Here is a 55,177-nt window from a genome sequence, read left to right as displayed (position 1 = left end):
CTCCTTCCTCTCCCTGCTCACCGCGCTCGCGTTCTTCTCGATCTCGGTGTGGAGCTCCGGCGACGTTCTCGTCGGCGGCGCGCACCGCGCTGTCGGACTCCCGGAGAACGACCTGACGCTGGGGCTGGCCTACGGACTCTTCGCGGTGCTCGTGCTGATCGTGTGCATCTACGGGTTCCGGTTCATGCTGCTGGTCAACAAGATCGCCGTGATCGCCGCGACCCTCCTCTTCCTGCTCGGGATCATCGCCTTCGCCGGTGACTTCGACCCCGGCTACGCCGGTGCGTTCGGCTCCGGCTCGGAGGCGTTCGCCCAGCCCGGCTTCTGGGCGGCCTTCGTCGGCTCGGCGCTGATCGTGATGTCCAACCCGGTCAGCTTCGGCGCCTTCCTGGGCGACTGGGCCCGCTACATCCCGCGGGAGACCCCCGGGCGGTCCTCGATGGCGGCCGCCTTCCTGGCGCAGGTCGCCACCCTCGTACCGTTCTGCTTCGGGCTGGTCACGATGACGATCATCGCGACCCGCGAGCCCGGGATCTTCGAGACCGGCGCGTACGCCTCGGGGCTGCTCGCGATCGCGCCGGGCTGGTACTTCGCCCCCGTGGCCCTGATCGCCCTGATCGGTGGCATGTCGACCGGCACGACCGCGCTCTACGGCACCGGTCTGGACTTCTCCAGCGTCTTCCCGCGCTTCAACCGGGTGCAGTCGACGGTGCTGATCGGCGTCTTCGCGATCGGGGTCATCTTCATCGGCCGGTTCGTCTTCGACGTCGTCTCCAGCATCTCCGCCTTCGCCGTCCTCATCATCAGCTGCACCGTCCCCTGGATGATGGTGATGATGATCGGCTGGTACGTCCGGCGCGGCTGGTACGACTCCGACTCGCTGCAGGTCTTCAACCGCCGCCAGCGCGGTGGCCGCTACTGGTTCGCCCACGGCTGGAACTGGCGCGGCCTGGCCGCCTGGCTGATCGCGGCCGCCGTCGCGCTCACCTTCGTGAACCTGCCCGGCCAGTTCGTCGGCCCGCTCGCCCCGCTGATCCCTGGCGGCGTCGACATCTCGATCCCGCTCGGGATGGGGCTCGGCGCACTGCTCTACCTCGGCCTGCTCTTCGCCTTCCCCGAGCCGCGCGACGCCTACGGACCCGAGGGATCCCGGCTGGTGCCGACGGCACCGGCCGCGAACACCCCGGTGACCTCGGTCGACGACGGGCCCGCTCCCGCGGCCACCGTCGCAGGCTGACGCCGAGCCACCTCCGCACCACCTCGCACCATCCGCACCACCCAAGGAGTACCACCCCATGCCCATCGGGCCCATCGACGCCTCCCAGAACCCCCGCTACGCCGGCATCGCGACGTTCGCGCGCCTGCCCCGCCTCGACCAGGTGGAGCACGCCGACATCGCGGTCGTCGGGGTGCCGTTCGACACCGGCGTCTCCTACCGGCCCGGCGCCCGCTTCGGCCCGGCGCACGTGCGGGAGTCCTCGCGGCTGCTGCGTCCCTACAACCCGGCGCTGGACGTCTCCCCGTTCGCCTCGGCCCAGGTGGTCGACGCGGGCGACATCGCGGCCAACCCGTTCCACATCGAGGAGGCGCTGGAGACCGTGCAGGCCTCGGCGCTCGAGCTGACCGCCGGCGGCACCCGGCTGGTGACGATCGGCGGCGACCACACCATCGCCCTGCCGCTGCTGCGTGCGGCCGCCGAGCGGCACGGGCCGGTCGCGCTGGTGCACTTCGACGCCCACCTGGACACCTGGGACACCTACTTCGGTGCCGAGTACACCCACGGCACCCCGTTCCGGCGGGCGGTCGAGGAGGGCATCCTCGACACCGAGGCCCTGTGTCACGTCGGCACCCGCGGCCCCCTCTACGGCAAGAAGGACCTCGAGGACGACCGGCGCTTCGGCTTCGGGATCGTCACCTCCTCCGACGTCTTCCGCCAGGGCGTCGACGAGGTGGTCGAGAAGCTCCGGAAGCGGGTCGGCGACCGTCCCGTCTACGTCTCGGTCGACATCGACGTCCTCGACCCCGCCCACGCACCCGGCACCGGCACCCCCGAGGCCGGCGGCCTGACCTCGCGAGAGCTGCTCGAGATCCTGCGCGGCTTCGCCGGCCTGAACCTGATCGGCGCCGACGTGGTCGAGGTCGCCCCGGCGTACGACCACGCCGAGCTGACCGGGGTCGCCGCCTCGCACGTCGCCTACGACCTGGTCTCGCTGCTCGCGATGCGGCACGCGGAGCAGGCATGACCGGACGCAACGGCGGCGACGTCACCGTCGAGAGCCTCACCGCTCTCGGCGCGACCCACGTGTTCGGCATCCCTGGGCAGCACGCGCTCGGGCTCTTCGACGCCATCCGTCGCAGCGGGCTGAGCTTCGTCTCCTCCCGGGTCGAGAACAACTCGGTCTTCGCCGCCGACGGGTACGCCCGCACGACCGGCCAGGTCGGGGTGGTCTTCTGCTCCACCGGGCCCGGAGCGCTCACCGCACTGGGCGCGCTCCAGGAGGCGTACGCCGCCTGCGTGCCGATCCTGATGATCACCAGCCAGATCCCGCGCGACGGGCTCGGCGGTGCGCGCAAGGGCTACCTGCACCAGCTCGACGACCAGCAGGCCAGCGCCCGCAACGTCACCAGGTCCACCGCCGTCGTCCGCGACGCGGCCGCGATCCCCGGGGTCCTCGCCGACGCCTGGGCCACCGCCCAGGAGGCACCGGCCGGGCCGGTCTGGGTCGAGATCCCGCAGGACGTCCTCCTCGAGGAGGTCGCGGTGCCGCCGGTGACCTCGCTGACCGCGTCGGCGCGCGCACCCCGGCGGCCGAGGCCGGAGGTCACCGCCGAGGCGGCCCGCCTCCTCGCGGCGGCCGAGCGCCCGGTGATCCTCGCCGGGGGAGGCGTACGCCGCTCCGCCGGCGCCCCGGAAGTCCTGGTCGCCCTCGCCGAGCTCCTCGACGCACCGGTGGTCTCCACCTCCGGCGGCAACGGCTCGATCCCGCTCGCGCACCCGCTCAGCGCCGGCGCCTGGATCGAGGATCGGCACACCACCGACCTGCTCGAGGACGCCGACGTCCTGCTCGCGATCGGCACCTCGTTCGGCGAGGTGACCAGCAACTACGGCACCTTCGCCCCGCGCGGCCGGGTGATCCAGATCGATGCCGAGGCCCGTGTGCTCGGCTCGAACCACGATGTCCTCGGTGTGCACGCCGACGCCGCCGCGGCGCTGGGAGACCTCGCCGCCGCCCTCGGCGACGCCGGCCCGCGGTCGAGGAGCAGACGGTCTGGCGCCGAGGTCGCCCGCGACCTGCGAGCCCGGGTCGAGAAACGGCTCGACGCCCAGGACCTCGCCGCGGAGCAACGGCTCCTCGCCGACCTGCGCGCGGCGGTGCCCGACGACGCCGACACCTTCTGGGACATGACGATCGCGGCGTACTGGGCCTGGTCGGCCTGGGACCCCCGCAGCGGCGGCTTCCACACGGCACAGGCCTCCGGCGGCCTCGGGCTCGGCTTCCCCGCGGCGATCGGTGCCGCGGTCGGGACCGGGCGGCGTACGTTCGCGGTCACCGGCGACGGCGGCGCGATGTACTCCATCGCCGAGCTCGCCACCGCCCGCCAGCACGACGTCGACGTCACCTGGCTGGTGATCGACGACGGTGGCTACGGGATCCTGCGCGAGTACATGACCGGCGCGTTCGGTGCCGCCACCGCCACCGAGCTCGCCCGGCCCGACTTCGTCCGCCTCGCCGAGGCGTTCGGCATCCCGGTGCGTGCCGCGACCCTCGAGACCATCGGCGAGATCGTCGCCGGCACCTTCACCACCAGTGGCCCCGCCGTCGTGGTCCTTCCGACCACCCTCCGCATGTTCGCCACCACCTGACCCATCCACCTGACTGGGAGCCCCCACATGGATCTCGCCATCATCGTCATCTATCTCGCCGCCATGGTCGCCTTCGGCTGGTGGGGCAAGTCCCGCACCAGCGACAGCGCCGACTTCCTCGTCGCCGGCCGCCGCCTCGGGCCGGTGCTCTACACCGGCACCATGTCCGCACTCGTCCTCGGCGGCGCCTCGACCGTCGGCGGGGTCGCGCTCGGCTACGAGTACGGCCTCTCCGGGGCGTGGCTCGTGGCCGCGATCGCCTTCGGGGTGCTCGCGCTGAGCCTCTTCTTCGCCGTCCGGATCCAGCGGCTGCGGATCTACACCGTGGCCCAGATGCTGGAGCTGCGCTACGGCGTCGGCGCGACCGCGGCCTCGGGCCTGGTCATGGTGGCCTACACGCTGATGCTCGCGGTCACCTCCACGATGGCGTACGCGACGGTGTTCAACGTCCTCTTCGGCACCGACCGCGCCATCTCGGTGCTGATCGGCGGAGCCATCGTGGTGATCTACTCCGCGATCGGCGGGATGTGGTCGATCACCCTGACCGACATGGTGCAGTTCGCGCTGAAGACGATCGGCGTCTTCTTCCTGCTGCTGCCGTTCACCTGGAGCCACGCCGGCGGCCTGGACGGGATCCGGGAGCGGGCCGGCGACTCGGTCTTCGACCTCGGCGCCATCGGCACCGGCACGATCATCACCTACATCGTCGTCTACACCTTCGGCATGCTGATCGGGCAGGATATCTGGCAGCGCGTCTTCACCGCCCGTTCCCCGCAGGTGGCCCGCTGGGGCGGCACCGCCTCTGGTGTCTACTGCCTGCTCTACGGCGTGGCCGGCGCGCTGATCGGCGCCGCGGCCTCCACCTTCATGACCGTCGAGAACCGCAACGACGTCTACGCCACCATCGCCCAGTCGATCCTCCCCGTCGGCATCAGCGGCCTGGTCCTCGCCGCGGCCGTCGCCGCGATGATGTCGACCGCGTCGGGTGCCCTGATCGCTACCGCGACCGTGGCCCGCACCGACGTGCAGCCCCTGCTCGCCCGCCTGGTCGGGCGCACCCCGGCCGCCGTCCAGGACGAGGCCGAGAACCCCGAGCACGACGTACGCTCGAACCGGGTCTACGTCGTCGTGATCGGCATCGCCGTCGTCGTCATCTCCTCGCTGCTCAGCGACGTCGTCTCCGCCCTGACGATCGCCTACGACATCCTCGTCGGCGGCCTTCTCGTGCCGATCCTGGGTGGCTTCGTGTGGCGCCGGGGGACGGGCGCGGGCGCGGTGGTGGCGATGGCCACCGGCACCGTCGCGACCCTCGCGACCATGGCCGTCGTCGGCGACGTGCTCGCCAACGAACCGGTCTACGCGGGCCTCGTCGTCAGCGCCGTGGCGTACGTCGTGGTCAGCCTGCTCACCCGCCCGACCGAGCCCGCGGTGATGCGGGAGTGGACCGGCCGGCTCGCGGGCGAGGAGAGTGCCGAGGCTCCTGCCGCCGTCGGGACAATCTGAAAATCGTCATTGTCAAATATGCGGACTCGTCCTAGGGTCGGCTGTAGCCATCCCCTGGGAAAGAGTGGTCTGCCATGGTTCTGCGCTCCGCTGTCATCCGTGCCGCTGTGCTGTTGTCGACGATCCCGACGCTGCTGGCCGCAGCGCCGGCGCAGGCGGCGGGCGGCGTCAACGACGCCGCCTGCCGGCCATCGGCCGACCATCCGAACCCGGTCGTGTTCCTGCACGGCCTGGGAGCCAACAAGGACGAGGACCTCAACGTCCTCCAGGCCGACGTGGCAGGGCAGGGCTACTGCACCTACAGCCTGACCTACGGCGCCGGAGCCTACGGGCCGTTCGTCGGCGGGGTGGGGGACATCGCGAGGTCGGCGGCGCAGATCAAGGCGTTCGTCGGGGACGTGCTGGCGCAGACCGGCGCTGCGAAGGTCGACCTGGTCGGCCACTCCGAGGGCGGCTTCCAGACGCTCTACGTCACCAAGACGCAGGGCATCTCCGACCGGATCGACAAGGTGGTCGCGATCGCGCCGCCGACGCACGGCACGACCTTCGCCGGTCTCTACCAGCTCGGCATGACGCTGGGCGCGGACGAGCTCGCCGGACAGGTGCTGACCACGTTCGGGTGCATCGCCTGCACCCAGCTGGTCACCGACGGGAGCGCCGTGCGCACCCTCACGAGCGGGCCGATCGCGCAGCCCGGCGTGACGTACACGATCATCCAGTCGAGGTACGACGAGCTCGTCACGCCCACCGAGACCTCGTTCGTGCGGGAGCCGGGCGTGACCAACACCTACGTGCAGGACGTGTGTCCCCACGACCCGGTCGGCCACATCGGCGAGGCCTACGACACCAACGTGTGGAACCTGGTGAAGAACGCGCTCGACCCGGCGGGTGCCGCCCCCTTCGCGTGCTCGGTCGGGTCGCCCGGCTGATGGCGCAGGAGGGGCGCTCCTACGGCGGGCTGACCCGGGAGGAGCGTGACGCCCAGCGGCGTCAGAGGCTGCTGGAGGCCGCCAAGGAGATCATCGGCACGAAGGGCTACGCGACCGCCACGATCCCGGGTGTCTGCGCCGCCTCGAAGGTCTCGACGCGACACTTCTACGAGATCTATCCCGGCAAGGAGGATCTCTTCGTCGACCTCTACGACCGGATCACCGCCGACTCCTACGAGCGGGTCGGGGAGTCGTTGCGGGCGACCGAGGGTGAGTCGATCTCCCGGCGGGTGCAGGCTGCCGTGCTGGCCTATCTCGACCCGATGCTCCAGGACACCCGCGTCGCCCGGATCGCCTTCGTCGAGATCATGGGGGCGAGTCCTCGGATCGAGAAGCTCCGGCTCGACTACCGCGAGACCCTCGTCGAGGTCGTACGCAGCGAGTGCACCGCCTCGGTGCGCCGCGGCGAGATCGTCGACCGCGACTGGCGCTTCGCCGCCCTCGCCCTCGTCGGCGCGGTGACCGCCATCGTCTACGACTGGGCGCTGCACCAGCCAGGTTCCAGCCGCGAGGAGCTCGAGGCGCAGCTGGCCGACCTCGCGCTCCTGCTGCTCACCTAGCGGGCAGCGGCAGGAAGTGCGACCGGGCGCACCTCGCGTGGGCCGCCGAGCCGGTGCCCGTCCTCGCAGGTCAGCGCCAGGTGCACCTCGCCGCCGCAGTCGCGGTGCTGGAGGGTGAGGGCGGACCCCCGGGCGTCGGCGACGTAGCGGTCTCCCCACTCCATCATGGCCACCAGCGTCGGGTAGAGATCGAGGCCCTTCTGGGTCAGCCGGTACTCGTGCCGCTGTCGTTGGCCCTCGGCGTGGTAGGGCACGCGGGTGAGAACCCCCTGGTCGACCAGGGTGTTCAGCCGGTCGGTGAGCACCGCGCGCGAGACGTCGAGGTTGTGCTGGAGGTCGGCGAAACGGCGTACGCCGAGGAAGGCCTCGCGGAGCACGAGCAGGCTCCACTTCTCGCCGACCACCGCCAGGGTGCCGGCGACCGAGCATCGGGTGCGGTCGATCTCATCGGTGATCACAGGACAAGCGTACGACGCTGAATTCGTTTGACGAACTCAGGGTGCCGGGCGGAGAGTTCGAAATATGAACTCAGAACTCCTGGTCGAGGCACCCGTGGTCGTCACGCGCCCGGTGCGGTCCGACGACCTGCTTGCCTTCGAGCGGATGTGGTCACGTCTGTCCGAGGAGACGATCTACCGCCGCTTCCACGCCCCGGTGCGGCGGCTCTCGCTCAAGCTCCGGCGCTATCTGGTCGACGTCGACCACCGCGACCACGACGCCCTGGTCGCGGTCGCGGACGGCGAGGTGATCGCGGTGGCCCGCTACCACCGCTGTGCCGAGGAGCCTTCCGCCGCAGAGGTCGCGGTGCTGGTGGAGGACGCCTGGCAGGGCCACGGGCTGGGCGTGCGGATGCTGCGCGAGCTGGCGTGCCTGGCGAGACGCCGTGGCATCGACGTCCTCACCGGTGAGGTGCAGTCCGACAACCTCCGGATGCTCGACCTGGTGCGGTCCCTCCTCGGCTCCGCGGCCCTGCGACCTCAGGGGGCTGTCGTCCACGTGCGCGGGAGCTACCGCGACCCGGTGACGGGACCGGCGTTCGGCCCGTGTTTCTGACGCCTGTCTAACTCGGCGCGACCTGGGTACCGGCCAGGTGTACAGCGATGGAGGAGGATCACATGTTCAAGAAACCAGCGTTGATGACTGCCTTCGGTATCGGCTACGTGCTCGGCGCTCGCGCCGGACGCGAGCGGTACGACGCCATCGCCGCCAAGGCTCAGAAGCTGTGGCGCGACCCGCGGGTGCAGGAGAAGGCACACCGCGCGGGTGACATGGCCAAGGAGACGGCGGAGACCGCCCGGCAGACCATCCACGACAAGATGCCTGGCGACACCACGCCGTCCTCGGCATCGACCACGACGTCGACCTCGACGTCGACCACGACGCCGTCCTCGGCATCGACCTCGAAGCCGCACACGGTGCCGAGCACCCCGAACCCCGGCCCTGCCGCGGACCCGGTGACCGACGTGCCGCGGGGGTGGGAGTCGTGACGGTTCACCATCAGAGCGACGCATCTCACCATCAGACCGACGCATCGATGGGCGAGCTGGTCTCGCGACTCTCCGAGGAGATGTCCAGCCTCGTCCGGGGCGAGATCGAGCTGGCCCGCCTGGAGCTGACCGAGAAGGCCAAGCACACCGGCAAGGGGGCCGGGGCGTTCGGCGCTGCCGGCCTGGTGGCGCTGTACGGCCTCGGGGTCCTGATCGCCACGGCGATCCTCGCCCTGGCGCTCGTCATGGACGCCTGGCTGGCCGCGCTGCTGGTCGGAGTCGTGCTCCTGATCGTGGCCGGCGGGATGGCCCTGTTCGGGAAGAAGCAGGTCTCCGAGGGAGTCCCGATGAAGCCCGAGCGCGCCACCGAGAACCTCAAGCGTGACATGGAGGCCGTCAAGCACCATCGCCACCCGAGGAGCGCGAGATGAGGAGGATGTCATGACGCACGACAACATCCGACCCGTCGAGAAGGCCGATCCGACGAGCATGGCAGCGGTGGAGGCCCACCTCGACACCACCCGTCACGAGATGGCCGACACCCTCGACGAGCTCGCCGCGCGGCTGGACGTCAAGACGCGTGGCAAGGAGAAGGCCCACGAGATGAAGGAGCGTACGCAGGTGGCGGCCCGGTCCCGGGACGTCCAGATCAAGGGCGGCATCGCCGCCGCGGTCGTGCTCTGCGTGCTCCTGATGATGGGCCGGCGGAAGCGCCGCCTCAACGCCGCCTAGGCCGGGTCAACCGGTCCAGGAAGGCCACGAGCAGCGCCTCCCGCATCCCGGCGGAGGCCAGGTCGAGCATCGCGTTGACCTCGGCCATCCGCTGCGGGAGCGCGAGCTGGCCCTGCTCACCTCGACCCTGCTCGCCGTCGGTGCCGATGAGCCCGGCGGCGAGCAGCAGTCCGTGGAAGTCGTCGTCGGAGAGGACGAGCGGGTCGAGCACGGCGATGAACGCCGCGACGCCGGGATCGACGGTGACCGGCCCCGAGGCGACCGCCGCCGCGACCGCCTCGGCCAGAGCCTCGAGCAGCTCCGCGACGTGCGGAAGCGTCGCGGCGCTCACCGACAGGTGGATCGTGGCGGGGGAGCCGGCGTAGGACATCTGCGGCTGGACGTACCAGCCACGGGCGGCCATCTCGTCGCAGACCGTGAACGGGTCGCAGCTCTCGTCGGTGGTGAGCGCGATCAGCGTGGAGTCGGGGGTGCTGACCACCGCGAGCTCCTTCATGTCGCCGATTCCGGCGCGGATCCGGTCCACCGCCTCGAAGACGTCGCGGGCGAGCCGCTCATAGCCCTCGTCACCCAGCGACCGCATCACCGCCCAGGCGCCGGCCAGCGGCCCGCCCGACTTCGTCGACTGCATCGTGGAGTTGAGCATGGTGTAGCCCGGCCAGGCCGCCGAGGCGAAGAACTGGGGTCGTCGCAGCTCCGGGGTGCGATGGAGGAGCACGGAGGTGCCCTTGGGGGCGTAGGCGTACTTGTGCAGGTCGACGGAGATCGAGGTGACGCCCTCGACCGCGAACGTCCAGGCCGGTACGTCGCGCCCCAGCCGCGCGGCATAGGGCAGCACCCAGCCGCCGATGCACGCGTCGACGTGGCAGCGGATCCCGCGCTCGGCCGCGGCCGCCGCGATCGCGGTGACCGGGTCGACGACCCCGTGCGCGTAGGACGGCGCGGAGGCGACCACCAGCACGGTGCGGTCGTCGATCGCCGCGGCCATCGCCGCCGGATCCGCCCGGAAGTCGGGTCCGACCGGCACCAGCACCGGCTCGACCCCGAAGTAGTGCGCCGCCTTGTGGAACGCGGCGTGCGCGGTCGTGGGTAGCACCATCCGCGGCCGCTCGATCCCGGGCTGCGCGTCGCGGGCGGTCTGCACCGCGAGCAGCACCGACTCGGTGCCGCCGGAGGTGACCGTGCCGACCACGGTCTCGGGTGCGTCGAGCAGGTCGGCGGCCGTGCCGACCACCTCGTTCTCCATCCGGAGCAGGCTCGGGAAGGCCGTCGGGTCCAGGCCGTTGGAGCCGGCGTAGGCCGCCACCGCCTCACGGCCGATCCGGTCGACGTCGGGTAGGCCGGAGTCGTAGACGTAGGCCAGCGTGCGGCCACCGTGCACCGGCAGGTCGGCGGACTGCATCTCGCGGAGTCGGGTCAGGGCGTCGGTCATACGGTCACGGTTCCTTCGACGTCGTCGGCGGTGAGCGAGTAGCGCCGCAGCCACAGCAGGCTGAGGAGGACCAGGAGCGCGGGCAGCACCGAGAAGCCGAGCGTGATCGCGGTCAGCGCCGAGCCGGGCTGGACGACCTCGCTCCCCGTGGAGGAGCGGTAGCCGCCGAGCGCGAGCACCACGGCGAAGACGCCCGGCCCGAGCGCCAGCCCGAGGGTCTCGCCGGCGGTCCAGACACCGGTGTAGACGCCGATCCGGCTCGAGCCGCTGCGCCGGGCGTCGACGGCGGCCGCGTCGGGGAGCATCGCCATCGGGAAGACCTGGCACCCGGCGTACCCGACCCCGACCAGCACCACCGCGGCATAGACCAGGCCCGCCGGCGCGATCTGCGCGGTCGCGGCGAGGAGCGCGCCGACGGCGAGGACGAGGGAGGCGGCGACGTACCCGGCCTTCTTGCCGATCCTCGCGCCGAGCGCCGCCCAGGCCGGGGTGAGCAGCAGCGCGGGACCGACGAAGCAGACGAACAGCACCGTCGCCGCGCCCGCGCGGCCGAGGACGTCGCCGGCCAGGTAGTCGACCCCGGCGAGCATCGCGCCGAAGGCGACGGCCTGGATCACGAACGTGATGAGCAGACGGCGGAAGTCCGGCGCCGCCGCCACGATCCGGAGCTGGTCGCGCAGGTTGCCGGCGCCCGGCTGGACGGTGTGGACCGGCGCCCGGCGGGTGCCGGCGTACGCACTGAGCACCCCGGCCATGATGAGCACCGCCATCACCACGCCCATGAGGCGGTAGCCGTCGCGGCCGCCGACGGCGTCGCGGATCAGCGGCGCGGTGGCGCCGGCGAGCAGGATGGTCAGCGCCAGGATCGCGACCCGCCACGTCATCAGCCGGGTGCGCTCGTCGTAGGACTCGGTCAGCTCGGCCGGCATGGCGACGTAGGGCACCTGGAAGAACGCGTACGCCGTCGCGCAGGCCAGGAACAGGATCAGCACCCACAGCGCCTCGAGCCCGGTCGCCATCGACGGGGCCGCGAACAGCAGCGCGAACGTCACCGCCAGCCCGATCCCGGCTCTTCGCAGCCACGGCCGTCGCGGACCCCGCGGATCCACCGTCCGGTCGCTGATCCGGCCGGCGATCGGGTTGAGCACGACGTCCCACGCCTTCGGCGCGAACACGATGAACCCGGCCGCCAGCGCGGCGATCCCGAGGCTGTCGGTCAGGTAGGGGAGCAGCATCAGGCCCGGGATCGTGCCGAACGTCCCGGTGGCCACGGACCCGGAGCCGTAGCCGACGCGCACCCCGAGCGGGAGGGTCGGGCTGGCTGGCATGCCGACATCGTGCCGTTCCTGCGCCGTCCGCGCCCGGGAACGGCACAATTTCAGGCGGTCGCGGGCTCCGCGGGCGCGACCGTGGCCTCCACACCGCTGGCGAGCAGCTCGTCCCGGACGAACCCGGAGGCCTTGAGCTCCTCCACGTATGCCGCGACGGCGGCAACGGCTCCCGCGTCGAGCCCGCGGGGGAGGCCCACGGACTGGCGGATCTCCATGAAGGCGGGCTCCAGGATGCGACGGCCGGTCGCGGCGACGTACTCCTCCATCGGCTGGCGAACGCCCGCGGCGGCGTCCAGCCCCTGCTCCTCGAAGACGTCGGTGGCCTCGGCGGCGCGGACCACCTCCGCGTGCCGGAGGCTGCGGGTGAGGAAGAGGTCGTAGGCCGACCCCTCGCGCACGCCGACCCGTACGCCGTCGCGGTCGACGTCACCGGCACCGGTCAGCGGCGAGTCGGCGTCGGTGACGTAGACGCCCTCGATGAGCACGTAGGGAGCGGTGAAGACGACGCCCTCCTCCCGTGCCGGCTCGTTGGCGAGGAAGCAGAGGTCGACGCGGCCCTCGGTGATCGCGGCATAGGAGTCGCGGGCGGCATCGACACAGTGCAGCTCGAGCGGGACCCCGAGCCACTCGGCGACGGACCTCGCGATGGCGACCGTGACGCCGCGCGGTTCCGCGGCCGTGCCCTGCGCGAGGACCGGGTTGCCGAGGTTGATGACCACACGGAGCGTGCCGGTCGGGGCGATCAGGGAGGCGAGCGGGCTCGTCGAGGACATCTGGGCTCCTGAGGTGGGCGAGTGCGGCGTCGGGACCAGTATCCGGTCAGGGGGTGTGGACCCACCGAGTAGGTTGACGCCATGCCGCTCGGAACCGGGGCCGTCGCGCCCGACTTCACGCTCCCCGCCCAGGACGGTACGTCCGTCTCCCTCGCCCCGCTGCTCGAGAAGGGGCCGGTGGTGCTCTTCTTCTACCCGGCCGCCGAGACGCCGGTGTGTACGAAGGAGGCCTGCCACTTCCGCGACCTCGCCGGGGAGTTCGAGGCCATCGGCGCCCAGCGGCTCGGGATCAGCAAGGACAGCGTGGAGAAGCAGGCCGGCTTCGCCGCCAACCACGACCTCGACTACCCGGTCCTCTCCGACCCTGCGGGCTCTGTCGCCGACCTCTACGGTGTGAAGCCCAGCCTCCTCGGCAAGCTCGGCCCGCTGCAGCGTACGACCTTCGCCATCGGTGCCGACGGCCGCATCAAGGCCGTCGTCGAGGGCATGCTCAAGGCCGAGATCCACGCCGACGAGGCCCTCGCCGCGCTCCGGGATCAGTCGGAATGACGACCCGTCCCACCATCGCGGTCACCGGCGCCACCGGCTTCGTCGGCGGCCATGTCGCCCGCGCGCTCGGCGGCTCCGGTGCTGCTCTCCGCCTCCTGGTCCGTGACACCGCCCGGGCTCCCGAGATCCGGGGAGCCGATGCGTTCGCGGTCACCTTTGGCGACAGAGAGGCTGCGATGGTGGCTCTCGACGGTGTGCAGACCGTACTGATGGTCTCGGCCTCCGAGTCGGCGGACCGCCTGGAGCAGCACCTCACCTTCGTCGACGCCGCCGCGGCGGCCGGGGTCGAGCACATCGTCTACACGTCCTTCTTCGGTGCCGCGCCGGATGCCGTCTTCACGCTCGCGCGCGACCACTTCGCGACCGAGGAGCGGATCAAGGCGAGCGGGATGGGCTACACCCTGCTGCGCGACAACTTCTACCTCGACTTCCTCCCCTCCCTGGTCGGTGAGGACGGCGTCATCCGGGGTCCGGCCGGCAACGGCCGCTTCGCGCCGGTCGCCCGCGCCGACGTGGCACGCTCTGCGGTGGCGGCGCTCACCGCGCCCGAGCGTCATCGGGGGCTGACCTACGACCTCACCGGGCCCGAGGCGCTCACCATGAGCGAGGTCGCCGAGATCCTCACCGAGCACCGTGGGCGTGAGGTGCGCTACCACGACGAGACGGTCGAGGAGGCCTACGCGTCGCGTCGCCGATGGGAGGCGCCCGACTGGCAGTACGACGCGTGGGTCTCCACCTACACCGCGATCGCCGCCGGGCAGCTCGACGGAGTCAGCGGCGCCGTGGCGACGCTCACCGGTCGTGAGCCTCTGGGGCTTCGGGCCTATCTCGCGGCGAGCGAGTAGGCGCCGGCGCCGGGAGTCCGGCGGTTCAGCCCGGGTGGCGGACCAGCCTGGCCGACGCCATCGCGATGCCGTCGAGGCGGTAGACAAGTCCGAAGCCCTCGCTGTCGAGGTGCGCCAGCGTCCTGTCCATGTCGGCCCGCTGGCTGCGGATCGCCTCCTCGGGGACGACTCGCCCCGTCCGTGAGGCGTTCCGCGCCAGACATTCCTCCAGCGGGACGTCGAGGGCGATGGCGACGGTCTCGACGCCGACCTTCTCGGCCAGGTCGAGGTTGCGACGGCGGGCGTGCTCGTGGACGTTGGTGGCGTCGATGACCGCGATCCGCCCGGCGCCCAGGCGTGCCTGGGCGATGTAGCGGACCAGGTCGAAGGCCTGCGGCGTGACCGACTGGTCCTCCTCGGAGTCGGCGATGAGCGCGCGGCAGCGGTCGCTGGAGACGACCTCGTACGGACCGAAGATCCGCTTCGCGAAGGTCGACTTTCCCGACCCCGAGGGTCCGACGAGGAGGACCAGGCTGGGTGCGCCGATCGTGAGGGTGCCACCGGCAGGTACGTCGATCACGCGCCCACCGTACTGGGGATCATCGGGCGAAACCGGTTACGCGTTGATCGCGGCTCCTCTACGGTTGCGTGGGTTCGAGCCACGAGGAGGACGCGTTGGATTACACGCCGGTTCAGATCGGTACGTCGACCATCCTGATCGAGTCGTCGGACGACGGCCCGGTCCCGGGGGCCGGTGGTGTCACCGACGAGTTCGGCACCACCGAGACGAGCAGTCGGCTCGAGGACGCCTACGGATCGCTCAAGCGGATGCTCCAGGATGTCTCGGCGGACCTCGGCAGCGCGCTCGCGGCCTCACCGGACGGGCCGAGCACGGTGTCGCTGGAGCTGGCGTTCTCATTCACGAGCGGTGCGGATGTCTGGGTCATCAAGGCGCAAGGTCAAGGGTCGGTGAAAGCAACGCTGACCTGGGACTTCGATCGATCGTGATGGAGGTCGGGGAGCTGCTCGCGCAGGCGACCTGTGCCGTTTTGGCAGGCCCGGGCGGACGTACGATCGGCACAGCCTGGCTGGGCACCGAGGACGGCCATCTTCTGACCGCGGGCCACGTGGTCGCGCCGCTCGCCGCGCAGGGCGAGGTGTGGGTGCGGTTCCCCGACACCGAGACCGACGAGCGGGCGACGTTCGTCATCCCGCCGGTCCACGACAAGCCGGCCGCGCAGGACTTCGCGGTGCTGAGGCTCGACCGCCCGAACGGCCGACGGCCGCTGCCGTTCACCCTGGTGACGCAGGCCGACGGGCGGGTGCGCGCCCGGGGCTACGGCGACAACCTGCGCAGCGCCCAGAGCGGCGGCACCGGCGTACTGACCCCGGCCGGGAACTACCTGCGCACCAGCAGCTCGTGGGCCTACTACTTCCAGTACGAGACGTCGACCCTGGCCGTCACCGGGTTCAGCGGCGCCGCGGTCTACAGCGACCTGGCCGGCGCGGTGATCGGCATCCAGGTCGAGGCCGAGGGCGGTCGCCAGGCGTTCGCGATGCCGCTGGCCCGGATCGTCGACTACTGGGAGGAGCTCGTCGGAGCCGCCCAGCGACCGACGCGCGGACGTTGCGTCCTGATCCAGCCCAGCACGACCACCGAGGCCCAGCGTGACATCGTCCGCGAGCGGATCCTGCGGCCGGTCCTCGAGCAGCTGAACCTCGCCCTGTACGTCTCGGAGCCCTCGGGGATGCGAGGCGAGGACCTCAAGCAGCTGGAGCTCGCCGACGTCGTGATCGCCGACATCACCGACGCCGATCCCGCGGTCGTCTACGAGCTCACCGTTGCCCAGGGTCTCGGTACTCCGGACGTCGTCATCAGGGATGCGCGTACGGACTCACCGGCCGGCCACATCTTCGACGTCCTCGACCTGGACCTCGACGACGTCGAGGGCTCCCGACGTACGGTCGAGCAGCGGCTGCTCTCGGTGCGCTCGATCTTCGAGGCGCTGGGGGAGAACCCGACGACGAATCCGGTGACCACGTTCTTCAAGGCGCCGCTGACCCAGATCTCGGTGGCCAACGCGCTGGCGGCCGGCTACGCGAGGAACTTCGTCCTTCCCGTCGCCGACGCGCTGCTGGAGATCAGCGCCGGGCGTGGTCCGGGCGGGGTCACGGTGGACGGCGTCGAGCTGTCGGCCGAGCGGCTCCGCGACGTCACCCTTACCGTCGTCGTGCCGAAGCGGCTGGAGTGGTGCAGCGACGACTTCATCGACCTCGAGCTCGCCCAGCCGGGCCTGGTCGTCCCCGCGACCGTCTCCCACCCGGACTTCTCCCGGCCGCGGTCGATGAAGTGCCTCCCGCTCGTCGACGGCGAGCCGGTGCGTCTCCTCGACGTCTTCCCGACCACCCTGTCCACCGTCGCCGAGTCGATCGACGAGCGTTTCGACGTCGATCCCCACCGGCGTACGAGCGACCACTGGGTCGCGCTGGAGCAGAAGGAGATCGACCGCTTCCAGAGCAAGCTCATCAAGCGCATCCGCTCCGCCGGCCACCGCCGTGTGGGCCGTCGCCATCTCCGCGACATCGTCCGCGTCTCCACCGCCACGGCGGTCTTCCCGGACCTGAGCTGATCCACCTAGGGGTTGCCGCTACAACGGTCAACCTCAGGCGAGGCTTGCCAGCACCTGTTCGGCGGCCTGCTCGCCGGACGCGGCGGCGTCGGCCAGCGATGGCATGTCGAGGGCGTAGTCGCCGGCGAGATGGACCGGCCCGAGGCTCTCCTTGAGCGTCTCGAGCGATGCCCGGCCGCCGGGACCCCAGAACGGCACGACCCGCGGGTGCCGGCGGAGGATGCCGGGGTCGACCTTCCCTTCGAGCTCGGGGTAGACCGCGAGAAGGTCAGCGGTGAACCGCGCGACGATCTCCTCGTCGGTGAGCTCGAAGAGCTTGTCGGCCTCGGCACCGCCCGCGAAGCAGGCCAGCGCGCCGCCGGGCTTGCGGACGTCCCCGCGGCGTACGGCTGCGGCGTGGTTGAAGATCGCCTGGAACGAGCGGCCGGGGGTCGACACCGCGAGGAAGTCGTCCCAGCGCTGGGGCGCGCCCTCCTCGTGGGTGAAGAAGCCCACGACCACGTAGCGGCCGTAGTGGATCGACTCGAAGGCTTTCCGGTACGCCGCGGGCAGCCCGGGCATGATCTTGACGGCGACGTCCGCGGGCACCGCCACGACCGCCCGGCGCGCCCGCAGACGGGCGGGCCCGTCCGCGTCCTGATAGTCGACGACCACACCGTCATCGGTCCACTCCACGGTGTTCACCGGCGAGCTGAGCCGGATCCTGTCGCCCAGGTCCTCGGCGAGGATGTCGGTCAGCGTCTGGTTGCCGCCCTCCGGCAGCGTCAGGTTCGGCACCTTCTCCGGGTCGGTGAGCAGGATGCCCATGGAGAAGACGAACTGCCGGGCGGCGGTCTCCTCGGGCTCACAGCCCATCCACTGACCCGACCAGGACCGCACCATCTCGCGGGTGAGGTCGGAGGAGACACCCCGGAGGACGAAGTCCGCGCGCCGACGGTCCAGCTTGACGCGGACGCGGTTGGCCCAGCGGTTGTCCTCGCTCATCTCGAGGAATGGCACGTTCGCCAGGATGCGAGCACCGACGAGCGCCAGTCCGTAGCGGTCGCGCCAGGTCATCTTCGACCGGAACATCAGGGCAAACGGGTTGGAGGTGTCGACCTGCTTGCCCCCCAGATCGAGGGCGACCGACTTGCCCTCCAGGGTCCCGAGCGGGACGCGGTGCCGGTGGAGGGCGTCGATCAGCGGACCGGTGCCCTCGGTGAACTGGGTGCCGACGTTGATCCAGTAGTCGCCCTTGCGGACGGTGTCGACGCGGCCGCCCGGCCGGTCGGACGCCTCGAGGACGACGACGTCGTGGTCGGCGAGGGTGGTGGCGGCCATGAGGCCGGCCATGCCTGCGCCGATCACGACGACCTCATGGGTCTCCTCGCGGGTCCTGTCCTTGCGTGGTGTGGCCATGGTGCTCAGCTCGCTTTCGTAGCGGTGTGTTCGGTGCGGTCGAGTGCTGCCGAGACGGAGGCGACGAGTCGCTCGGTCGCCTTCCGGCAGCTCGGGCTGACCGCGGTGTAGGAGAGGTAGCCGTGCACCAGGCCGGCCTCGCGCGTGACCTCGACCGGCACGCCGGCCTCGAGCAGCGCGGTCGCATAGGCCGTTCCGTCGTCGTGGAGCGGGTCGAACCCGGCCAGGTTGACGATCGCCGGCGGAAGCCCGGCCAGGCTGTCGGCCCGGTATGGCGAGACGCGCGGGTCCGCCGTATCGGTCCCCTCCGGCAGGTAGTTCTGGACGAACCAGGCGACCTGCTTGGCAGACAGGGCGGGCGAACCCGCGAACTCGTCCTGCGACGGGCGGTGCTCCACGAGATCGGTCACCGGCTGGATCAGCACCTGGGCCATGGGCCGCACCGCCTCGCCGCGTACGTGCTGGGACAGGACGGCGGCGATGTTGCCCCCGGCGCTCTCGCCGGCGACGACGATGCGGTGCGGGTCGACACCCCAGTCGGCGGCGTGCGCGACGACGTACCGCCAGGCCACGATCGCGTCGTCCTGGGCGGCGGGGAAGGGAGCGTCAGGCGCCAGGCGGTACTCGACCGAGACGACGTCGGCCCCGGTGCCGTGCGCGAACATGCGCGCCGGCGCGGTGTAGCTGGCGCGGCTCCCGATCACGAAGCCGCCACCGTGGAAGAAGAGGACCAGGCCTCGTGAGGGCGTGCCGTTGCTGTAACGGGTGAGCTGGACCGCGTCCGAGACGACGATCTCCTCCTCCAGGGCGCAGGGCTCGATCCGCGAGGCGAAGAGGAGCAGGTCGCGCTCCGTCGTCGCTCGCGCTTCCGCGGGCGGCAGGTCGCTGTAGTCGGGCCCGGACTCGCCGAGCTTCATCAGCAGGGCGACGTCGGGCGCCATGGTGTCGCCGGCCGAGTTCGTCGCCGGTCGCGCCAGCAGGCGCTGCAGGCCTGCGGGCAGGCGGCTCAGGAAGATCAGGAGCGCTCGCTGGAAGCGCTGGCCGAGGGTGAAGTGCTGTTCGCTCATGACACCGCTTCCACGCTCGTGACCCGCTCGGGGCTGCTGGTTCGATTCGAGAACTTGATGTCGTCATGGATGAGCCGGCCCTTGAAGAGCCGGTTGTCCCTCACGAAGGTCGTGTGCATCTGCCACGGGAGGCCGGTGCCCTGGCGGGGGAGCACGTCCTTGGCTCGCCGCATGTAGCCCGCCGAGAGGTCGAACAGGTCCGCGGTGGGCATGCCTTCCGGCGCGACGGGCAGCGCGATGTCGCGGCCCTGGCGGTCCATCTCGCGGATCACCTCGGCGACCAGACGGGTCACGTTGCGGATCCGCAGGGTCCAGGTCGCCTTGGTGAAGCCGATCATCAGCGCCCAGTTGGGTACGCCGGAGATCAGCGCGCCCCGGTAGAGGACGGAGTCGGAGACCTTGACGGGAGTGCCGTCCACGGTGGGCTCGATGCCGCCCAGCATCTGCATGGCGAGGCCGGTCGCGGTGACGATGATGTCGGCCTTCAGGTGCCGGCCCGACATCAGCTGGATGCCGTCCTTGGTGAAGCGCTCGATCTGGTCGGTCACCACGTCGGCGCTGCCCTCGCGGATCGCCTGGAAGAAGTCGCCGTCCGGGGTGGCGCACAGGCGCTGGTCCCAGGGGTTGTACGGCGGCGAGAAGTGGGTGTCGACGTCGAAGCCCTTGGGCAGCTCCTTCACCGTCATGCTGCGTACGAGCCAGCGCCCGAACCTGGGGAACCTGCTCATGACCGTCACCAGGAAGTGGTCGCGCCAGATGTTCTTGCGTCGCGTCAGGGCATAGCCGCGCTCGATGCCGAAGACCTTCATCAGCACCTGGGCGACCTTGTCCACCCGGGGGATCGAGGCGATGTAGCTCGGGGTTCGCTGCAGCATCGTGACGTGGGCCGCCGCGCCGTCGCCCTTGAGCATCGCGGGGAGCATGGTCACGGCGGTCGCACCGCTGCCGATGATCACGACGCGCTTGCCGCTGTAGTCGTAGCCCTCGGGCCAGTGCTGCGGGTGCAGGATGTCGCCCTGGAAGTCCTCGCGACCTTCGAACCGCGGCTCGTAGCCCTCGTCGTATCGGTAGTAGCCGGTGCTGCTGAAGACGAAGCTGGTGCGGATGATCTGGTGGGTCTCGTTGCCCTGCTCGTCGGTGACGGTGACGTGCAACGTCCACTGCGCGTCCTGGCTGGACCAGTCGGCGGCGGTGACCCGGTGCCGCAGGCGCAGGATCTTGTCGAGGCCGAACTCGGTCAGAGTCTCGTGCAGGTAGTCCATGATCAGGTGCCCCTCGGCGATCGCGTCCTCGTGCAGCCACGGCTTGAACGCGAAGCCATAGTGGTGCACGGCGTCGTCGGACCGGATGCCCGGGTACTTGAACAGGTCCCAGGTGCCGCCGATCGAGTCGCGGGACTCCAACAGGAGGATCTTCTTGTCGGGGAAGTCGTCCTTCAGGTACTTCGCCGCGCCGATGCCGGAGAGCCCGGCGCCGATGACGACGATGTCGGCCGTCTCGGCCGTGGTGTCGAGCTGGTTCATGGTCTGCGTCCTTCTCGGTGGTGGGGCCTTGTCTCTCGTCGGCGCACCAAGTTAGTCATTTGATTGGGTCGGATGACTAAGTGTGTGCCAGGTCTCATGCCTCGTCAAGAGGTGTCTGGCAGATGGCTGGGCGATTTCGCGGATCTGGACGAGGTGGTTGACAAGGCGTGATCTGGGTCGCACCATCATTGGTCAAACGATCGAGTCAAATGACTAAGTTCGAGTGACCACCCCACCCCGGAGGGCCGAGGAATGACCGAGAGCACGACGATCGAGGCGCCGCCGGCGCGTCTCAGGACGGCCGGCATCGCCGTCGAGGACGACCCGATCCCGATCGTCCGTCTCCTGGCGCGGACCCTGCGCGACGCGTCAGCCCGCACGCCGGAGGTGATGGACGGACTCGTGGGCACCGTCGTCGTTCGATCCCACGACACGCCACAGGCGGCAACGCTGGTCTTCGCGTCCGGCGGCGTGGAGGTCGCCGCCGGCGTCTCGGCCGAGGCCGACGCGACGGTCGTGGTCGACCTCGGCGCCCGCTTCGCGCCCAGCCGGGAGCCGGCCGGAGACGCCGAGCTGGCAGCCGGCGTGCTGCGAGCACTGCGTCCGCCTCTGCCCGGCTGGCGGGAAGCGGCAGTCCGGTTCTGGGAGGTCACCCGCGACATCCCGGGCATCCCCGACGTCCTCGTCGTGGAGGCCGACGGGCCCGACGGTGCCGAGCACGGCCGCTTCGGCGACGGCCCGACGAGCTATCTGGTCGCCGGCCCCGCCGACCTCCTCGCCGGGGTCTTCAGCGGCGCCGACGACTTCCTCGCCTCCCTGGCCGCCGGTGTGCAGGTCCAGGGCACCTTGTCCCAGCTGTCCGTCATGACGGCAGCCTCCTGGAAGGTCCGCTTCGATGTCTGAGCTCGCCCAGGCCCCCAAGGCCGTACGCCTCGAGGCCACGAACCACGAAGGCAGCCTCCTCGGCAAGAACGTCTCCCGGCAGAAGTTCGAGGCCGGCAAGGAGAGCGGCTTCGCGTTCGCCGACATCCTGTTCGCCATCGACCTCAACAACGAGATCGTCCTCGGCGACGCCTTCCCGGAGTGGCGGGGCAACCTCTACGACATCCAGATGGTCCCGGACATGTCGACCCTGGTCGAGTGGAAACCGGGTCTGGACGCGGTGATCGGCGACTACTGGCTCAAGGACGGCACGCCGGTGCCGATCTGTCCGCGCAACCTGGTGCGGAGGCTGGTGGCCCGCCTCGCCGACCTCGGGTACGCAGCCACCGTCGCCGTCGAGATCGAGGCGACCCTCTTCGAGGAGTCGGTGCAGGAGGCGCGTACGCGTGGCTACCGCGACCTGACGCCGCTCGGTGGCAGCACCGGGGCGACGTACCACCTCGCCCGGTCGGGCGACTGGGTCGCCTACATGGAGGCCGTCGTCGAGCGGCTCGACCAGGTCGGCATCGCGTGGGAGGCGTGGACCGACGAGGCGGCGCCCGGCCAGACCGAGCTCAACCTCGCGCCGACCGACCCGGTCCGGCTCGGCGACGGCTGGGCCCGCACCCGGCAGGTGATGCGCGAGGTCGCCCACGAGCTGGGCCACACCGTCTCGTTCATGGCCAAGCCCACCGCGGGCTTCGGCCAGGGCGCCCACATCAACGTCTCGCTGCAGAGCGACGGCGTGAACCGGTTCTTCGCCGAGGACGGGCCGTCCGAGCTGATGCGGCACGCGGTCGGCGGGTTGCTCGCCACCATGCCGGGAGCGACGTCCGTCGTGATGCCGCAGATCACCTCCTACCGCCGGCTCGTCGACCTCACCGGACCGCCGACCACCGTCAGCTGGGGCGTCAACAACAAGACCGCCGCGGTCCGGGCGATCACCGGGCACCCGAAGTACTCGCGCCTGGAGTACCGGCTGCCGGGAGCCGACGTGAACCCCTACTTCGCGATCGCCGCCGTGCTGGCGGGCGTCCTGGCCGGCATCGAGCGCCGGATCGACCCGCCCCCGGAGGTCACGGACATGGCCTGGTGCCTGCCCGAGAGCTGTGGCGTACGCCGGATCCCCGACACCATGTCGAAGGCCGGCGCCGCGCTCGACGCCGACCCGCTGCTGCGTGAGTACCTGGGCGACGAGTTCGTCGACTTCTGGGTCGCGTCACGGCGGTGGGAGTGGATGGAGTTCCACACCAAGGGCGGCGATCCGTTCGTCGAGCTCTCCGCGTGGGAGTCCCAGCGATACTTCGAGTTCCCGTGAGCGCCGGCGAGAAGACCGGGGTGATGCGGCCGTTGATCGGCATCACCGGACGCCGGTTCCAGCTGTCCGTGCTGAACGGCGCCGACCCGCGCTACGGCGACCGCTGCATCGACACCTCCATGTCGGACTTCGCCACCCGGATCGCCGAGGCCGGTGGGCTGCCCGTGCACCTGTCCTACGACACCGACACCGAGGCGGTCTCCGCCTGGCTCTCGGGCGTCGTGATCACCGGCGGCCAGGACGTGCACCCCGCCTTCTGGGGTGGCGACACCTCCGTGGTGCGTGACGTCGACCCGCGGACGAACCCGATGGTGCACGACACCGAGCGGGATGCGTACGAGATCGCGCTCGTCCGCGCGGCGATCGAGCGGGGCATCCCGGTGCTCGGCGTGTGCCGGGGCATGCAGGTGCTCAACGTCGCCCTCGGCGGCACGCTCGTGCCCCATCTCGCGGACGGTCCGGTGAGCCATCTCTCGGCCGAGATCGCGCCCACCGACGGCACCGTCGACCACGTCGTCTCCTTCGCGCAGGGAACGATCGCCGCCGGCCTGTTCGGCACCGAGACGATCACCAACTCGTGGCACCACCAGGCCGTCGACCGGTGCGGCGCCGGGGTGGTCGTGACCGGCCGGACCGACGACGGCGTCGTCGAGTCGATCGAGGTGCCGGGTCGCCCGGTCCTCGGCGTCCAGTGGCACCCGGAGTGGATGAAGAGCAACGACCCGGCGCTGACCTGGGTCGTCGAGCAGGCGGTGTGGCGGCTCGCGCAGCACGAACCCGTCACGCAGGAGCAGAGGAGCCCTCAGTGAACACACATGTCACGGCCGGACCCGTCGTCGCGGCCGCACGGATGAAGGACGACCCCGCCGTCCCCACGCTGAACCAGCTGTTGGCGCAGCGCGCCCAGGACTCGGGCGACCGGGAGTTCCTGCGTTTCGGCGAGTGGTCGTGGAGCTTCGCCGAGATCGACGCCTGGACCTCCCGGCTGGCCCACCGGCTCATCGACGTCGATGGCATCCGCCCGGGGGACCGGGTCGCGATCATGCTCCCGAACGTCGTGCACTGGCCGGTGGCCTGGCTGGCCGCGCTGAAGGCCGGCGCGGTCGCGGTGCCGGTCAACTGCGGCTACCGGCGCGCCGACCTCGCCTTCGTCCTGAAGGACTCCGGAGCCCGCGTCGTCGTCACCGACGCCGAGCGCTCCGTCCTGGTCGCCGGGGTGCTGACGGATGAGCCCGACCTGACCGGTGTCCGTGTCATCGAGGTCCCCGACGACGGATCCGAGGGTTTCCCGGTCACCGCCCCGCAGCTGCCGGTCGCGGCCGAGACGCTCGCGAACCTGCAGTACACCTCCGGCACGACCGGCTTCCCGAAGGCATGCATGCTCAGCCACGACTACTGGGTCCGGCTGGGGTGGATCTGCGCCGCCACCACGGGCCTCGGGGCCGAGGACGTACTGCTGACCTCGCAGCCGTTCTCCTACATGGACCCTCAGTGGAACACCGCGCTCGCCCTGACGCTCGGCGCCCCGCTGGTCGTGCTGCCGCGCTTCTCCGCGTCGACCTTCATGAGCGACGTACGCCGCCACCGGGCGACCTTCTTCTACGTCCTCGGCTCGATGCCGACCCTGCTGTTCAAGCAGCCGCCGACCGCCGAGGACCGGGAGAACGACCTCCGCATGGTGCTCTGCTCGGGCATCCCGGTCGCGCTCCATGCCCGGCTGGAGGAACGGTGGGGTGCGCCGTGGCGTGAGGTCTACGGGATGACCGAGTCGGGGATCGACCTGTTCAGCCCGTTCGACGACCCGGCCGCCGTCGGCAGCGGAAGCCTGGGGCGTCCGGTTCCGTCCAAGCACGTCCGGGTCGTCGATCCCGCCGATCCCGGCGAGGAGGTGCCGGACGGAGAGTCCGGTGAGCTCGTCATCTCGGGAACGCCGATGATGAGCGGCTACTGGAACCGCCCCGAGGCCACGGCCAACGTGCTGCGCGACGGTTGGCTGCACACCGGCGACCTCGTCGTCCGCCGTCCCGACGGCGGCATCCAGCTGGTCGGCCGGATCAAGGACATGGTGCGACGCGGCGGCGAGAACATCGCCTGTGCCGAGGTCGAGACCGTCCTCGAGCGGGACGACCGGATCGTGGCCGCGGCCGTCGTCGCCGTACCCGACGAGGTCATGGGCGAGGAGGTCAAGGCCTTCGTCCAGCTCAGGGGAGGGGTGCCGGAGGACCGGGCCACCGCCCAGGAGCTCCTCGAGCGCGCGGGCGCCCAGCTCGCCCGGTTCAAGGTGCCCCGCTACGTCGAGTTCGTCGCCGACCTCCCGCGTACCCCCTCCGAGCGGGTCTCCAAGCCCGCGCTCAAGGCCCGGGCCGCCGCCGAGCCCGGGACCACGTACGACTTCGCCCGGCCGAGGAGCTGACCATGACCATCCCTGCAACCAGCCAGGACCACATCGACGTCGCCGTCGTGAGCGACGTCGCCGTGCTCACGCTCGACCGTCCCGACAAGCTCAACGCTCTCACCGTGGCCATGCGGCTGCGCCTGGCAGCGCTCGTACGTGAGCTCGGCACCGGCGAGACCGTCCGCGGCATCGTGCTCACCGGACGCGGCCGCGCCTTCTCCGCCGGCGAGGACCTGAAGCACGCGCCGACCACGGAGGCCGAGGTCCGCGAGGCCTTCGAGAGCTTCCACGACGTCACCCGCGCGATCCTGCAGACGCGGGTTCCCGTGGTCGCGGCCGTCAACGGGCTCGCCGTCGGCGGTGCCTCCGAGATCACGCTGTGCTGCGACGCCCGGATCGGCACACCGGCCACCGAGTACTTCCAGCCGGAGAACGCCCGCGGGCTCACCATCTCCAACGCGACCAGCCTGCTGCTGCGGCGTCTGGTCGGCAACCACGCGATGCGCATGGTCCTGGGATCGCCGCGGGTCCCGGCGGCGGAAGCGCTGCGGATCGGGCTGCTCGACGAGGTGGTCGAGCCCGACCGGCTCCTCGAGCACGCCGTCGACACTGTGCACGCGTGGACCCCGGAGGGGAACACCACCGCGCTCCACCTCGCGCTGCTGCGGCCCATGACCGCCGAGGTCGAGGCCGCCTTCGAGCGCGAGGACCACGCCGCCCACGAGGCGTGGTCGAGCGGACTGCTCACCGCCGGCGTCGTCGGCTTCTGGAACACGAGGGAGACCACCGCATGATCGCCACCCGAGCCGCCGTCCTGAACGAGATCGGCGCACCGCTGGAGCTCACCGACATCCGCGTCGACGACCCCGAGCCGCACGAGGTGCGGGTCGCGGTCAGCCACGCCGGGCTGTGCCACAGCGACCTCCACTACATGACCGGCACCGTGCCGTCGGACGTCCCGGTCGTCGTCGGGCACGAGGTGGCCGGCGTGGTCGAGTCGGTCGGGTCGGCGGTGACCTCGCTGCGTCCCGGCGACCGGGTCACGGGTGCCCTGACCCCGTCCTGCGGCGGATGCGTCAACTGCGACGCCGGCCGCTCCACCCAGTGCCTGCGCCTCGATGAGGTACGCCGCCGGCAACGCCCCGCGTTCGAGACCCTCGACGGCCGGCCGATCGATCGGCTCGCTGCCATCGGCGCGTTCTCGCAGCACATCCTGCTGCGGGAGCGAGCACTCGTACGGCTGCCCGACGACATCCCCCTGCACGTCGGCTGCCTGCTGTCGTGCTGCATCGTCACCGGGGTCGGCGCCGTCTTCCGCGGCGCCCAGGTACGTCCCGGCAGCACCGTCGCGGTCATCGGCTGCGGCGGCGTCGGATCGGCGATCATCCAGGGCGCCCGGCTCGCCGGCGCGTCGGTCATCGTCGCGATCGACCTCGACGAGGACCGGCTGAAGGCCGCGCGCACCTACGGCGCCACCCACGTGATCAACGGCGGAGAGTGCGACACCGTCGAGGAGCTGCACCGCCTTCTGGGGGACGGTGTGGACTATGCCTTCGAGGCGGTCGGATCGGCGCGTACCGCACAGACCGCCCTGGCTCTGGTGCGTCCGACCGGTACCGCCTGCCTCGTCGGCATCGCACCGGCGGGCACCGAGATCAGTGTCCCTGCGCACGACTTCTTCTTCACCGAGAAGCGCCTGATCGGCTCCTACATGGGATCGGGGCAGGCCCGCGAGGACATCGCCCAGTTCGCCCGGCTCTACCAGCAGGGACGGCTCCTGCTCGACGAGATGGTCACCCGGGTCGTCCCCTTCGCCGAGATCAACGAGGGATTCGAGGCGATGACGTCCGGAGACGTCACCCGCGTCGTCGTCGACCTCCAGTCCTGACTCCCGAACCCGTAGAGGAACACTGATGTCCAGCAACGAGACCACCATCGCCCAGCCGGTCAACTACATCGCCGACGAGTGGAGCGATTGCGCCACGGTCGACGACGTGTGGAACCTCGACCCCAACACGCTCGAGCCCGTCCACCGGGCCGTCACCACCTCGCCCGGCGACGTCGAACGCGCCCTGCGGCATGCGGAGCGGACCTACGACGTCGGCCGCTGGGACGAGGAGGCCCGGCACGAACGGGCGGAGATGCTCGAGCGCGTCGCCGCGCTCCTCGAGAGCAGGACCGAGGACATCGCGCGCACGGACGCGCTCACCAGCGGCACGCCCATCAGCGCCACCCGCACGGTGGCGTCCTTCCTGCCCTTCCGCATCCGGGCGACAGCCGCCGACCTGCGGGAGATCCCGCGGGTCACCGCTCTGGAGGCCGGTGGCCGCGACGTACGTCTCTACAAGGTGCCGTGGGGGCCGGCCGCGATCCTCACCCCCTGGAACGGGCCGAGCTTCATCCCGGCCGCCAAGGTCGTCAGCGCCGTCGCGGCCGGCTGCCCGGTGATCCTCAAGCCCTCCGAGCATGCGCCGGGCAGCGCCCAGATCGTCGTCGAGTGCTTCGTGGAGGCCGGTCTTCCCGCTGGAGCCCTGCAGCTGGTCCACGGCGCCGGTGAGGTCGGTGCGCGGCTGACCGCCGACCCGAGGATCAAGATCGTCTCGTTCACCGGCGGACCCGGAGCCGGTCGCGCCATCGCCAGGGCTGGCGCCGAGGATTTCAAGGTGCTGCAGCTCGAGCTCGGCGGCAACAACCCGGTGATCGTGCTCGACGACGCCGACCTCGACGTCACCGCCGACGGCATCCTCGACGGGATGACGAAGCTCAACGGTCAGTGGTGCGAGGGCCCCGGCAAGATCCTCGCCCACCGCAGCCTGGTCGACCCCCTGCTCGACGCGCTGACGGAGCGGATCTCCAAGCTCACCGTCGGTCACTCCCTGGACGAGGACACCCAGGTCGGACCCATCTCCAACGGGCCGCACTTCCAGACGCTCCAGAGCCGCATCGAGGGGCTGCGCGAGCTCGGGGCGACGGTCCACCAGCCGGCGGCGCTGCCCGAGCTCGGCGGCTACTTCCTCTCGCCGACCGTCGCGTCGGGCGCCGATCCGGGCCGGGCGACGGCCGAGCTGTTCGGCCCGCTCGTCTCGCTGCACGCCGTGGACTCCGAGGAGGAGGCGCTGCGGATCTCCAACGCCCACCCCTCGGGCCTCGACGCCTACGTCTTCGGCACCGACACCGACCGCGCCATCGAGGTCGGCTCGCGGATCGTGGCCGGCGAGGTGCGGGTCAACGGCGCGAAGGTCGCCGACCTCGGCGACGACTCGGCCCAGAGCTTCTGGGGTCCGGCCGGCATCGGCGGCCACGGGCCCGCCGAGTCCGTACGCGTCTTCTGCGGCGACCGGGTCGTCGGTGTGGACTCCCCGGACCTGCCGCTGTGACAGCCGGCGCGGCGGTGCCGGTCAGGCCTTGGCCGGTACCGCCGCGAGCCGGGTCGTGAGCCAGGTGTCGAGCACCGAGCAGTTGATCTCCATCTGCGCCCGGGCGACGGTCGCGTCGCCGTACGTCAGCCAGTTGACCCCGAATCCGTCGGCGAGCGTGGCCAGGACGTAGGCGACCTCGTCGATCAGCTCCGGCGTGACGGAGTCACCGGCCGACGCCTCGCGGAGCGCCTTGCGGACGGTGTCGAGCGCCTGGTCGTAGACGGCGATCCCGCGGTCACCGTGCTGGCGCCGGGCCCAGCTCACGAGCTCGAAGGTCGCGGCGGTGAAGCTGGGGGACTCAAGGTAGCACTCCATCACACCGCGCAGGATCTGTCGGGCCGCCTCGGGCAGCGTCGTATGCGGGTCGCTGCCCTCGATCACCTCGCGGTACTTGCCGGCCACGAAGGTGTAGACGTCCGCGAAGAGGTCCTCCTTCGAGTCGTAGCAGTAGTGCAGCATCGCCACGTTGGCCTTGGCCTGCTCGGCGATGCGGCGCGTCGTCGCGCCGTCGATCCCGTGGGCGGCGATCACCTCGACGGCGGCCTCGATGAAGTCGCGACGTCGCTGTGCGACAGGGATCCGTGCCATCAGGTCCTCCGAACGGGCCGGGCACCCACGTAGTTGGGCGCTTGATTAAGTCACCACGACTATATCAGCGCCCGGTGCCGTTGTTTCGCCCGTGAAAACTTAGCCAAACATCTTAGTCATCGATCTTGATCATATGACTAACACTGGCTTAGCGTATGAGCCAGATCACACCGTCCCGGATCGGAGACCACGCATGGCACAGATCAACCAGGAAGCGGGAGCAGCCCGCCGGACGAGAGCGGAGCAGCGACCCGGAAGGGGTCAGCTCATCGGCATCGGCGCGCTGATGGTCGTGCTGACCAACGCCGTCATCTTCATCCTCCCGCCGCTGCTGCCGGTCATCCAGGCGCAGTACGGGCTCGCCACGGTCGCCGAGACGACGTGGCTCTACACCGCGCTGACCCTCGGCGGTGGAGCCGGGTTCATCCTCCTGCCGCGGCTCGCCGACCTCTACGGCGACCGGAACGCGGCGGTCGCCGCGTCCGCCTTCCTCACCATCGGCGCGGCGGTCCCGGCGATCGGAGACTCCTACCCGACGCTCCTGGCCGGCTGCACGCTCATGGGCTTCGGCGGAGCGGCGCAGCTGCTGCCGCTGGGCTTCCTGCGGCGCAACCTCGGCGAGGCCGGCATCACCGTCGGCGTCGCCGTGCTGGTGATCGCCACGGGCGGCGGCATCGTCATCGGCATGATCGGCGGCGGCCTGATCGTCGAGAACCTGTCGCTGCGCAGCTTCTTCGTCATCCTCACCGCCGCCTGCGCGGCGACGACCATCGCGACGTACGTCATGGTGCCGCACGCCCCGCCGGCCGAGCGCTCCGGCCGGATCGGCGTGGTCGGCACCGTGTGGATGGTCGGCTGGGTCGCGGCGATCCTGCTCACCCTGACCCAGGGGCTGGTCTGGGGCAACGCGGCGCTCATCCCGCTGGTGGTCGGCGTCGTCGGTGGCATCGTCTGGGCGCGTTCCCAGCGCCGGTCGTCGACGGCCGTCTTCGACGTGGCGTTGATGCGTACGCCGCTGGTCACCGCCTCCTGCCTGTGCATCGCGCTGTTCGCGGCGGTGAACTCGGCCTTCCTGCTCCTGCTCAGCACCTACGCCCAGATCATCCCCGAAGCGCTCCGCCCGGTCGACGCGTACGGCCTCGGGCTCTCGGCCCTCCAGACCGGCTGGCTGATGGTGCCGTTCGCGGTGACGTTCCTGATCGGCGGTGCCGTGGCCGATCGACCCGTGGCCAACGGTCGCGGCGTGCCCGTGTTCGTGCTGGGCGCCCTCGTCAGCGCGGCGGGCCTGGCCTGGCTCGCGGTGATGCACGACCAGCAGTGGCACTACCTGGTCGGCGCCGCCGTCATGGGCCTGGGCTGCAGCATCGGGTACGCCGCCGGCTTCACCCTGGTGCAGGCGGCCGTGCCCGAGGAGAAGGCCGGGATGGCCGCCGGTGTCGCGGGCACCTTCATGGCGGTCGGCTTCGCCTTCGGCACGGCACTCGTCAGCGCCGACCTCAGCGCCTCGCTGGTGCCGGTGCCCGGCACCACCCTCGAGGTGGCCGCAGAAGGACTCTACGGCACCGGCTACTGGATCTCCGGAGTCCTCGCCCTGCTCGTCGTCGTGACCGTGCTGGTCTCCAGCGCCCGCTCACGCCGGCGTCGTGGCGCCGTCGGGTCCTAGCCGCTGTCGGCAGGACCTCCACCGAACACACCGACCACATGAAGGAGAGAAGACAGACATGAGAGACGACATCTACGCCCTGACATTCCTGATCGGGGACGTGATCATGATCGCCGGCGGTTACTGGGCCGGCTGGAAGTTCATCCGGCAGTACCGCAACTACCTGCTCGGCATCGAGTGGTTCATCATCGCCACCTCCGGCGTGAACTTCCTGGTCTGGGCGCTTCGCTTCCCCGAGGACAAGGAGGCAGGTGAGGCCAGCCTGCAGTACTCCGTGGCCTTCTTCCTCGATGCCTTCTCGCGCTCGGTCGGCGTCACCCTGTTGCTGGTCGTCGCCTTCCTGGCGGTGACCCACCGCCACAGGTCGAGCAAGGCGGTCGACGTCGCGATCTTCGCCATCGGCATCGGCGCGGGGCTCTACCTCGGTCAGCCGAAGTTCCAGGACCACGTCGACGACGCCGGCCACCACATCCTCTACCCCGGACCGGCGACCATCTATCTCGTCGTGAACCTGTTGACCCTGATCTTCCTGGTGTACGTCACCAAGCGGCTGTGGGACATCGGCGCGACGAGGGTCGCCGTCGCCACCCTGCTGGTCAGCCTGGCAGCGACCGGTATCGCGCTGAGCTACGACTTCTTCCCGTTCCCGCCCTCCGTCGACCCGCTCGAGGACCGTGCGCTGTTCTACACGCTGGCCCTCACGGTGTGGGGGCTGCAGCTGTTCACCTATCTCTTCGCCTACCGCGCGCTGCACGAGCACAACGAGCGGACCGACCCCCGGGAGCTGACCCATGCCCACGCCCACTGACCACGTCGAGTACGCCACCTTCAGCGGCTGGGTCGACCCGCCCGCCGACGTGCGACCTGCCCTGAAGGGCGACCTCGACTGCCGGGTCGTCGTCATCGGCGGCGGCATCAACGGGATGTCGACCGCCCTGCGGCTCGTCGAGCGCGGTCAGGACGTGGTGCTCGTGGAGGCCGAGTTCTGCGGCCACGGCGCCAGCTCGCGCAACGCGGGCCAGCTCGCCGGAGCTCCCGGGGGCGACCTCCAGCTGCTCGACCTGCTCTCGCGCAGGAAGATGCCGGGCATGATGCGGCTCGCCGAGCACGCGGCCCACCACGTCGAGGACTTCATCGCGAAGCACGACATCGACTGCGAGTACGAGGCGACCGGCAACGCGTTCGCCGCGGTCTCGCGCGGCCAGATGGGCCGGGTGCGACGGGTCGCCAAGATCGTGACCCGCGCCGGCGGCCACGTCGAGGTCGGTACGGCCGCCGAGCTGGGGATCCCGCGCGGCTTCGTCGGCGGCATGCGCGAGGTCGTCGGCGGAAGGATGAACCCGGGCAGGTTCAGTCTCGGCATGCGCCAGGTCCTGCTCGACTCGTCCGCACGTGTCTTCGAGCAGACCAAGGTCACCGACGTCACGCGCGCGGATGGCCGGGTCGTACTGACGACCCCGCGGGGCCGGGTCCGGGCCGACCGGGTGGTGCTGGCCACGAACGCCTTCGCGGGGGAGTGGGACATCACCCCGAAGCACCTCTCCGTGCCCATCTACGTCATCGAGGTCGAGACCGAGCCGATCGCCCCCGACCGGCTGGCCGCGCTGGGCTGGACCAGCGGCATGGGCCTGGTCACGCAGCACGCGATCATGGAGAACTACCGGCTCACGCCGCGCAACACGATCGTGTTCGGCGTACGCCGCCTCGAGCGGGGCACGAGCTACCCGCTCCCGGAGAAGGTGCCGGACCCGGGGCTCGTCGAGGAGCTGGCCGGCGCCTTCGCCACGCGCTTCCCGTCCTTGGCCGACGTGGTGATCGAGCGGGCCTGGGGTGGCTGGATCGCGATCACCTCCTCGTGGCTACCGCTCGCCGGCCGGATGGGGGAGGACATCTACTACTCGATCGCCTGCAACGGCCACGGCCTGGCCCAGGCGCCCTACATCGGGACGCTCATCGCCGACGCGATCGTCGACGGCGAGCTGCCCGAGGACCTCCGGACGGTGTGGCAGGACAAACCGAAGTTCCCGCGGCCGGTGATGATGAGCCGCGCCGGACTCAGGACGATCTGGGCCTACGACCGCTTCACCGACATGGTCAACGGCAGCCGGCGCCACGCCCGGCTCAGGGGTTGAAGACGACCTTGACCATCCCGTCGGCCTTCTCCTGGAAGGACTTGTACGCCTCGGGAGCCTCGGTGAGGGGGAGGTGGTGGGTGGCGAAGGAGTCGACGCCGAGCGGGTCGTCGTCGACGGCGAGGAAGGGCAGCAGGTCCTCGGTCCAGGCGCGTACGTTGGCCTGGCCCATGCGGATGGCGACCTGCTTGTCGAAGAGCTGCATCATCGGGAACGGGTCCAGCGCGCCGCCGTAGACGCCGGCGATCGAGATGGTGCCACCGCGGCGTACGGCGTCGAAGGCGGTGTGGAGGGCGGCCATCCGGTCGACCCCGGCGGTCTGCATGACCGCGCGGCCGGCGGCGCCCGGCATCCGGGACACCAGCTTGGTCATCCCCTCGATGACCGGCGAGCCGTGGGCCTCCATGCCGACGGCGTCGACCACGGCGTCCGCGCCGCGTCCGTCGGTACGGTCGCGCACCTGCTCGGCGACGTCGCCGTCCTCGAGGTCGATCGTCTCGGCGCCCTGCAGCCGCATCCGGGCGAGCCGCTCGGGGACCCGGTCCACGCTGAGGACGCGGTGGCCGGCCGCGATCGCGAAACGGGCGACCATGTCGCCGATGGGACCGGCTCCGAGGACCAGCACGGTGTCCTCGGGCTCGGGGTCGGCGTACTGCAGCGCCTGCCACGCGGTCGGCAGGACGTCGGAGAGGAACAGGAACCGGTCGTCGGGAGGACCGTGCGGGACCTTGATCGGCAGCTGGTTGCCGAAGGGGACGCGGAGGAACTCCGCCTGTCCGCCGGGAACCTGGCCGTAGAGCGAGCTGTAGCCGAAGAGGCTGGCGCCGGTGCCCTGGTCGCGGTTCTGGGTGGTCTCGCACTGTGAGTGCAGCCGGTGCCGACACATCCAGCAGGTGCCGCAGCTGATGTTGAACGGCACCACGACGCGATCACCGACGCTGACCTCGTGGACGCCGGGTCCGGCCTCCGCGACGATACCCATCGGTTCGTGCCCGACCACGTCGCCGGGCGTCATGAAGCCGGTGAGCACCTCGTAGAGGTGGAGATCGGAACCGCACAGTCCGGTCGAGGTGATCTCGACGATGATGTCGTCGTCCTCGACGATGTGCGGGTCCGGGACGTCCTCCACCCGGATGTCGCGCTTGCCCTGCCAGGTGACCGCCTTCATGGATGTGCCTCCTCGGTATCGGGGTCGCCCTCGCGGTACCCCGATCCGGCCCTTCCAGCCCGTCGGACAGTGCTGAACGCGGTGGAGATGGGTACCGGTGAGGCACATCGCAGATCAGCCGCAGGGAAGGCGTGGACAACATGAAGGTCGTCGTCATCGGTGCGTCGGGAAACCTCGGCAGCGCCGCGCTCCGGGCGCTGACCGCCGACGGCGCCGCGAGGGTCGTGGGTGTCGCCCGCCGGGCTCCGAGCGGCCCGTCGGCCAGCGACCTGGCCTCCGTCGAATGGCGTCAGGCCGACGTGTCGACGGCCAACCTGGAGCCGGTCCTGGAAGGCGCCGACGCGGTCGTCCACCTCGCCTGGAAGTTCCAGCCGACCCATCGTCCCGAGGAGACCTGGGAGACCAACGCGGTCGGTACGCGCCGGGTCCTGGAGGCGGTGGCCCGGGCCGGCGTCCCGGCGCTGGTGTGTGCCTCCTCGGTGGCCGCCTACTCGCCGGTGCACCACGACGATCCGGTCGACGAGACCTGGGAGACCGACGGCGCCTCGGCTGCCGCGTACTGCCGGGAGAAGGCGTACGTCGAACGGGCTCTGGACGCCTTCGCCTGCGCCCACCCCGAGGTGAGGCTGGTCAGGGTCCGGCCCGCGTTCGTGTTCCAGCGCTCGGCGGCCAGCGAGCAGCGGCGCATCTTCGGCGGCCCGCTCGCCAGGCCGGCGCTCCTGGACCGGCGGCGGATCCCGGTGGTGCCGGTGCCCGCAGGACTGCGGATGCAGGCGGTGCACGCCGGCGACGTCGGCCGGGCCCTGGCGACCGCTGCGACCACGGAGGTGTCGGGTGCGTTCAACCTCGCCGGCGCCGGGGTGATCGGCCGCGACGAGATCGGCGAGCTGATGGGTGCTCGGACCGTGGAGGTCCCGCCGAACTTCGTGCGCCACGGCCTGGACACGGCCTGGCACGCCCGGCTGGCGCAGGTTCCGGGCAGCCTGCTGGACGCGGTCATGCAGCTGCCGCTGATGTCGACCGCCCGCGCCGAGTCGGAGCTCGGCTGGCGACCGCGCCACTCGGCCATGGACGCCCTCGAGGCGGTGATCTCCGGGATCCCGGAGAAGGCCGGCAGCGAGCTTCCGCCGTTACGTCCCTGACACCCCCGGGAGAAGGAGCACCGATGAACGACGACTTGTTGCACGCCTACCTGCAGCACCACTGGGCGGGCTCCAGCGCCGGGGCCGCCATGTTCGCGCGGGTCGGCCGCTCGCACTCCGATCCCGACGTGGCCGCCCGGGTACGCCGGCTGTCGAAGGAGATCAACGAGGACCGGGAGTCCCTGCGGCAGATCATCCTGGCGACCGGGGCCACCCCGTCGCTGATCGCCACCGCGACCGGCCGGGCCCTCGAGTTCGCCGGCCGGTTCAAGCCCAACGGGCGGGTGGTGCGGCGTTCACCGCTCTCGGACCTGCTCGAGGTGGAGGCGCTGCGCGACGCGGTCTTCGGCAAGCGCGGTGGGTGGCAGCTGCTACGTGAGGTCTGCGGCGATGACGTACGTCTGGACCGACAGCAGCTGGACGAGCTCATCCGTCGCGCCGACGACCAGCTCGCCCGGCTCGAGGACCTGCACCTGCGGGTGGCCCGTGCCGTGGTCGGTGCCTGAGGGCCGTGCATGAGGGTGGTGCCCACGGGTACCTGGTGGCATGACACTGAGCTGCCTGATCCTGAACTGCACCCTCAAGCCTTCACCCGGTGAGTCCAGTTCCGCGCTGCTCGGCTCCCAGATCCTCGCGGCCCTCATGGAGCACGATGTGAAGGGTGAGATGGTCCGGGTCGTCGACCACGACGTGCGCTTCGGCGTGCGCACCGACGAGGGCGACGGCGACGCCTGGCCGGAGCTGCGTGAGCGGATGCTCGCGGCCGACGTGCTCGTGCTGGTGACCCCGATCTGGCTGGGTCAACCCTCCTCGGTCTGCAAGATGGTGCTCGAGCGCCTCGACGCCGAGCTCAGCGAGACCGACGACCAGGGCCGGATGCTGACGTACGGCAAGGTCGCCGGGATCGGCGTCGTCGGCAACGAGGACGGCGCCCACCACGTCACCGCCGAGCTCTGCCAGGCGCTCAGCGACGTCGGCTTCACCATCCCCGCCGCCGGGGCGACGTACTGGGTCGGCGAGGCCATGCAGGGCGTGGACTACAAGGACAAGACGCCCACGCCGGAGGCGACCGCGGGGACGACCAGGACCCTGGCCCGCCACCTGGCCCATCTCGCCGGGCTGCTCGCCGAGTCGCCGTATCCGGCGGAGTAGCTCGTCAGCTCACGTCGCGGTCACGCGCGGCCCGGGCGAGAAGCCGTCTCTGGGCGCGGCGGCCCTGGGCCACGACGACGGGCGCCGCGCTCAGGCCTAGCCGGGGGATCGCGTCGGCGAGCCGCGCCTGGATCCCGCGCCAGCCGGGCACCGTCCTGACCGGTCGTGGCCGGTCGAGCACCTGGCCGACTGCCGCCACGACCTCCTCGGGCTGGAGCAGCTTGCCGGAGAACGAGAGTGCGGCGGCGGGGTCCTCGAGCTTGTCGTAGAGCATCGGGGTCCAGATGCCGTCGGGGCACACGCACGAGATGTCGATGTCCTTGACGCCGGCCAGTCGCAGGTCGGCGAGCGTGCTGAGACTGAAGCCGATGGCCGCGTGCTTGGAGGCGGCGTAGACGGCCTCGCCGGGGACGGCGGTGATGCCGGCCAGGGAGACGATGTTGACGATGTGACCACCGGAGCCGGCGCGCATGGCGTCGATGGCGCTGACGGTGCCGTTGATCGTGCCGAGGGCGTTGACCTCGAGCATCAGCCGGCGCGTGTCGGGAGCCTGTGTCCAGGCCGGCCCGCTGACGAGCACTCCGGCGTTGTTGACCCAGACGTCGAGCCGGTCGGCGTGGGTGAGCAGCGCGTCACGGGCGGCGTCGACAGCGGCGGCGTCACGTACGTCGAGGACCCGGGGGATCGCGTTCGGTCCCAGCTCCTCGGCAGCGGCCTGTGCGGCCGCCTCGTCGAGGTCGGTGACCAGCACGGTGTGGCCGCGCTCGATGAGCAGCGCGGCGATCTGCCGGCCCAGGCCGCGGCCTGCCCCGGTGACGAGGGCGCCGGAAGCGGGGCCCGTGGCGGTGGTCATGGTGATCTCCTTCTCGTCGGACACCCCACGAGTGTGCCCGCGCGGACGACGCACGAAGAACTTGTCCCAGCGCGACAGCGGAGGAGATCAGAGGCTGGCGAGGAGCCGGAGGCTCTCGGCCGTCTTCGAGCCGGGGTCGGCGTGGTAGACGACCAGGATCTGGCCGGTGTCGGGCAGGACGGCCTTGTGATAGTTCAGCTCCAGGGCGCCGACGACGGGGTGGTCGAAGCGGGTCGGCCCGACGGCGCGGCTGCGGACGTCGCGGCGGGCCCAGAGCGTACGGAACCTCTCGCTGCCGATGCTCAGCTCGCCGATGACCTCGACGACCTCGGGGTCGGCGTCGTCGACCGCGACCATGGCGCGGATGGCGGCGACGGCTTTGGCGGTGACCGCCTCCCAGTCGGGGTAGAGCAGCCGCATCTCGGGCTCGAGGAACATCGCCAGCAGCGGGTTCTTCCCCACCGCGAAGTGGGGGCAGAGGGCGACGGCGAGCCGGTTGGCGGCCACGATCCGGGACGACGGGGCCTGGACGTACGCCGGCGTGGTGGTCCACGCGTCGAGGAGGGCCTGCATCTGGGTGTTCACGCCGGCCGGTTGGCGGGGCCGCTTCCTGCGCGCAGCCGGCGCCGGGTGGGCGAGCCGGTGGAGGTAGGCGGCCGCGTCGTCGTCGAGCTGGAGGGCGGTGGCGATGCTGTCGAGGATCTGGTCGGAGGGATGCAGGTCGCGGCCCTGTTCCAGACGGATGTAGTACTCGGCGCTGATGCCGGCGAGCATCGCCACCTCCTCACGACGCAGACCCTGTACGCGCCGCCGGGCTCCGGCGGGGAGCCCGACGGTCTCGGGGGAGAGGTGTTCGCGGCGGGCGCGCAGGAAGTCGCCGAGGGTCTCGGACGTGGGCTCCATGAGATGAGGCTAGCTATCCGAGGAGCCCGAGACGTACCAGACTCTCGCCGGCGGCCACGATGGCCTCCTCGTTGGAGCGGGACGTCCAGCCGAGCTCCGTACGGGCCTTGGCCGTGCTGATCCTGCGGATCATGCCGGGCGGTGGCAGCTGCTGCGCGCCGGTCGACTCGGTGGCGGTCTCCGTCGGGGCCTTGGCGGCGGCATGGCCGAGGTTCGCCCGAAGCGCATCGGCGATCTCCTGGAAGGAGATCGGGTCTCCCGCAGCGGCGAGATAGCGCTGGCCGGCGGCGTGGGGCGCGGTCATCGCGCGTACGTGGAGGTCGGCTGCGTCGCGGACGTCGACGACGTTGGTCCACACCGGCGGGGCGGCGGCCATGGTGCCGTCGAGCATCATCTTGATGATCCCGATCGAGGTGGAGAAGTCCGGGCCGAGGGCGGGGCCGAAGATGCCGACCGGGTTGATGACGGTCAGCTCGGTGCCGCGACCCTCCTGGTCGATGTAGTCCCACGCGGCGCGCTCGGCGATCGCCTTGGACTTGATGTAGGCGGCCAGTCCGGCCGTGTCCGGGTCGGTCCAGTCGGCCTCGTCGAAGACGTGCTCGGGGTCCGCCGCGCCATAGCCGATCGCCGCGAAGGAGGAGGTGAGGACGACCCGCTTGACTCCGCTGTCGCTCGCCGCCCGGAGCACGCGCAGCGCTCCGTCGCGGGCGGGAACGATCAGCTCGTTCTCGTCCTCCGGATCGTCGGCGGGGAAGGGCGAGGCCACGTGCAGCACGAAGTCCTGGCAGTCGACGGCCTCTTCCCAGCCGTCGTCGGCCGTCAGATCGGTCGCGAAGAACCTCACGCTGTCGGCGTCGGGTGCGCCGGCCGTACGCAGCATCTCGATGACGCTCGGGCTGCGGTCCAGCCGCCTGACCGTGGTCGAGACCTCGTGCCCGTCGACGAGCAGGCGGGCGATGGTGTGAGCAGCGAGGAAGCCGGAGCCTCCGGTGACGAGAACCTTGGACATGTCCTCCATCATGGGCACGCTCTGTGCCGGGGCCCAGGCCCGCTTGGCACTGGTACTCCCAGGGACAGGATGAGCCCGGTCAGGTGTAGAGAGCTGTCGCCCCGCCCCAGAGCGCTCCCGGGTTCAGCCGAGCGGGGAAGCACTCGAGCATCGCGTTGAAGAAGTCGAGGGCGGTGGCCTGCTCGGTCAGGAGCGTTGCCGCCGACCTGAGGTAGTCCCTCGTCTCGCGCATCGTCCGCTCCGCGTCGTCATCGAGGGCCTTGTTCTTGTGGCCGGCCACGATGACCCGCGGGTGGAGCGACTCGACGGTGTCGATCGCGCGGAGCCAGGCGTTGATGCCGTCGCCCTGCGCCTCGCGCAGGAACTGGTGCACCCCGTTGTAGATGACGTCGCCGGCGACGACCAGGTCGAGATCCGGGACATGGAGCACGCTGGTCTCGTCCGTGTCGGTGTGCCCGACCTCGATGACGGTGAGCGAGTGCCCCTCGAGATCGATCGTGTTGCCGGTCACCTCCGCCGCCACGACGTCGGTCGCGGGGATCTGGCCCGGGAAGAGCGCATCCCAGAAGAACTCGCGCATGGCGAGGTTGCGATGCATCTGCTCGATCGTCCCGGCGGTGGCCACCACCTCGGCGCCGAACCGCTCGGCGAGCTCGGCGGAGCCGAACCAGTGGTCCCCATGGCCGTGGGTGGCGAAGATGTGGGTCAGGTTCTTGCCGGTGGACTCGATCCAGTCGCCGACGGTGGCCGTCTGGGCGATCGTCATCGGCGGATCGACGAGGACGGCGTCCCGATCGCCGGAGATCAGCGTGATCGAGAGCGGCGAGAACTCGCGCTTGTCGCCGTTCGGCACGAGGTCGGTGACGTTCTGGGGGATGGGGTCGGCGATGAAGACCTCGTAGGACAGGTTTCCGGACATCGGTACTCCATGTTGATCGATGAGTGTGTGGTTACGTGAAGAGCAGGCAGGTGGCGATCGCATGCGCCACGACCCGCCCGTGGCTGTCGACGACCCGCGCCTCGGCGGTGGCGGTGCGGCGACCGATGGTGACGACGTCTGCGCGGCAGCGGAGCACTCCGCTGTCGAGGTTGGCGGCCCGGGTGAACTTGATGTTCAGGTCGAGCGACGTGTATCCGGTCCCTGCGGGGAGCTTCGTATGGACGGCACAGCCAAGAGCTGAGTCGGCAAGACCGGCGAGCATCCCCCCGTGGACCGACCCGATCGGGTTGTAGTGCCACTCCTCGGGCTGCATCTCGAACTCCGCCCAGCCGTCACCGACGGCGACCGGGAGGATGTTCGTCGTCGCTCCGGCGGGGACGAGCGGCAGCTCTCCGCTCCCGATCTTGCCGAGGAACTCCAGGCCGCTCAGGCCGGCGGCGGCATCGACGAAGACCTTCGGGTCTTCCCAGGAGTAGGTGCGTTCCCGGTGCGGCATGTCGGATCCTCTCGATGATGGTGGCGCTGGCAACTCCGCCGGCCGTGCACGTGACCCGAGACCCTGGCTCATATAAACCATAGCCAGAACGTACACCCTGACTTGTGAAAGGCAAAGCCAGGGGTAGGATGAGGTCATGGATCACGACGACAGCGCGGCTGGCTCGACCGACGTCCTCGAGCGCCTGGGAGCCTTCTCGGACCGTGACGACTGGCCCGCGAAGGGCTGGTGCCGCATCGAGCGCTCGCTGGACGTCATCGGCACTCGCTCGGCCATGCTGGTGGTCCGGGAGCTGTTCTACGGCGGGAGCAAGTTCGACGAGCTCGCCCGTCGAACCGGGTTGAGCGAGGCCGTCGTCGCGGGGCGGCTCAAGCAGCTGTACGCCGACGGGATCGTCGACCGCAGGCCGTATCGCGAGGCCGGCAAGCGCACCCGAGATGAGTACGTCCTGACCGAACGCGGTCGCGGGCTCTTCCCGATCGTCGTCGCCCTGGTCGAGTGGGGCGAAGGATTGCGAGACGACCATCGGACCGGCGTCGAGCTGGTCCACCGCGACTGCGGCACATCGCTCTCTGCTGTGGTGACGTGCGAGAAGGGCCATGAGGTGCCCGTGGATCGCGCTGCGGTCCGGCTCAAGGGCGAGGAGTACGCCCTCGCTGGTCTGCGTCGCGGCTCGAAGTGAGGAGGCCCTCGCCCGGGTCGAGGTGTTGGAGCGCCAGGCCGTTGGTCAGTGGCGCGGAGGACCAACGGCACTGAGACGCGGCGGCCGCTCGGAATAGGTTCGTCACGGGGTGATCCACGTGACCCAACCAGGTCCTTCCAACAAGCCGGATGAGTCCGCGCGCACCAGCCGCCGGTGGATGTGGGCGCTGACCGCCGTCGCGGCCGTGCTCGCGGTTGCGGTTGCCGTGCTCATCGTCGTTGTCGTGCGCTCGGAGAGCGATGACCGTGGCGCTGTTCCGACACCATCCGCGAGCAGCACCGCGACGCCGTCCACGAGCCCGACCGCTACCGAGTCGGCCACCCCGAGCGTGACGCCCACGGAACCGACGCCCACGGAACCGACCTCGACGCCGCCCGCGCGGTTCGGCTATCAGCCGCTGTGGCCGTTCGCCGGTGTCGAGGAGGCGGCGGTGTGGCAGCAGGCATATCGCGACGGTGGGCACCAGCCGTGGCATCTCGATGCGGGGCTGGTGGCACGGCGGTTCACCCAGGGCTACCTCGGCTATGAGGAGGTCAACCGGGTGCTGCGGGTGGCGATCTCCGACGACGAGGCCTGGGTCGACGTCGGCCTCCGGCTGCCCGACGGCAAGCCCAGCACGGCGGCGGTCCTGCACCTGGCCAAGATCGGGACCGGTTCGTACGCCCCGTGGGAGGTCGTCGGCACGAAGGACAGCACCCTGTCGCTGACCACCCCGCGCTACGGCGCGAGGGTCACGTCGCCGATGGCCGTCGGCGGCAGGATCACCGGGGTGGACGAGAGCCTCGTAGTCCGGGTCCTGCGACTGGGCACCGGCGAGGTCGGCCACTCCCCGGGCATCCCTGCAGGTGGGCAGAACAGCCCGTGGTCGACCACGATGCCGTTCGCCGCACCCGCGGGCGGCGTACTGACCATCGCGGTCTCGACCGGTGGCCATGTCGCCGGCGTCGAGCGGTTCGCCATCACCGGCGTCCGCGTCGCGTCATAGCGCTGTCGCCGGGCGGTGCGGTCGCGGTGCGGTCGTGGTGCGGGGCCAGGTCCAGGCGTACCGCACGATGAGCGCGAGAAGGGCCAGCTCCAGCACGACGCCGAGACCGTAGAAGTACAGCCAGGACGCGCCCGCCAGGTTGAAGACCGTGACCGGGACGTAGAGCGAGGCCACGACCAGGTTGGTGATGCGGTCCGCCCGGGCGGGCAGGGTCATCGACAACACGATCATGAGGGCGGGGATGGCCACGAGGGCCAGGGCCGCGGTCGAGAAGGTCTGGGAGAGATCGAACTCGAAGACCTTGCCATCGAGGATGTCGTCGACGACGCCGGGCGTGAAGAAGTTGAGGATGTCCACGTAGGCGTACAGGAACATGAAGCTGGTCCAGGCTGCGGCCAGCCTGGCGCGTACCGGGGCGGGCTGGTCGTCCAGCGTGGCGGTCTGAGATGTGCTCATCATGGGCTCCGTTGTCGTCGAGGATCGGTGGGTCCACGCTCGCCGAACCCGGCAGCGGGCACATCGGACCCGAGGCCGGAGCTCGCCGGCCGATGGAACGGTCTCGCTCTCGTACTTTCGGCCGGTACGCCGCGGCCCGCCGATCCCTAGGCTGGGTCCGTGACACCTGTCCGGCGCTCCCTCTGGCATGAGCCGCGGCCCGCTGACGCCCCGCCCGTCGGTCGCCTCGACCGGCTGCTGGTGGGCGCGTTCGCGGCCTCCGTGCTCGTCGAGGGCATCGTCCGGCCGGGCCTTGCCTTGCGGCCCCTGGTGACGGTGCTCGCCCTGGCGCTGGTGCCGGCCCTGCTCTGGCGGCGGGACCGTCCGCTGATCGCCGCCATGATCGGGTGGGGCGTCGCCGGGCTGCTCTCGGTCCTCCAGCTGGCCGTGCACGCCGGGGACCTAGGCCTCTACGCCATGATGGCCGACCTGGTCCTGCTCTACGCCCTGGTGCGATGGGGTTCAGGGCGGGAGATCGTCCCGGGGACGGCGTTCGTGACGGTCGTGGTCGTGCTGGGCATGTACGCCTCCTCCGCCGGCTGGGCGGACGTCTTCGGCGGGACGGTCCTCTTGCTGTTGGTCGTCGCCCTCGCGGTGGTGTTCCGCTACCGCGCCGACCTCTGGCGGCGCCAACAACGCGAGATCCGCAATCAGGAGCGGGTGGCGTTGGCCCGCGAGCTGCACGACACCGTGGCCCACCACGTCTCGGCCATCGCGGTGCAGGCACAGGCCGGTGGCGTGGTCGCCGCCCTCCAGCCCGAGAAGGCTGCCGAGGTCCTGGCCGCGATCGAGGCCGAGGCGTCGCGAACCCTGGCGGAGATGAGATCCATGGTGCGGGTGCTGCGGGAGGAGCAAGCCGTCGCCTACTCGCCTCAACCGGGGGTCGCCGACCTGCCCGCCCTGGCGCATGCCGACGCGACGCCCACCGTGGAGGTCTCGCTGACCGGTTCGTTGACCCGGCTGGCCCGACCCGTGGACGCCGCGCTCTACCGGCTCGCGCAGGAGTCGCTGACCAACGCCGTACGCCACGCCCGGGGTGCCACCCGTGTCGGGATCGACGTATGCCGGGAGGGCGACGTCGTCAGGCTGCGCGTCAGCGACGACGGCCGGACCGAGCCGGGACCGGCCCCGCAGCCCGGATTCGGTCTGCTCGGCATGGCCGAACGGGCTCAGCTCCTAGGCGGGTCGCTCGACGCGGGTCCGGTGCCCGAGGGTGGCTGGGTGGTGGAGGCCGTGCTGCCGGCGGAGGTGCGGGCATGAGCATCCGTGTGGTGGTCGCCGACGACCAGGACCTGGTGAGGACCGGGCTCGTGATGATCCTCGGCGCACAACCCGGCCTCGAGGTCGTGGGGGAGGCGGCAGACGGGATCGAAGCACTCGACCTGGCGACCCGGCTGCGTCCCGACGTACTCCTCGTCGACATCCGGATGCCCGGGCTCGACGGCGTCGAGGTGACCCGGCGCCTGGCCGGCCCGGACGTGAGCGACCCGATGGCGGTCGTCGTGATCACCACCTTCGACCTCGATGAGTACGTCCTCGGCGCCCTCCGCGCCGGCGCACGCGGCTTCCTGCTCAAGGACGCCGGGCCCGAGCTCCTCGTGCAGGCCATCCACGCCGCGGCCAGCGGGGAGGCGCTGATCGCCCCCAACATCACCCGCCGGCTGCTGGCGACCTTCGCCGAGCAGACCCCGGCCTCGCCGGTCCAGCCCCTCGACCCGCTCACCGAGCGTGAGGAGGAGGTGCTCGCCTTGGTGGCGCGGGGCCGGACCAACGCCGAGATCGCCACCGAGCTCTTCGTCGGCCTGAGCACGGTCAAGAGCCACGTCGCGTCGTTGATGGCCAAGCTCGGCGCCCGCAACCGCGTCGAGATCGCGATGTGGGCCTACGACACCAGACGGGTGCGGGCCGGTTAGGGAAGCACCATGTTGACCCCAACGCTGGTGACAACCTCCCTGGAGGTGCCATCGTGGACCCATGGCCGACGAAGACATCATCACCAGGATCAGCGCGCTCGTGGATGAGGAGCACCAGCTCCGGTCCGGGTCGGGCGGCGACACTCAGCGGCTCGGCGAGCTCGAGACCCAGCTCGACCAGTGCTGGGATCTGCTCCGCCAGAGGCGCGCCAAACGGGAGTTCGGCGAGCCCGAGTCCGAGGCGCAGGTGCGTCCTGCGGAGACTGTGGAGAAGTACCTCTCCTGACGCCACGACGGGCTTCGAGGTGGTGCAGCGACCGAGGAAAGGTCGGCACCTGCACTCGCAACCGCATCGAGATCGCGATGTGGGCCTACGACACCCGGCGGGTGCGACCCGATTAGTGGCAAAGGATCAGGGCTCGTGGCGTGATCGCTGCTGGGCCAGTCCGGTCAACAGAAGGTCGAGGCCGAATCTGAACTCCTCATCCAGGGGGACCGGGACGAACGCGGCCACGGCGGCTGTGGCTGCGAGGCTGTTCTCGCCTGACTTCCCGTAGACCTCGGCGAGTGCCGCGTCTTCCGGGTCCTCGCCGTTGAGCTGGATGGCGAAGCCGAGGACGAATCGCGCGAGCGTCGCGTAGCAGCGGATTGCGACCGATGGTGAGAAGCCGGCGTCCAGAAGCACCTGGAGGGCGACCTCCCGCAATGCCAACGCATTCGGACCCGTGGGCACCTGGGCGAGGAGCAGGGGCGCCACGTTCGGATGGCTCCGGAGATTCTCGAACATCCACGTGGCCATGGCCCGGCACGCTTCCTCCCAGCCGAGGCCTCGGAGCTCATCAGCCTGAACGGGGACGCTGCCGAAGGTGTGGTCGATCACCTGGTTGATCAGCTCGGCCCGGTTCGAGAAGTGTCGGTACAGGGTCGCGGTGCTGGAGTCCAGCCGTTGCGCCAGTACGCGGAGCGAGAGCGCGTCGGCACCGTCTTCGTCGACGATCTTCAGCGCTGTCGCCACGATCCGTTCCTTGGGGACAGGAGGACGGCCGCGCGTGCGGCTGGTGCTGGCGGAGTCGGAGCGCGCGTTCATATCGGTTACATCGTAGCCGATAGGTGTTGACACGGTTCAGTAATAACGACAACACTGTATCCGTTATGAACTTTCCCCTTGTTGACCCGGACTCTCGGTTCGCCGTCGTCGGCGACCTGCGACTGCACTTCAAGCGCTCCGGCAGCGGACGCGCGCTTCTGCTGCTGCACGGGAGTGCGTCGTCGATCCACGGGTTCGAGCGTGTCGCGGCGCGCCTGTCCACGTCGTTCGACGTCATCACCCTGGACCTTCCTGGTTTCGGGTTCACCGGGCCGCGGCCCGACCGGGACTACCGGGTGTCGACGTATGTCGACACGGTCGCTGGGTTCATGAGCGAGCTGGGCCTGGAACGCTTCTCGGTCGTCGGCAACTCGCTCGGCGGGAACATCGGCTGGAACCTTGCCCTGGCCGTTCCCGCCCGTGTGGAGAGCCTGGTGCTGATCAACGCCACGGGCTATCCCGAGAAGTCGCTCCCGATGGGCATACGGCTGGCCCGTAATCCGATCCTCCGGCCACTGCTGCGGCGCGGGCTTCCGAGGCGGGCGACGGAGCGGAACCTTCGCGCTCTGGTCGGTCGACCGTCGATGGTGGACGAGGCGATGGTCGACCGCGTCCACGCCATGATGAGCCTTCCCGGCAATCGGTCCGCCTTCGTCGACTTCGCGAACACGGACCAGGAGGACCGCAGCCACCTGATTCCTCGTGTCGCCGTCCCGACGCTCGTGCTTCGCAGCGTGTCGGTCGACGGTCAGCACTTCGGCCGGGACATCCCGGGGGCGGTCGAGGTGAGCCACCCGACGGGCGGTCACCTGCTGCCCGAAGAGGACCCGGAGTGGGTCGTCGCGCGGATCCGCGACTTCCTGGGAGGCAACCCGGACCCCCACAGCGATCGCACGAGACAGGACGGGTCACGACCATGAAATATTTCGTCGGTGAGGGAGAGGACCTCGTCCTCGACGAGCAGGTGACTGATGACCTGCGCGGAAGCTTCGTCGAGCTGTCCCACGGCGTGACCCACTACGAGCTGACCGGCCCCGCGGACGGCGAGACCGTCGTCCTCACCGGAGGATTGACCGTTCCGCTGTTCTACTGGGACGGTCTGGTCGAGCATCTGCACGGCCTGGGACTGCGAACGCTCGCGTTCAGCGCCTACGGACGCGGATATTCGCAGCGACTGACGTGCGACTACGACGAGGCGCTCTTCGTCGGCCAGGTCGCGGAACTCGTGGACTCTCTTCGACTCCCGCCTCACCACGTCGTCGGGACCTCGATGGGCGCGATCATCGCCATGGCGTACGTGGCGGGGCGCTCGGACATCAAGAGCCTGACTCTTGCCGGGCCGGCAGGGCTGGCCGCCGCTCCGGCGAGCCGCTGGCTCTTCAAGAGCGATCACGCTGCCGTCTTCGTCGGCCGACGACTCGGACGGCGACTCCTGGACAGCCACCTGGGCCACAACGTGCGAGACGACGCGAGCGCGGTGGCCTTGACGCGCATGGTGCATGACGCGTTCCGCTACCAAGGCTCCATGTACGCGTTGTTCTCCACGCTGCAGAATCTGCCCCTCCACGGACGGGCCGAGCTCTTCCGAAGCACCGGCCACTCGGGCATTCCCACCATGCTCCTCTGGGGCGACGACGACCACGTCACCCCGATTGCCGGCCTCGACGAGGCTCGCACACTCCTGCAGCCCCGACAGTGCCACGTGATCAGGCAGTGCGGGCACATGACGCCACTCGAGCGGCCCGACGAGGTAGCGCACCTGGTCGCGTCGTTCACCACCCACCAGCAGAACGGCTCGAGCAATGACAGGTGACACCGTGATCGACGTACTCATCGCCGGTGCCGGCCCGAGCGGCTCGGCCCTGGCGATCGACCTGGTTCGTCGCGGCCTCGACGTCCGGATCGTCGACAAGGCACCGCACTCCTTCGAAGGGTCCCGCGCGAAGGGACTCCAACCCCGGACACTCGAGGTCCTCGACGATCTCGGCGTCCTCTCGGCCGTCCTCGACCACGGGAGCCTGTATCCCAAGCTCGGTCTCCACCTCGGCCGCGTCGTGATCCCGTGGAGCATGATGAAGAACCGCGCGGCCACCGCCGACGTTCCCTACCCCAACACGTGGCTCATTCCTCAGTTCGCCACCGACGCAGCGCTGCACGCTCGGCTCGTCGAGCTGGGCGGCAAGGTCGAGTACGGCACCGCGATCACCGGATTCACCCAGGACGACACCGCGGTCACCGCGACCCTCGCCACCGGCGCCGGCATGGAACACGTCACCGCCCGCTACCTGGTCGGCACCGACGGAGGTGCGAGCACGACTCGCTCCGCACTCGGCATCGACTTCATCGGGTCGACCGACGAGCAGGACCGCATCCTCATCGTCGACGCCACCACCACGGGCCTCTCACGCAACCGGTGGCACATGTGGCCCCGCCTCCGTGGAGGCTTCGTCGCGGCGTGCCCGCTGCCCGACAGCGACCTCTTCCAATGGATGGTCCGGCTCGCGCCGGACGAGGACCCGCCCACCGATCTCGACGAGATCAACGCCCGCATCCGTGCCCACACCCACGCACCGGGCGTCGAGCTCCACGACATCCGCTGGCGGTCGGTGTTCCGCCCCAACATCCGGCTCGCCAGCGCCTATCGCCACGGCCGGGTCTTCATCGCCGGGGACGCAGCGCACGTGCACACCCCCGCCGGTGCTCAAGGCCTCAACACCGGCATCCAGGACGCCTACAACCTCGGCTGGAAGCTCGGCCAAGTCCTCGCGGGAGCTGACGACGCCCTCCTTGACTCCTACGAGGCCGAGCGCCAGCCCATCGCAGCCGGAGTCCTCGGCCTGTCGACCAAGAAGTACGAGGCCATCGGCAAGCTCGACCCCACCAGCATCCGTCGCGGCAAGGACGAACAACAGCTCGCGATCACCTATCGAGGCGGCCCACTGGCCGCCGCCGGCGACCAGACCACCAGTCGCCTCAACGCCGGCGACCGCGCGCCCGACGCCGAGATGGTCGACGCCGAGTGGAAGCCCACCACGATGTTCGATGTCTACCGAGGCCCCCACTTCACCGCAGTCGCCTACGGCGAGGGAGCAGCTCATGCCTTGAGCGAGATCCAGTGGCCAGCAGCAGGCGCGGCCCTGAGGACGGTGGCCATCGACGCAGACTCCTCGGCCGTCGATCTCGTTCTGACCGACGCCAACGGAAGCTTCCGCGACTCGTACGGGATCGACGAGGACACGCTGCTCCTGGTACGCCCCGACGGCTACCTCGCCTCGATCGCCTCGGGAGACATCGTCAGCAAGACGCATGCCGCGATCTCCCTGTTGACCCCGCTGCCACGTGGGGGCCGCACCCGGTCCGAGGTGGATCCATGTCCCGACGCGTACTGATCACCAACGCCAACCTGCTGACGGTGGCCGAACCGGCTCCGCCCGGACTCAACCAGCTGTTGGTCGAGGACGGCCGGATCGCCGCGATCGGGCAGGATCTCGGCGTCACCGATGCCGAGGTGATCGACGCGCGCGCTGGCATCGTCATGCCCGGTATGGTCGACACCCACCGGCACACCTGGCAGTCGCTCCTGCGAGCCACCTTGGCCGACGGGACCCTGTACGACTACATGGCCCTGGTGCGTTACGGCTATGCACCGCACTTCACCGCCGGTGACGCGGAACTGGGCAACTACGCCGGTGCGCTCGACGCGCTGAACGCCGGTGTGACAACGGTGGTCGACAATGCCCACCTGGTCGCCACCCCGGACCATGCCGACGCGTTGCTCACAGGTCTGGAGAAGGCCGGCATCCGGGCCGTCTACTGCTACGGCCTGCCCGACGTGGCTGACGCCGACGTGCCCCTCGAGACCGAACGAACCTTCAGCTCCCGTTGGCGCCACCAAGACGCGGAGAGGCTTCGCGCCGAGAGGCTGCCCGCCGACGATGGTCTGATCCGGTTCGGCATCACCGGCAGCGACTTCCTCTTCGCCCCGCTGCACTACACCGTCCCGGAGGTGGAGCTTGCCCGGCGACTGGACGCGCATCGGTTCTCGGTCCACGTCGCCAACGGACCGTTCGCCCGCGGCACCCGCTACGTCTCTCGACTGCTGGCCAAGGGGCTGGTCGACGACCGCACACTCTTCGTGCACGGCAACGTGCTCAGTCACCGCGACCTGGCACGAATCGCGAGCGTCGGAGCGTCGATCTCGATGACTCCGGAGAGCGAGATGCAGATGGGCATGGGGACGCCGATCTGGGCCAGCGCACGGAACGCAGGAGTGGCCTGTGGCCTGGGGGTTGACATCGTGTCGGGAGGCTCGGGGGATCTGTTCACCCAGATGCGCTTGGCACTGGCCGCCGGGCGGATGGCCGCCCATGACAAGCTCGGCAAGCACAGAGTGATGCCTGAGCGGTTGCAGCTGACCACGGAGCACGCCTTACGAGCAGCCACCATTGACGGCGCCCGCGCGGCCGGGCTGGACGGCGAGGTGGGCACCTTGGAGATCGGGAAGCGCGCCGACCTGATCCTGGTGCGGACCGCCGAACACCACCTGTCGCCTCTCCTCGACCCGGTCAAGACCGTCGTCGTACAGGCCGGAGCGGGCGACGTCGAGCTGGTCATGGTGGACGGCCGGATCCTCAAGCGGGACGGGAGACTGGTGGGTGCCGACTGGCACGGGATCGAGGCACGTCTTCAGCAGGCAGCCGATCGGATCCTCACGGCCGCGACCCAGCAGAGCCTCGAGCAGGCATACACGTACGTCCGGGCAGCATTTCCACTGGACAGAGCCTCTGCGATCGGGGCTCGGGTCGTTGGGAAGGCCCTGCAGGTCCGCGGCCTGGACAACAGGGTGTTCAGGGCCATGCTCGCCCACTCGGCCAAGCGGCGCTGAGATGGCCTATGAGGCGGATCCGATGACGCGCGTCACCTCCAGGGCCAGGCCCACCTGAAGGGTCCGGTCGGTGAGCCCATGGGGCAGGAGGTCTCTCGCTCGCTCCAGGCGGGTGGCGACCGTGTTGCGATGTGCGAACTCGACTTGAGCAGTCCGGGTCAGGTTGCACTCCTGCCGGAGATAGGTCCGTAGGGTCTCGCGGATCTCTGCGGGCGCGTCCACGAGCGGGCCCAGTGTGCGGGCCACGAACTCGCGCGCCTGGTCCTCGTTGCTGCTGGCCAGCGCCACGACCTCGACATCGTCGTACGAGGTGATGTTGCTCTGCAGGGGAAGCCTCCGCGCCAGCCGCTGCGTCGCCGCTGCCTCTTGGTGACTCCTGCGGAAGCCTGCGAGACCTGGTCCTGGTCGGCCGATGGCAACCCGGATGTCCGCGGCAGCCTCGGGCAGATCCTCGGTCAGGGCCCCTGGCAGATGCTGGCGCAGTCGCGCGCCGAGGTCACCGGTGTCGCCCCCGGAGAGCCAGACCCACAGAGTCGACCGTCCCACCGGGAGAATGAGCGGACGCGCCGTACCACCCGCACGGGCCAGCTTGCTGGCTGTCGCCTCGAGCGCGCCCTCGGGCGGAGTCTCGTCGGACCAGACGATCGTGGCTGTGTGCGACCGAGCGACCTCGTAGCCGAGCATCTGGGTGGCCCGTCGCTCGGAGATCGGTCCTCCTTCGAGGATGAGTGCCACGGCTTCGGCCCTGGCGGCCGTGGTCGCGTCGCGCAGCTGAGACCGTTCGGCGCGGATCATCGTGCTGATTCCCTCGAGCGTCTCCTCGACGTAGGCGAAGATCGACCGCGACACCAACGCCAGCAGCTCACGGAGGTCGTCGTGGTCGTCGGTGACCCGGAAGGCCACATCGGTCGCGGCCTGCACGGCCAGGTTCTGTCCCACGCGGAACCCGCTGAGGATCGTCTCGTCGAACCCGTGGCGTACGACGTCCCGTGCGAAGTCGACGTTCTCCGGGCTCAGGTTGGCGGGCACGGGAAGGCCGGGCTTACGAAGGTTCGCCGTGGCCCAGACCGTCACGTTGGAGCGGCCCGCGGCCCGCAGCGGGTCGGCGAGTCCGGGCGCCAGCTCGAGCAGGTCACGGTTCACCTCGAAGCTTGCGGCGTCGATCGTCGCGAGCAGCTCCTCGACCTGGTCGAGCATCGTCAGGACGGCTTGCCGGAGAAGGCCGGCCAGCCGAGGAGACGGTGGTTCCCAGGCTCTGACCAGTCCGAGGCTCATCGGCCCACCTTCCTTGATGTGCATTCAGCCCAAAAGTAAGCCAATTCTACGACATTACGCCCTTCCGGTCGCGGGCTCCGTTGTCTGAGACTCATTCGGAGCCAGCACCAAGTTCGAGGAGCGAACATGCCGCAGAGATTCGCATCCAGCGACGCCGGGGACCTGTACTCCCGTTCGGCGATCCTGGACCCCTACCCCCACTACTCCAGGCTTCGCGCCCAGGGGCCCGTGGTCTGGCTGGAGCGCCACAAGGTGTTCGCCCTGCCGCGGTACGCAGAGTGCAAGGCCGCGCTCCTGGACGACTCGACCTTCGTGTCGGGCGCGGGTGTGGCGCTCAACCCGGTCACCAACCGGCTCGCTCGCGGCACGACGCTGAACAGCGACGGAGCCCAGCACGACGAGCGACGCAAGCTCGTTGCCCACCGACTCACGCCTCGCGCGCTTCGTGAGATGCACGACCAGGTGGACGCCCAAGCCGGACGCGTCGTGGCCTCGGCCCTCGAACGCGGCCGGATCGACGGTGTCGAGGACCTGGCGACGGCGCTGCCGATGTCCATCGTCCCCGACCTGGTCGGCTGGCCCGAGGAGGGACGGGACCGTCTGCTGGCATGGGGCGCGGCGACGTTCGACGCACTCGGCCCGATGAACGGCCAGGCGGTCCGTAGCATCCGGCCGAGCGTGCAGATGCTGCGCTACGCCCATGGTGTCGCCAAGGACCGCCGGCTGCGTGAGGGCAGCCTGGGTGGCGACCTGCTGCAGGCTGTCGATGAGGGCCGTCTGGATGCCGCGGAATGCCCGAAGCTGCTCGTCGACTACCTGGCGCCCTCGATCGACACGACCCTCAGCGCCATCGCCAGTGCGCTCTACCTGTTCGCCCTGCACCCTGACCAGTGGCAGGCGCTGCGGGCAGATCGCGGCCTGCTGTCGAACGCCATCAACGAGGTCGTCCGCCTGGAATCACCGCTGCGCGCGTTCAGCCGGAAGGTCGCCGCCGACACGACCCTCGCCGACGTGGAGCTGCCCGCGGGGAGCCGGGTGCTGGTCATGTACGCCTCCGCGAACCGGGACGAGCTGGTGTGGGACTCGCCGGAGGCCTTCGACATCACCCGGGACGCGACGCAGCAGCTCGGGTTCGGTCACGGCGCCCATGGATGTGCCGGCCAGGGGCTGGCCCGGCTCGAGACGCGGACGATCCTCGGTCACCTGCTCGACGGGGTCGAACGAATCGAGCTCACCGGAAAGCCGGTGTGGGCCGTCAACAACATCATCCACCGCCTCGAGCACCTTCCGCTCGAGCTGATCCCCGCGAGGTGACCGCCATGAAGATCCAAGTCCACTACGACCGGTGCGAGGGCCACGGTCTCTGCGCCGAACAGGCTCCCGACCTCTTCTCCCTCGACGACGACGCCGAGCTGATCTACCACGCCGAAGGGGCCGAGGTCGGATCCGAAGAGCTGGTCCGGGCCCGCGCCGCCATCGCCTCGTGTCCGGTGGCGGCCCTGCGGGAGATCCCGTGAATCGGCCCGGCGCCGTCGTCATCGTGGGGGAGTCGATCGCCGGGTTGACCGCTGCGCGGGAGCTGCGTAGGCGGGGCTACGCCGGCAGTCTGACCATGATCGGACGTGAGCCTGAGGGCGCCTACGCGCGACCACCGCTGTCCAAGGAGGTGCTGCGAGAGGCGACGTACGAGGCCCACCTCGCCTACCCTCACGCGGATCTCGACCTGGCGTACATCAGGTCCGCAGCGGTGGGACTCGACGCCTCGTCGCGGATCGTGTCCACGGCCGACGGACGGTTCGTCCCCTACGATGCGCTTCTCATCGCGACCGGGGCAGACGCCCGACGCCTGGCCCGGACGGCCCAGGCCGGAGAGCTGGTCCTGCGAACGCTCGCGGATGCCCGCCTGATCCGTCGGCGCATCGAGCGCGCCCGATCGGCGATCGTCGTGGGCGCGGGATTCCTCGGCCTGGAAGTGGCCAGCGCCTGCGTGGCGCAGGGAGTCGAAGTCACGGTGGTCGACAGCGAACCCCCGTTGCTCCGACACCTCGGCCCCTTTGTGTCCGAGCGTGTCGGTGCTCACCTCACCCGACACGGAGTCCGCCTGATCCAGGCAGCCGAGCACGTTCACCTGGTCGGCGATCCGGTGACCGGTGTGGCTCTGTCGGACGGAAGCACGCAGTCCGCGGACCTCGTCATCACCTGCGCCGGTGACGTACCAGCCGTGGCCTGGCTGTCGGGGACCGGCCTCGCGGACTCCGTGGGCGTTGCGATCGACGAGCGGTGCTCGACGTCGATTCCTGGCGTGTACGCCGCAGGGGACGTCGCCTACCTGATCCCCGGCACGGGTGAGCGAGCCAGCCGGGCGCCGTTCTGGTCCAACGCAGTGGCGCAGGGCAAGGTGGCTGCTGCCTCGATCCTGGGCGAGCCGCGGCCACATCCCCCGAGGGACGACTACTTCTGGACCGAGATCCTCGGCCTTCCCGTCAAGGTCGTCGGCCCCCTGCCGGTGAACGGCGATCCCACCTCGATCGAGGGCGACGTCGACGCGGGTGACGCGGTCCTGCGCTGGGAGTCGCCCGGCGCGAACCCGACCGTGGTCGCCTACGGCCGCAAGGTTCCGGTCGGCCGCCTGAGGCGCGCACTGGTCCGTGCCGCCCCCTAGTCGTCCCGTGTGCTCCTGCTCGCCGGCGCGTCCGCGGGCACGCCGTCACTCGGCCCCCGGGGTGCGTTCGTGTGGGGATCGTGAGGTGGCGTGGAATCAGTCATCCAGCCCGACGGCACGCGGCGGGGTTCTGGTGAAGCGCCACGTTGTCCCTCACGATCTTGCGGTCCACCCAGCTGTTGCGTGCCACCGAGAAGTTGCCGGCGTAGGAGTTCCTGAGCACACGCAGGGACCGCACGTGATTGCCGACGACGCGGAGGTTGTTGCACGCCTTGTTGTCCCGGACCATCAAGGTCCCCCGGTTGTCGCGTACCACCACATTGTTGGCGATCGACATCTCGCAGATCGCCACGTTGCGGGAGTTGCGGACCATGAGATTTCGTCCGGCCACCGGGTCCACGCGGCACCCC

The 55,177-nt window shown here is 70.4% G+C and carries 58 protein-coding genes (2 of these 58 only partly in view); 39 read left to right on the top strand and 19 right to left on the bottom strand.

Annotated features, from left to right (window positions below; genetic code table 11):
* The 6 genes from UG56_RS13125 to UG56_RS13100 form a co-directional block, all read left to right on the top strand.
* Positions 1–1,237, top strand: partial view of a purine-cytosine permease family protein gene (locus UG56_RS13125; protein WP_143055020.1) — the 3' portion only. It extends 323 nt beyond the left edge of the window; 1,237 of the gene's 1,560 nt are visible here — the last part of the coding sequence; its start codon lies off the left edge, out of view; the stop codon is at positions 1,235–1,237.
* A gap of 58 nt (positions 1,238–1,295) precedes the next feature.
* Positions 1,296–2,243, top strand: a complete 948-nt coding sequence (speB, locus tag UG56_RS13120; RefSeq protein ID WP_045549757.1) for an agmatinase — start codon at positions 1,296–1,298, stop codon at positions 2,241–2,243.
* Positions 2,240–3,865 (top strand): thiamine pyrophosphate-binding protein, encoded by a 1,626-nt coding sequence (locus tag UG56_RS13115; protein ID WP_071327056.1) that lies wholly within the window; start codon positions 2,240–2,242, stop codon positions 3,863–3,865. The genes speB and UG56_RS13115 overlap by 4 nt, the downstream gene beginning before the upstream one ends.
* Positions 3,866–3,892: 27 nt before the next feature.
* Positions 3,893–5,368, top strand: coding sequence for a sodium:solute symporter (locus UG56_RS13110; RefSeq protein WP_045551639.1), 1,476 nt, complete (start codon positions 3,893–3,895; stop codon positions 5,366–5,368).
* A gap of 74 nt (positions 5,369–5,442) precedes the next feature.
* Positions 5,443–6,297: an esterase/lipase family protein gene (locus UG56_RS13105; RefSeq protein WP_045551640.1), complete on the top strand. Its 855-nt coding sequence runs from the start codon at positions 5,443–5,445 to the stop codon at positions 6,295–6,297.
* Positions 6,297–6,917 carry a TetR/AcrR family transcriptional regulator gene (locus UG56_RS13100; RefSeq protein ID WP_045551645.1) on the top strand — a complete coding sequence of 207 codons (621 nt, stop codon included), beginning with the start codon at positions 6,297–6,299 and terminating at the stop codon, positions 6,915–6,917. The genes UG56_RS13105 and UG56_RS13100 overlap by 1 nt, the downstream gene beginning before the upstream one ends.
* Here UG56_RS13100 and UG56_RS13095 read toward each other — a convergent pair.
* Entirely contained in the window at positions 6,914–7,375 is a 462-nt protein-coding gene (locus UG56_RS13095; protein ID WP_045551641.1) for a winged helix-turn-helix transcriptional regulator, read from the bottom strand. The genes UG56_RS13100 and UG56_RS13095 overlap by 4 nt on opposite strands.
* A gap of 64 nt (positions 7,376–7,439) precedes the next feature.
* Between UG56_RS13095 and UG56_RS13090 the strand changes: the two genes are divergently transcribed.
* The 4 genes from UG56_RS13090 to UG56_RS13075 all read left to right on the top strand — a co-directional run bounded on the left by UG56_RS13090 (position 7,440) and on the right by UG56_RS13075 (position 9,136).
* Positions 7,440–7,970 (top strand): GNAT family N-acetyltransferase, encoded by a 531-nt coding sequence (locus UG56_RS13090; RefSeq protein ID WP_052694189.1) that lies wholly within the window; start codon positions 7,440–7,442, stop codon positions 7,968–7,970.
* 62 nt (positions 7,971–8,032) lie between these two features.
* Complete coding sequence (locus UG56_RS28380; RefSeq protein WP_177191477.1) at positions 8,033–8,404, top strand: YtxH domain-containing protein; 372 nt, start codon at positions 8,033–8,035, stop codon at positions 8,402–8,404.
* Entirely contained in the window at positions 8,401–8,835 is a 435-nt protein-coding gene (locus UG56_RS13080) for a phage holin family protein (protein WP_256206604.1), read from the top strand. Before UG56_RS28380 ends, UG56_RS13080 begins: the two co-directional genes overlap by 4 nt.
* A 10-nt stretch (positions 8,836–8,845) precedes the next feature.
* On the top strand, positions 8,846–9,136 hold the full coding sequence (locus UG56_RS13075) for a DUF3618 domain-containing protein (RefSeq protein ID WP_045551644.1): 291 nt from the start codon (positions 8,846–8,848) through the stop codon (positions 9,134–9,136).
* Here UG56_RS13075 and UG56_RS13070 read toward each other — a convergent pair.
* Genes UG56_RS13070 through UG56_RS13060 form a run of 3 tightly spaced genes read right to left on the bottom strand, consistent with a single transcriptional unit; the run spans position 9,123 to position 12,672 of the window.
* Positions 9,123–10,568 (bottom strand): pyridoxal phosphate-dependent decarboxylase family protein, encoded by a 1,446-nt coding sequence (locus tag UG56_RS13070; protein ID WP_071327054.1) that lies wholly within the window; start codon positions 10,566–10,568, stop codon positions 9,123–9,125. The genes UG56_RS13075 and UG56_RS13070 overlap by 14 nt on opposite strands.
* Complete coding sequence (locus tag UG56_RS13065) at positions 10,565–11,896, bottom strand: MFS transporter (protein WP_045551081.1); 1,332 nt, start codon at positions 11,894–11,896, stop codon at positions 10,565–10,567. The genes UG56_RS13070 and UG56_RS13065 overlap by 4 nt, the downstream gene beginning before the upstream one ends.
* Positions 11,897–11,946: 50 nt before the next feature.
* Positions 11,947–12,672, bottom strand: a complete 726-nt coding sequence (locus tag UG56_RS13060; protein ID WP_045551080.1) for a transporter substrate-binding domain-containing protein — start codon at positions 12,670–12,672, stop codon at positions 11,947–11,949.
* Between the two features lie 81 nt (positions 12,673–12,753).
* Here UG56_RS13060 and UG56_RS13055 point away from each other — a divergent pair, with 81 nt between their 5' ends.
* Together UG56_RS13055 and UG56_RS13050 are read left to right on the top strand one after the other, a co-directional pair.
* Complete coding sequence (locus UG56_RS13055) at positions 12,754–13,221, top strand: peroxiredoxin (RefSeq protein ID WP_045551079.1); 468 nt, start codon at positions 12,754–12,756, stop codon at positions 13,219–13,221.
* Positions 13,218–14,066, top strand: a complete 849-nt coding sequence (locus UG56_RS13050; RefSeq protein WP_045551078.1) for an SDR family oxidoreductase — start codon at positions 13,218–13,220, stop codon at positions 14,064–14,066. The genes UG56_RS13055 and UG56_RS13050 overlap by 4 nt, the downstream gene beginning before the upstream one ends.
* Before the next feature lie 25 nt (positions 14,067–14,091).
* Here the strand turns inward: UG56_RS13050 and UG56_RS13045 are convergent, their stop codons facing one another.
* Positions 14,092–14,625 carry an AAA family ATPase gene (locus UG56_RS13045; protein WP_045551077.1) on the bottom strand — a complete coding sequence of 178 codons (534 nt, stop codon included), beginning with the start codon at positions 14,623–14,625 and terminating at the stop codon, positions 14,092–14,094.
* Between the two features lie 95 nt (positions 14,626–14,720).
* Between UG56_RS13045 and UG56_RS28375 the strand changes: the two genes are divergently transcribed.
* Together UG56_RS28375 and UG56_RS13035 are read left to right on the top strand one after the other, a co-directional pair.
* Entirely contained in the window at positions 14,721–15,053 is a 333-nt protein-coding gene (locus UG56_RS28375) for a CU044_2847 family protein (protein ID WP_177191476.1), read from the top strand.
* On the top strand, positions 15,053–16,675 hold the full coding sequence (locus UG56_RS13035) for an STING domain-containing protein (protein ID WP_045551075.1): 1,623 nt from the start codon (positions 15,053–15,055) through the stop codon (positions 16,673–16,675). Before UG56_RS28375 ends, UG56_RS13035 begins: the two co-directional genes overlap by 1 nt.
* 33 nt (positions 16,676–16,708) lie before the next feature.
* Here UG56_RS13035 and UG56_RS13030 read toward each other — a convergent pair whose 3' ends face one another.
* The 3 genes from UG56_RS13030 to UG56_RS13020 are packed head-to-tail and all read right to left on the bottom strand — an operon-like array spanning position 16,709 to position 20,663.
* A complete protein-coding gene (locus UG56_RS13030; protein ID WP_045551074.1) occupies positions 16,709–18,073 on the bottom strand; it encodes a flavin monoamine oxidase family protein in 1,365 nt (454 codons plus the stop codon).
* A gap of 5 nt (positions 18,074–18,078) precedes the next feature.
* Positions 18,079–19,140: an alpha/beta hydrolase gene (locus UG56_RS13025; protein WP_045551073.1), complete on the bottom strand. Its 1,062-nt coding sequence runs from the start codon at positions 19,138–19,140 to the stop codon at positions 18,079–18,081.
* Entirely contained in the window at positions 19,137–20,663 is a 1,527-nt protein-coding gene (locus UG56_RS13020) for a flavin-containing monooxygenase (RefSeq protein WP_045551072.1), read from the bottom strand. Before UG56_RS13020 ends, UG56_RS13025 begins: the two co-directional genes overlap by 4 nt.
* Positions 20,664–20,915: 252 nt before the next feature.
* Here UG56_RS13020 and UG56_RS13015 point away from each other — a divergent pair, with 252 nt between their 5' ends.
* Genes UG56_RS13015 through UG56_RS12985 form a run of 7 tightly spaced genes read left to right on the top strand, consistent with a single transcriptional unit; the run spans position 20,916 to position 28,674 of the window.
* On the top strand, positions 20,916–21,566 hold the full coding sequence (locus UG56_RS13015) for a hypothetical protein (RefSeq protein WP_071327053.1): 651 nt from the start codon (positions 20,916–20,918) through the stop codon (positions 21,564–21,566).
* Positions 21,559–22,902 carry a glutamine synthetase family protein gene (locus UG56_RS13010; RefSeq protein ID WP_045550517.1) on the top strand — a complete coding sequence of 448 codons (1,344 nt, stop codon included), beginning with the start codon at positions 21,559–21,561 and terminating at the stop codon, positions 22,900–22,902. The genes UG56_RS13015 and UG56_RS13010 overlap by 8 nt, the downstream gene beginning before the upstream one ends.
* On the top strand, positions 22,899–23,711 hold the full coding sequence (locus UG56_RS13005) for a gamma-glutamyl-gamma-aminobutyrate hydrolase family protein (RefSeq protein ID WP_045550518.1): 813 nt from the start codon (positions 22,899–22,901) through the stop codon (positions 23,709–23,711). The genes UG56_RS13010 and UG56_RS13005 overlap by 4 nt, the downstream gene beginning before the upstream one ends.
* Positions 23,708–25,315 carry a class I adenylate-forming enzyme family protein gene (locus UG56_RS13000; protein WP_218145212.1) on the top strand — a complete coding sequence of 536 codons (1,608 nt, stop codon included), beginning with the start codon at positions 23,708–23,710 and terminating at the stop codon, positions 25,313–25,315. Before UG56_RS13005 ends, UG56_RS13000 begins: the two co-directional genes overlap by 4 nt.
* A 2-nt stretch (positions 25,316–25,317) precedes the next feature.
* The gene (locus UG56_RS12995; protein WP_045550519.1) at positions 25,318–26,091 is read left to right on the top strand and encodes an enoyl-CoA hydratase/isomerase family protein; all 774 of its coding nucleotides are present in this window, start codon (positions 25,318–25,320) and stop codon (positions 26,089–26,091) included.
* A complete protein-coding gene (locus UG56_RS12990; RefSeq protein WP_045550520.1) occupies positions 26,088–27,185 on the top strand; it encodes a Zn-dependent alcohol dehydrogenase in 1,098 nt (365 codons plus the stop codon). The genes UG56_RS12995 and UG56_RS12990 overlap by 4 nt, the downstream gene beginning before the upstream one ends.
* Positions 27,186–27,210: 25 nt before the next feature.
* Positions 27,211–28,674: an aldehyde dehydrogenase family protein gene (locus UG56_RS12985; protein WP_045550521.1), complete on the top strand. Its 1,464-nt coding sequence runs from the start codon at positions 27,211–27,213 to the stop codon at positions 28,672–28,674.
* A gap of 21 nt (positions 28,675–28,695) precedes the next feature.
* Here the strand turns inward: UG56_RS12985 and UG56_RS12980 are convergent, their stop codons facing one another.
* A complete protein-coding gene (locus UG56_RS12980) occupies positions 28,696–29,304 on the bottom strand; it encodes a TetR/AcrR family transcriptional regulator (protein WP_045550522.1) in 609 nt (202 codons plus the stop codon).
* Positions 29,305–29,497: 193 nt separating this feature from the next.
* On the opposite strand from UG56_RS12980, the gene UG56_RS12975 reads away from it, so the two are divergent.
* Genes UG56_RS12975 through UG56_RS12965 form a run of 3 tightly spaced genes read left to right on the top strand, consistent with a single transcriptional unit; the run spans position 29,498 to position 33,099 of the window.
* A complete protein-coding gene (locus tag UG56_RS12975; RefSeq protein WP_045550523.1) occupies positions 29,498–30,967 on the top strand; it encodes an MFS transporter in 1,470 nt (489 codons plus the stop codon).
* A gap of 58 nt (positions 30,968–31,025) precedes the next feature.
* On the top strand, positions 31,026–31,775 hold the full coding sequence (locus UG56_RS12970; protein WP_045550524.1) for a hypothetical protein: 750 nt from the start codon (positions 31,026–31,028) through the stop codon (positions 31,773–31,775).
* Positions 31,759–33,099, top strand: coding sequence for an NAD(P)/FAD-dependent oxidoreductase (locus tag UG56_RS12965; RefSeq protein WP_045550525.1), 1,341 nt, complete (start codon positions 31,759–31,761; stop codon positions 33,097–33,099). Before UG56_RS12970 ends, UG56_RS12965 begins: the two co-directional genes overlap by 17 nt.
* Here the strand turns inward: UG56_RS12965 and UG56_RS12960 are convergent.
* The gene (locus UG56_RS12960; protein WP_045550526.1) at positions 33,089–34,267 is read right to left on the bottom strand and encodes an alcohol dehydrogenase catalytic domain-containing protein; all 1,179 of its coding nucleotides are present in this window, start codon (positions 34,265–34,267) and stop codon (positions 33,089–33,091) included. The two genes, UG56_RS12965 and UG56_RS12960, sit on opposite strands and share 11 nt — an antisense overlap.
* A gap of 140 nt (positions 34,268–34,407) precedes the next feature.
* On the opposite strand from UG56_RS12960, the gene UG56_RS12955 reads away from it, so the two are divergent.
* The 3 genes from UG56_RS12955 to UG56_RS12945 are packed head-to-tail and all read left to right on the top strand — an operon-like array spanning position 34,408 to position 36,561.
* Positions 34,408–35,409 carry an NAD-dependent epimerase/dehydratase family protein gene (locus UG56_RS12955; RefSeq protein WP_045550530.1) on the top strand — a complete coding sequence of 334 codons (1,002 nt, stop codon included), beginning with the start codon at positions 34,408–34,410 and terminating at the stop codon, positions 35,407–35,409.
* 23 nt (positions 35,410–35,432) lie between these two features.
* The gene (locus UG56_RS12950) at positions 35,433–35,915 is read left to right on the top strand and encodes a hypothetical protein (RefSeq protein ID WP_045550527.1); all 483 of its coding nucleotides are present in this window, start codon (positions 35,433–35,435) and stop codon (positions 35,913–35,915) included.
* A gap of 40 nt (positions 35,916–35,955) precedes the next feature.
* On the top strand, positions 35,956–36,561 hold the full coding sequence (locus UG56_RS12945; RefSeq protein WP_045550528.1) for a flavodoxin family protein: 606 nt from the start codon (positions 35,956–35,958) through the stop codon (positions 36,559–36,561).
* A 4-nt stretch (positions 36,562–36,565) separates the two neighbouring features.
* Here the strand turns inward: UG56_RS12945 and UG56_RS12940 are convergent, their stop codons facing one another.
* From UG56_RS12940 to UG56_RS12920, 5 genes are all read right to left on the bottom strand, one after another.
* A complete protein-coding gene (locus UG56_RS12940) occupies positions 36,566–37,414 on the bottom strand; it encodes an SDR family NAD(P)-dependent oxidoreductase (protein WP_071327058.1) in 849 nt (282 codons plus the stop codon).
* A gap of 87 nt (positions 37,415–37,501) precedes the next feature.
* A complete protein-coding gene (locus UG56_RS12935; protein WP_045548935.1) occupies positions 37,502–38,317 on the bottom strand; it encodes a helix-turn-helix domain-containing protein in 816 nt (271 codons plus the stop codon).
* Between the two features lie 13 nt (positions 38,318–38,330).
* Entirely contained in the window at positions 38,331–39,326 is a 996-nt protein-coding gene (locus UG56_RS12930) for an SDR family oxidoreductase (protein WP_045548936.1), read from the bottom strand.
* Between the two features lie 79 nt (positions 39,327–39,405).
* Positions 39,406–40,245 (bottom strand): MBL fold metallo-hydrolase, encoded by an 840-nt coding sequence (locus tag UG56_RS12925; protein ID WP_045548937.1) that lies wholly within the window; start codon positions 40,243–40,245, stop codon positions 39,406–39,408.
* Positions 40,246–40,276: 31 nt separating this feature from the next.
* Positions 40,277–40,762, bottom strand: coding sequence for a PaaI family thioesterase (locus UG56_RS12920; RefSeq protein ID WP_045548938.1), 486 nt, complete (start codon positions 40,760–40,762; stop codon positions 40,277–40,279).
* A 136-nt stretch (positions 40,763–40,898) separates the two neighbouring features.
* Here UG56_RS12920 and UG56_RS12915 point away from each other — a divergent pair, with 136 nt between their 5' ends.
* Complete coding sequence (locus tag UG56_RS12915; RefSeq protein WP_045548939.1) at positions 40,899–41,444, top strand: winged helix-turn-helix transcriptional regulator; 546 nt, start codon at positions 40,899–40,901, stop codon at positions 41,442–41,444.
* 118 nt (positions 41,445–41,562) lie between these two features.
* The gene (locus UG56_RS12910) at positions 41,563–42,450 is read left to right on the top strand and encodes a hypothetical protein (protein WP_218145210.1); all 888 of its coding nucleotides are present in this window, start codon (positions 41,563–41,565) and stop codon (positions 42,448–42,450) included.
* On the opposite strand, the gene UG56_RS12905 is transcribed toward UG56_RS12910, so the two are convergent.
* Complete coding sequence (locus UG56_RS12905; RefSeq protein WP_143055019.1) at positions 42,445–42,906, bottom strand: DUF6326 family protein; 462 nt, start codon at positions 42,904–42,906, stop codon at positions 42,445–42,447. The two genes, UG56_RS12910 and UG56_RS12905, sit on opposite strands and share 6 nt — an antisense overlap.
* A 159-nt stretch (positions 42,907–43,065) precedes the next feature.
* Between UG56_RS12905 and UG56_RS12900 the strand changes: the two genes are divergently transcribed.
* From UG56_RS12900 to UG56_RS12890, 3 genes are all read left to right on the top strand, one after another.
* Positions 43,066–44,205, top strand: a complete 1,140-nt coding sequence (locus UG56_RS12900) for a sensor histidine kinase (RefSeq protein WP_045548941.1) — start codon at positions 43,066–43,068, stop codon at positions 44,203–44,205.
* On the top strand, positions 44,202–44,858 hold the full coding sequence (locus UG56_RS12895) for a response regulator (RefSeq protein ID WP_045548942.1): 657 nt from the start codon (positions 44,202–44,204) through the stop codon (positions 44,856–44,858). Before UG56_RS12900 ends, UG56_RS12895 begins: the two co-directional genes overlap by 4 nt.
* A 61-nt stretch (positions 44,859–44,919) precedes the next feature.
* On the top strand, positions 44,920–45,144 hold the full coding sequence (locus UG56_RS12890; protein ID WP_045548943.1) for a DUF2630 family protein: 225 nt from the start codon (positions 44,920–44,922) through the stop codon (positions 45,142–45,144).
* Positions 45,145–45,270: 126 nt separating this feature from the next.
* Here UG56_RS12890 and UG56_RS12885 read toward each other — a convergent pair whose 3' ends face one another.
* Positions 45,271–45,873, bottom strand: a complete 603-nt coding sequence (locus UG56_RS12885; RefSeq protein WP_256206603.1) for a TetR/AcrR family transcriptional regulator — start codon at positions 45,871–45,873, stop codon at positions 45,271–45,273.
* A gap of 137 nt (positions 45,874–46,010) precedes the next feature.
* On the opposite strand from UG56_RS12885, the gene UG56_RS12880 reads away from it, so the two are divergent.
* From UG56_RS12880 to UG56_RS12865, 4 genes are read left to right on the top strand one after another with little or no spacing between them, the layout of a single operon-like run.
* Complete coding sequence (locus tag UG56_RS12880; RefSeq protein ID WP_045548945.1) at positions 46,011–46,865, top strand: alpha/beta fold hydrolase; 855 nt, start codon at positions 46,011–46,013, stop codon at positions 46,863–46,865.
* Entirely contained in the window at positions 46,862–47,758 is an 897-nt protein-coding gene (locus tag UG56_RS12875) for an alpha/beta fold hydrolase (RefSeq protein WP_045548946.1), read from the top strand. The genes UG56_RS12880 and UG56_RS12875 overlap by 4 nt, the downstream gene beginning before the upstream one ends.
* The gene (locus UG56_RS12870; protein WP_045548947.1) at positions 47,748–49,334 is read left to right on the top strand and encodes an FAD-dependent oxidoreductase; all 1,587 of its coding nucleotides are present in this window, start codon (positions 47,748–47,750) and stop codon (positions 49,332–49,334) included. The genes UG56_RS12875 and UG56_RS12870 overlap by 11 nt, the downstream gene beginning before the upstream one ends.
* Complete coding sequence (locus tag UG56_RS12865) at positions 49,316–50,830, top strand: amidohydrolase family protein (RefSeq protein ID WP_052693562.1); 1,515 nt, start codon at positions 49,316–49,318, stop codon at positions 50,828–50,830. The genes UG56_RS12870 and UG56_RS12865 overlap by 19 nt, the downstream gene beginning before the upstream one ends.
* Before the next feature lie 6 nt (positions 50,831–50,836).
* Here the strand turns inward: UG56_RS12865 and UG56_RS12860 are convergent, their stop codons facing one another.
* Positions 50,837–52,105, bottom strand: a complete 1,269-nt coding sequence (locus tag UG56_RS12860; RefSeq protein ID WP_177191475.1) for a PucR family transcriptional regulator — start codon at positions 52,103–52,105, stop codon at positions 50,837–50,839.
* Positions 52,106–52,231: 126 nt separating this feature from the next.
* Here UG56_RS12860 and UG56_RS12855 point away from each other — a divergent pair, with 126 nt between their 5' ends.
* From UG56_RS12855 to UG56_RS12845, 3 genes are read left to right on the top strand one after another with little or no spacing between them, the layout of a single operon-like run.
* Positions 52,232–53,419 (top strand): cytochrome P450, encoded by a 1,188-nt coding sequence (locus UG56_RS12855; RefSeq protein WP_045548949.1) that lies wholly within the window; start codon positions 52,232–52,234, stop codon positions 53,417–53,419.
* A gap of 5 nt (positions 53,420–53,424) precedes the next feature.
* Entirely contained in the window at positions 53,425–53,622 is a 198-nt protein-coding gene (locus tag UG56_RS12850; RefSeq protein WP_045548950.1) for a ferredoxin, read from the top strand.
* A complete protein-coding gene (locus tag UG56_RS12845; protein ID WP_045548951.1) occupies positions 53,619–54,767 on the top strand; it encodes an NAD(P)/FAD-dependent oxidoreductase in 1,149 nt (382 codons plus the stop codon). The genes UG56_RS12850 and UG56_RS12845 overlap by 4 nt, the downstream gene beginning before the upstream one ends.
* Positions 54,768–54,867: 100 nt before the next feature.
* Here the strand turns inward: UG56_RS12845 and UG56_RS12840 are convergent, their stop codons facing one another.
* Positions 54,868–55,177, bottom strand: partial view of a hypothetical protein gene (locus tag UG56_RS12840; protein ID WP_045548952.1) — the 3' portion only. The gene runs 290 nt beyond the window's last position; the window shows 310 of its 600 coding nt (coding positions 291–600); the start codon falls outside the window, past its right edge; its stop codon occupies positions 54,868–54,870.

The organism is Nocardioides luteus (assembly GCF_000960475.2).
GTDB lineage: Bacteria > Actinomycetota > Actinomycetes > Propionibacteriales > Nocardioidaceae > Nocardioides > Nocardioides luteus_A.
The sequence above is the reverse complement of the archived record's forward strand: the minus strand, read 5'-3'. Positions and strand labels throughout refer to the sequence as shown.

Coding starts and splice junctions, on each gene's coding strand:
- UG56_RS13060 (WP_045551080.1), bottom strand. CDS start 12,672: ATGTCCTCGACGAGCCCGCTCGCCTCCCTGATCGCCCCGACCGGCACG.
- speB (WP_045549757.1), top strand. CDS start 1,296: ATGCCCATCGGGCCCATCGACGCCTCCCAGAACCCCCGCTACGCCGGC.
- UG56_RS12945 (WP_045550528.1), top strand. CDS start 35,956: ATGACACTGAGCTGCCTGATCCTGAACTGCACCCTCAAGCCTTCACCC.
- UG56_RS28380 (WP_177191477.1), top strand. CDS start 8,033: ATGTTCAAGAAACCAGCGTTGATGACTGCCTTCGGTATCGGCTACGTG.
- UG56_RS12985 (WP_045550521.1), top strand. CDS start 27,211: ATGTCCAGCAACGAGACCACCATCGCCCAGCCGGTCAACTACATCGCC.
- UG56_RS13090 (WP_052694189.1), top strand. CDS start 7,440: ATGAACTCAGAACTCCTGGTCGAGGCACCCGTGGTCGTCACGCGCCCG.
- UG56_RS12980 (WP_045550522.1), bottom strand. CDS start 29,304: ATGGCACGGATCCCTGTCGCACAGCGACGTCGCGACTTCATCGAGGCC.
- UG56_RS12905 (WP_143055019.1), bottom strand. CDS start 42,906: ATGAGCACATCTCAGACCGCCACGCTGGACGACCAGCCCGCCCCGGTA.
- UG56_RS13105 (WP_045551640.1), top strand. CDS start 5,443: ATGGTTCTGCGCTCCGCTGTCATCCGTGCCGCTGTGCTGTTGTCGACG.
- UG56_RS12930 (WP_045548936.1), bottom strand. CDS start 39,326: ATGTCCAAGGTTCTCGTCACCGGAGGCTCCGGCTTCCTCGCTGCTCAC.
- UG56_RS12875 (WP_045548946.1), top strand. CDS start 46,862: ATGAAATATTTCGTCGGTGAGGGAGAGGACCTCGTCCTCGACGAGCAG.
- UG56_RS13110 (WP_045551639.1), top strand. CDS start 3,893: ATGGATCTCGCCATCATCGTCATCTATCTCGCCGCCATGGTCGCCTTC.
- UG56_RS13050 (WP_045551078.1), top strand. CDS start 13,218: ATGACGACCCGTCCCACCATCGCGGTCACCGGCGCCACCGGCTTCGTC.
- UG56_RS12895 (WP_045548942.1), top strand. CDS start 44,202: ATGAGCATCCGTGTGGTGGTCGCCGACGACCAGGACCTGGTGAGGACC.
- UG56_RS12995 (WP_045550519.1), top strand. CDS start 25,318: ATGACCATCCCTGCAACCAGCCAGGACCACATCGACGTCGCCGTCGTG.
- UG56_RS12960 (WP_045550526.1), bottom strand. CDS start 34,267: ATGAAGGCGGTCACCTGGCAGGGCAAGCGCGACATCCGGGTGGAGGAC.
- UG56_RS12855 (WP_045548949.1), top strand. CDS start 52,232: ATGCCGCAGAGATTCGCATCCAGCGACGCCGGGGACCTGTACTCCCGT.
- UG56_RS13020 (WP_045551072.1), bottom strand. CDS start 20,663: ATGAACCAGCTCGACACCACGGCCGAGACGGCCGACATCGTCGTCATC.
- UG56_RS12925 (WP_045548937.1), bottom strand. CDS start 40,245: ATGTCCGGAAACCTGTCCTACGAGGTCTTCATCGCCGACCCCATCCCC.
- UG56_RS12920 (WP_045548938.1), bottom strand. CDS start 40,762: ATGCCGCACCGGGAACGCACCTACTCCTGGGAAGACCCGAAGGTCTTC.
- UG56_RS13030 (WP_045551074.1), bottom strand. CDS start 18,073: ATGGCCACACCACGCAAGGACAGGACCCGCGAGGAGACCCATGAGGTC.
- UG56_RS13055 (WP_045551079.1), top strand. CDS start 12,754: ATGCCGCTCGGAACCGGGGCCGTCGCGCCCGACTTCACGCTCCCCGCC.
- UG56_RS12870 (WP_045548947.1), top strand. CDS start 47,748: ATGACAGGTGACACCGTGATCGACGTACTCATCGCCGGTGCCGGCCCG.
- UG56_RS12935 (WP_045548935.1), bottom strand. CDS start 38,317: ATGGAGCCCACGTCCGAGACCCTCGGCGACTTCCTGCGCGCCCGCCGC.
- UG56_RS12955 (WP_045550530.1), top strand. CDS start 34,408: ATGAAGGTCGTCGTCATCGGTGCGTCGGGAAACCTCGGCAGCGCCGCG.
- UG56_RS12850 (WP_045548950.1), top strand. CDS start 53,425: ATGAAGATCCAAGTCCACTACGACCGGTGCGAGGGCCACGGTCTCTGC.
- UG56_RS12990 (WP_045550520.1), top strand. CDS start 26,088: ATGATCGCCACCCGAGCCGCCGTCCTGAACGAGATCGGCGCACCGCTG.
- UG56_RS13010 (WP_045550517.1), top strand. CDS start 21,559: ATGTCTGAGCTCGCCCAGGCCCCCAAGGCCGTACGCCTCGAGGCCACG.
- UG56_RS12970 (WP_045550524.1), top strand. CDS start 31,026: ATGAGAGACGACATCTACGCCCTGACATTCCTGATCGGGGACGTGATC.
- UG56_RS13065 (WP_045551081.1), bottom strand. CDS start 11,896: ATGCCAGCCAGCCCGACCCTCCCGCTCGGGGTGCGCGTCGGCTACGGC.
- UG56_RS12915 (WP_045548939.1), top strand. CDS start 40,899: ATGGATCACGACGACAGCGCGGCTGGCTCGACCGACGTCCTCGAGCGC.
- UG56_RS13035 (WP_045551075.1), top strand. CDS start 15,053: ATGGAGGTCGGGGAGCTGCTCGCGCAGGCGACCTGTGCCGTTTTGGCA.
- UG56_RS13075 (WP_045551644.1), top strand. CDS start 8,846: ATGACGCACGACAACATCCGACCCGTCGAGAAGGCCGATCCGACGAGC.
- UG56_RS13015 (WP_071327053.1), top strand. CDS start 20,916: ATGACCGAGAGCACGACGATCGAGGCGCCGCCGGCGCGTCTCAGGACG.
- UG56_RS12965 (WP_045550525.1), top strand. CDS start 31,759: ATGCCCACGCCCACTGACCACGTCGAGTACGCCACCTTCAGCGGCTGG.
- UG56_RS12865 (WP_052693562.1), top strand. CDS start 49,316: ATGTCCCGACGCGTACTGATCACCAACGCCAACCTGCTGACGGTGGCC.
- UG56_RS12940 (WP_071327058.1), bottom strand. CDS start 37,414: ATGACCACCGCCACGGGCCCCGCTTCCGGCGCCCTCGTCACCGGGGCA.
- UG56_RS13100 (WP_045551645.1), top strand. CDS start 6,297: ATGGCGCAGGAGGGGCGCTCCTACGGCGGGCTGACCCGGGAGGAGCGT.
- UG56_RS12975 (WP_045550523.1), top strand. CDS start 29,498: ATGGCACAGATCAACCAGGAAGCGGGAGCAGCCCGCCGGACGAGAGCG.
- UG56_RS13070 (WP_071327054.1), bottom strand. CDS start 10,568: ATGACCGACGCCCTGACCCGACTCCGCGAGATGCAGTCCGCCGACCTG.
- UG56_RS12880 (WP_045548945.1), top strand. CDS start 46,011: ATGAACTTTCCCCTTGTTGACCCGGACTCTCGGTTCGCCGTCGTCGGC.
- UG56_RS12860 (WP_177191475.1), bottom strand. CDS start 52,105: ATGAGCCTCGGACTGGTCAGAGCCTGGGAACCACCGTCTCCTCGGCTG.
- UG56_RS13115 (WP_071327056.1), top strand. CDS start 2,240: ATGACCGGACGCAACGGCGGCGACGTCACCGTCGAGAGCCTCACCGCT.
- UG56_RS13025 (WP_045551073.1), bottom strand. CDS start 19,140: ATGAGCGAACAGCACTTCACCCTCGGCCAGCGCTTCCAGCGAGCGCTC.
- UG56_RS12890 (WP_045548943.1), top strand. CDS start 44,920: ATGGCCGACGAAGACATCATCACCAGGATCAGCGCGCTCGTGGATGAG.
- UG56_RS12950 (WP_045550527.1), top strand. CDS start 35,433: ATGAACGACGACTTGTTGCACGCCTACCTGCAGCACCACTGGGCGGGC.